At 67.7% G+C, this 57,671-nt stretch carries 49 protein-coding genes and 1 riboswitch (1 of these 50 running past the window's edge); of the genes, 25 read left to right on the top strand and 24 right to left on the bottom strand.

The window, feature by feature from the left end:
- Positions 1–336, top strand: the final stretch of a protein-coding gene (locus A5708_RS14705; protein ID WP_065029325.1) for a GAF and ANTAR domain-containing protein. 366 nt of this gene lie to the left of the window's left edge; the window shows 336 of its 702 coding nt (coding positions 367–702); the start codon falls outside the window, past its left edge; its stop codon occupies positions 334–336.
- Positions 337–432: 96 nt separating this feature from the next.
- Entirely contained in the window at positions 433–1,725 is a 1,293-nt protein-coding gene (locus A5708_RS14700) for an acyl-CoA dehydrogenase family protein (protein ID WP_081292965.1), read from the top strand.
- A gap of 4 nt (positions 1,726–1,729) precedes the next feature.
- Here A5708_RS14700 and A5708_RS14695 read toward each other — a convergent pair whose 3' ends face one another.
- Positions 1,730–2,185: a MaoC family dehydratase gene (locus tag A5708_RS14695; RefSeq protein WP_065029323.1), complete on the bottom strand. Its 456-nt coding sequence runs from the start codon at positions 2,183–2,185 to the stop codon at positions 1,730–1,732.
- A 225-nt stretch (positions 2,186–2,410) separates the two neighbouring features.
- Between A5708_RS14695 and A5708_RS27240 the strand changes: the two genes are divergently transcribed.
- On the top strand, positions 2,411–2,584 hold the full coding sequence (locus A5708_RS27240) for a hypothetical protein (RefSeq protein ID WP_196772643.1): 174 nt from the start codon (positions 2,411–2,413) through the stop codon (positions 2,582–2,584).
- A 27-nt stretch (positions 2,585–2,611) separates the two neighbouring features.
- On the opposite strand, the gene A5708_RS14690 is transcribed toward A5708_RS27240, so the two are convergent.
- The 3 genes from A5708_RS14690 to A5708_RS14680 are packed head-to-tail and all read right to left on the bottom strand — an operon-like array spanning position 2,612 to position 4,012.
- On the bottom strand, positions 2,612–3,013 hold the full coding sequence (locus A5708_RS14690) for a DUF302 domain-containing protein (protein WP_065029322.1): 402 nt from the start codon (positions 3,011–3,013) through the stop codon (positions 2,612–2,614).
- Between the two features lie 42 nt (positions 3,014–3,055).
- The gene (locus A5708_RS14685; protein ID WP_065029321.1) at positions 3,056–3,670 is read right to left on the bottom strand and encodes a DsbA family protein; all 615 of its coding nucleotides are present in this window, start codon (positions 3,668–3,670) and stop codon (positions 3,056–3,058) included.
- A 33-nt stretch (positions 3,671–3,703) separates the two neighbouring features.
- Positions 3,704–4,012, bottom strand: a complete 309-nt coding sequence (locus A5708_RS14680) for a metal-sensitive transcriptional regulator (RefSeq protein ID WP_065029320.1) — start codon at positions 4,010–4,012, stop codon at positions 3,704–3,706.
- 95 nt (positions 4,013–4,107) lie between these two features.
- Between A5708_RS14680 and A5708_RS14675 the strand changes: the two genes are divergently transcribed.
- From A5708_RS14675 to ag85C, 5 genes are all read left to right on the top strand, one after another.
- Positions 4,108–4,605 carry a metallophosphoesterase family protein gene (locus A5708_RS14675; RefSeq protein WP_065029319.1) on the top strand — a complete coding sequence of 166 codons (498 nt, stop codon included), beginning with the start codon at positions 4,108–4,110 and terminating at the stop codon, positions 4,603–4,605.
- A gap of 67 nt (positions 4,606–4,672) precedes the next feature.
- A complete protein-coding gene (locus tag A5708_RS14670) occupies positions 4,673–5,125 on the top strand; it encodes a MarR family winged helix-turn-helix transcriptional regulator (RefSeq protein WP_065029318.1) in 453 nt (150 codons plus the stop codon).
- Complete coding sequence (locus A5708_RS14665; protein WP_065029317.1) at positions 5,122–5,952, top strand: ATP-binding cassette domain-containing protein; 831 nt, start codon at positions 5,122–5,124, stop codon at positions 5,950–5,952. Before A5708_RS14670 ends, A5708_RS14665 begins: the two co-directional genes overlap by 4 nt.
- Positions 5,942–6,760: an ABC transporter permease gene (locus A5708_RS14660; RefSeq protein WP_065029316.1), complete on the top strand. Its 819-nt coding sequence runs from the start codon at positions 5,942–5,944 to the stop codon at positions 6,758–6,760. The genes A5708_RS14665 and A5708_RS14660 overlap by 11 nt, the downstream gene beginning before the upstream one ends.
- 233 nt (positions 6,761–6,993) lie before the next feature.
- Positions 6,994–8,019 carry a diacylglycerol acyltransferase/mycolyltransferase Ag85C gene (gene ag85C / locus A5708_RS14655; RefSeq protein WP_065029315.1) on the top strand — a complete coding sequence of 342 codons (1,026 nt, stop codon included), beginning with the start codon at positions 6,994–6,996 and terminating at the stop codon, positions 8,017–8,019.
- Between the two features lie 57 nt (positions 8,020–8,076).
- Here the strand turns inward: ag85C and A5708_RS14650 are convergent, their stop codons facing one another.
- The 4 genes from A5708_RS14650 to A5708_RS14635 form a co-directional block, all read right to left on the bottom strand.
- A complete protein-coding gene (locus tag A5708_RS14650) occupies positions 8,077–8,763 on the bottom strand; it encodes a YoaK family protein (RefSeq protein WP_065029395.1) in 687 nt (228 codons plus the stop codon).
- A gap of 46 nt (positions 8,764–8,809) precedes the next feature.
- Entirely contained in the window at positions 8,810–10,159 is a 1,350-nt protein-coding gene (locus A5708_RS14645) for a maltokinase N-terminal cap-like domain-containing protein (RefSeq protein WP_065029314.1), read from the bottom strand.
- Positions 10,160–10,214: 55 nt separating this feature from the next.
- On the bottom strand, positions 10,215–11,987 hold the full coding sequence (treS, locus tag A5708_RS14640) for a maltose alpha-D-glucosyltransferase (protein ID WP_065029394.1): 1,773 nt from the start codon (positions 11,985–11,987) through the stop codon (positions 10,215–10,217).
- 121 nt (positions 11,988–12,108) lie between these two features.
- Complete coding sequence (locus tag A5708_RS14635; protein WP_065029313.1) at positions 12,109–13,191, bottom strand: S1C family serine protease; 1,083 nt, start codon at positions 13,189–13,191, stop codon at positions 12,109–12,111.
- A 173-nt stretch (positions 13,192–13,364) separates the two neighbouring features.
- Here A5708_RS14635 and A5708_RS14630 point away from each other — a divergent pair, with 173 nt between their 5' ends.
- Both A5708_RS14630 and A5708_RS14625 read left to right on the top strand, forming a co-directional pair.
- A complete protein-coding gene (locus tag A5708_RS14630; RefSeq protein ID WP_065029312.1) occupies positions 13,365–13,781 on the top strand; it encodes a TIGR03668 family PPOX class F420-dependent oxidoreductase in 417 nt (138 codons plus the stop codon).
- 143 nt (positions 13,782–13,924) lie between these two features.
- A complete protein-coding gene (locus tag A5708_RS14625) occupies positions 13,925–16,084 on the top strand; it encodes an elongation factor G-like protein EF-G2 (RefSeq protein ID WP_065029311.1) in 2,160 nt (719 codons plus the stop codon).
- A 12-nt stretch (positions 16,085–16,096) separates the two neighbouring features.
- Here A5708_RS14625 and A5708_RS14620 read toward each other — a convergent pair whose 3' ends face one another.
- Positions 16,097–17,686: a FadD7 family fatty acid--CoA ligase gene (locus A5708_RS14620; protein WP_065029310.1), complete on the bottom strand. Its 1,590-nt coding sequence runs from the start codon at positions 17,684–17,686 to the stop codon at positions 16,097–16,099.
- 240 nt (positions 17,687–17,926) lie between these two features.
- On the opposite strand from A5708_RS14620, the gene oxc reads away from it, so the two are divergent.
- Complete coding sequence (oxc, locus tag A5708_RS14615) at positions 17,927–19,678, top strand: oxalyl-CoA decarboxylase (protein ID WP_065029309.1); 1,752 nt, start codon at positions 17,927–17,929, stop codon at positions 19,676–19,678.
- On the opposite strand, the gene A5708_RS14610 is transcribed toward oxc, so the two are convergent.
- Positions 19,662–20,594: a LysR family transcriptional regulator gene (locus A5708_RS14610; protein WP_065029393.1), complete on the bottom strand. Its 933-nt coding sequence runs from the start codon at positions 20,592–20,594 to the stop codon at positions 19,662–19,664. The genes oxc and A5708_RS14610 overlap by 17 nt on opposite strands.
- A gap of 396 nt (positions 20,595–20,990) precedes the next feature.
- On the opposite strand from A5708_RS14610, the gene A5708_RS14605 reads away from it, so the two are divergent.
- Together A5708_RS14605 and car are read left to right on the top strand one after the other, a co-directional pair.
- Complete coding sequence (locus tag A5708_RS14605) at positions 20,991–21,746, top strand: L,D-transpeptidase (RefSeq protein WP_065029308.1); 756 nt, start codon at positions 20,991–20,993, stop codon at positions 21,744–21,746.
- Between the two features lie 141 nt (positions 21,747–21,887).
- Entirely contained in the window at positions 21,888–25,469 is a 3,582-nt protein-coding gene (gene car / locus A5708_RS14600) for a carboxylic acid reductase (RefSeq protein ID WP_331250443.1), read from the top strand.
- 11 nt (positions 25,470–25,480) lie between these two features.
- On the opposite strand, the gene A5708_RS14595 is transcribed toward car, so the two are convergent.
- Positions 25,481–26,095 (bottom strand): hypothetical protein, encoded by a 615-nt coding sequence (locus tag A5708_RS14595; RefSeq protein WP_065029307.1) that lies wholly within the window; start codon positions 26,093–26,095, stop codon positions 25,481–25,483.
- 181 nt (positions 26,096–26,276) lie between these two features.
- On the opposite strand from A5708_RS14595, the gene A5708_RS14590 reads away from it, so the two are divergent.
- A complete protein-coding gene (locus tag A5708_RS14590) occupies positions 26,277–27,221 on the top strand; it encodes an NADP-dependent oxidoreductase (protein WP_065029391.1) in 945 nt (314 codons plus the stop codon).
- On the opposite strand, the gene A5708_RS14585 is transcribed toward A5708_RS14590, so the two are convergent.
- Both A5708_RS14585 and A5708_RS26850 read right to left on the bottom strand, forming a co-directional pair.
- Positions 27,213–29,012 carry an NRAMP family divalent metal transporter gene (locus tag A5708_RS14585; protein ID WP_065029306.1) on the bottom strand — a complete coding sequence of 600 codons (1,800 nt, stop codon included), beginning with the start codon at positions 29,010–29,012 and terminating at the stop codon, positions 27,213–27,215. The two genes, A5708_RS14590 and A5708_RS14585, sit on opposite strands and share 9 nt — an antisense overlap.
- A 115-nt stretch (positions 29,013–29,127) precedes the next feature.
- A complete protein-coding gene (locus A5708_RS26850; protein WP_155766031.1) occupies positions 29,128–29,343 on the bottom strand; it encodes a hypothetical protein in 216 nt (71 codons plus the stop codon).
- 239 nt (positions 29,344–29,582) lie between these two features.
- Positions 29,583–29,755, bottom strand: a riboswitch (M-box (ykoK) riboswitch).
- A gap of 123 nt (positions 29,756–29,878) precedes the next feature.
- Here A5708_RS26850 and A5708_RS14580 point away from each other — a divergent pair.
- Positions 29,879–30,538: an O-methyltransferase gene (locus tag A5708_RS14580; RefSeq protein WP_065029305.1), complete on the top strand. Its 660-nt coding sequence runs from the start codon at positions 29,879–29,881 to the stop codon at positions 30,536–30,538.
- Positions 30,539–30,540: 2 nt separating this feature from the next.
- Here the strand turns inward: A5708_RS14580 and A5708_RS14575 are convergent, their stop codons facing one another.
- From A5708_RS14575 to A5708_RS14540, 8 genes are all read right to left on the bottom strand, one after another.
- Positions 30,541–32,535, bottom strand: coding sequence for an acyltransferase family protein (locus tag A5708_RS14575; protein ID WP_065029304.1), 1,995 nt, complete (start codon positions 32,533–32,535; stop codon positions 30,541–30,543).
- A 238-nt stretch (positions 32,536–32,773) separates the two neighbouring features.
- The gene (locus A5708_RS14570; protein ID WP_065029303.1) at positions 32,774–34,204 is read right to left on the bottom strand and encodes an aldehyde dehydrogenase family protein; all 1,431 of its coding nucleotides are present in this window, start codon (positions 34,202–34,204) and stop codon (positions 32,774–32,776) included.
- Positions 34,205–34,234: 30 nt separating this feature from the next.
- Complete coding sequence (locus tag A5708_RS14565; protein WP_065029302.1) at positions 34,235–35,947, bottom strand: thiamine pyrophosphate-binding protein; 1,713 nt, start codon at positions 35,945–35,947, stop codon at positions 34,235–34,237.
- 44 nt (positions 35,948–35,991) lie between these two features.
- Positions 35,992–37,134, bottom strand: coding sequence for a CaiB/BaiF CoA transferase family protein (locus tag A5708_RS14560; RefSeq protein WP_065029301.1), 1,143 nt, complete (start codon positions 37,132–37,134; stop codon positions 35,992–35,994).
- 13 nt (positions 37,135–37,147) lie between these two features.
- Complete coding sequence (locus tag A5708_RS14555; RefSeq protein WP_065029300.1) at positions 37,148–38,083, bottom strand: SDR family NAD(P)-dependent oxidoreductase; 936 nt, start codon at positions 38,081–38,083, stop codon at positions 37,148–37,150.
- Positions 38,080–39,939 carry a flavin-containing monooxygenase gene (locus A5708_RS14550; RefSeq protein WP_065029299.1) on the bottom strand — a complete coding sequence of 620 codons (1,860 nt, stop codon included), beginning with the start codon at positions 39,937–39,939 and terminating at the stop codon, positions 38,080–38,082. Before A5708_RS14550 ends, A5708_RS14555 begins: the two co-directional genes overlap by 4 nt.
- A gap of 5 nt (positions 39,940–39,944) precedes the next feature.
- Complete coding sequence (locus A5708_RS14545) at positions 39,945–41,330, bottom strand: aromatic ring-hydroxylating oxygenase subunit alpha (protein ID WP_065029298.1); 1,386 nt, start codon at positions 41,328–41,330, stop codon at positions 39,945–39,947.
- Positions 41,330–42,184, bottom strand: a complete 855-nt coding sequence (locus A5708_RS14540) for an SDR family NAD(P)-dependent oxidoreductase (RefSeq protein ID WP_065029297.1) — start codon at positions 42,182–42,184, stop codon at positions 41,330–41,332. The genes A5708_RS14545 and A5708_RS14540 overlap by 1 nt, the downstream gene beginning before the upstream one ends.
- A gap of 218 nt (positions 42,185–42,402) precedes the next feature.
- Between A5708_RS14540 and A5708_RS14535 the strand changes: the two genes are divergently transcribed.
- The 6 genes from A5708_RS14535 to A5708_RS14510 are packed head-to-tail and all read left to right on the top strand — an operon-like array spanning position 42,403 to position 49,887.
- Entirely contained in the window at positions 42,403–44,025 is a 1,623-nt protein-coding gene (locus A5708_RS14535) for an SMP-30/gluconolactonase/LRE family protein (RefSeq protein WP_065029296.1), read from the top strand.
- The gene (locus A5708_RS14530; RefSeq protein ID WP_065029295.1) at positions 44,025–44,765 is read left to right on the top strand and encodes a GntR family transcriptional regulator; all 741 of its coding nucleotides are present in this window, start codon (positions 44,025–44,027) and stop codon (positions 44,763–44,765) included. The genes A5708_RS14535 and A5708_RS14530 overlap by 1 nt, the downstream gene beginning before the upstream one ends.
- 21 nt (positions 44,766–44,786) lie before the next feature.
- Entirely contained in the window at positions 44,787–46,424 is a 1,638-nt protein-coding gene (locus tag A5708_RS14525) for an AMP-binding protein (protein ID WP_065029294.1), read from the top strand.
- A gap of 2 nt (positions 46,425–46,426) precedes the next feature.
- A complete protein-coding gene (locus tag A5708_RS14520; protein WP_065029293.1) occupies positions 46,427–47,209 on the top strand; it encodes an SDR family NAD(P)-dependent oxidoreductase in 783 nt (260 codons plus the stop codon).
- On the top strand, positions 47,206–48,678 hold the full coding sequence (locus A5708_RS14515) for an acyl-CoA synthetase (RefSeq protein ID WP_196772642.1): 1,473 nt from the start codon (positions 47,206–47,208) through the stop codon (positions 48,676–48,678). The genes A5708_RS14520 and A5708_RS14515 overlap by 4 nt, the downstream gene beginning before the upstream one ends.
- A gap of 48 nt (positions 48,679–48,726) precedes the next feature.
- Positions 48,727–49,887, top strand: coding sequence for an NDMA-dependent alcohol dehydrogenase (locus tag A5708_RS14510; RefSeq protein ID WP_269199395.1), 1,161 nt, complete (start codon positions 48,727–48,729; stop codon positions 49,885–49,887).
- Positions 49,888–49,908: 21 nt separating this feature from the next.
- On the opposite strand, the gene A5708_RS14505 is transcribed toward A5708_RS14510, so the two are convergent.
- Positions 49,909–50,370: an SRPBCC family protein gene (locus A5708_RS14505; RefSeq protein ID WP_065029290.1), complete on the bottom strand. Its 462-nt coding sequence runs from the start codon at positions 50,368–50,370 to the stop codon at positions 49,909–49,911.
- Between the two features lie 63 nt (positions 50,371–50,433).
- On the opposite strand from A5708_RS14505, the gene A5708_RS14500 reads away from it, so the two are divergent.
- Both A5708_RS14500 and A5708_RS14495 read left to right on the top strand, forming a co-directional pair.
- Positions 50,434–50,805 carry a nuclear transport factor 2 family protein gene (locus A5708_RS14500; RefSeq protein WP_065029289.1) on the top strand — a complete coding sequence of 124 codons (372 nt, stop codon included), beginning with the start codon at positions 50,434–50,436 and terminating at the stop codon, positions 50,803–50,805.
- 43 nt (positions 50,806–50,848) lie between these two features.
- The gene (locus A5708_RS14495; protein ID WP_007769504.1) at positions 50,849–51,073 is read left to right on the top strand and encodes a hypothetical protein; all 225 of its coding nucleotides are present in this window, start codon (positions 50,849–50,851) and stop codon (positions 51,071–51,073) included.
- 99 nt (positions 51,074–51,172) lie between these two features.
- Here the strand turns inward: A5708_RS14495 and A5708_RS14490 are convergent, their stop codons facing one another.
- Both A5708_RS14490 and A5708_RS14485 read right to left on the bottom strand, forming a co-directional pair.
- Entirely contained in the window at positions 51,173–51,910 is a 738-nt protein-coding gene (locus A5708_RS14490) for a DUF899 domain-containing protein (protein WP_065029288.1), read from the bottom strand.
- Between the two features lie 27 nt (positions 51,911–51,937).
- A complete protein-coding gene (locus A5708_RS14485; RefSeq protein WP_065029287.1) occupies positions 51,938–52,708 on the bottom strand; it encodes an SDR family oxidoreductase in 771 nt (256 codons plus the stop codon).
- A 158-nt stretch (positions 52,709–52,866) separates the two neighbouring features.
- Here A5708_RS14485 and A5708_RS14480 point away from each other — a divergent pair, with 158 nt between their 5' ends.
- A complete protein-coding gene (locus A5708_RS14480; protein WP_065029286.1) occupies positions 52,867–53,823 on the top strand; it encodes a sigma-70 family RNA polymerase sigma factor in 957 nt (318 codons plus the stop codon).
- A gap of 160 nt (positions 53,824–53,983) precedes the next feature.
- On the top strand, positions 53,984–57,671 hold a 3,688-nt coding region (locus A5708_RS14475), incomplete at its 3' end, for an HAD-IC family P-type ATPase (RefSeq protein ID WP_231117915.1).

Below are 57,671 nucleotides of genomic sequence, written 5' to 3'. Positions count from 1 at the left end.
ATGTCGTTCAAGCTGTATACGGCGGACCGCACGGCCGGCGCACTGAATCTGTTCAGCCATCGAGCCAATGCGTGGGACACCGAAGCCGAGACCATCGGCTCGGTGTTCGCCGCGCACGCCGCCGCGGCGATCCTGGCGGGAAGCCATGCGGAACAACTGTATTCGGCGGTGTCGACGCGAGACCGGATCGGTCAGGCCAAGGGCATCATCATGGAACGCTTCGGCGTGGACGACGTGCGGGCCTTCGAACTGCTCCGGATGCTCTCGCAGGAGAACCAGATGAAACTGGTCGACATCGCCCAACGGATCATCGACACCCGGGGCGAGCACGAATAGGTCCTTGCCGGAACCGGGGTGAACGCCCCGCTCTAGGATGGGATGGCTTCATCAACGAGTCCGGCGCGGCGTTGCGCCGGGGATTGGTCGGCCATCGTGTGGGACTTCGAAACGGACCCCGAATACCAGGCAAAGCTGGACTGGGTCGCAAAATTCATGACCGAAGAGCTGGAACCGCTCGACCTGGTCGCCCTCGATCCCTACGACAAGAAGAACCCCGAGATGATGGCCATCCTGCGGCCCTTGCAGCAGCAGGTGAAGGACCAGGGTCTGTGGGCCGCGCACCTGCGCCCCGAGCTCGGTGGTCAGGGCTTCGGCCAGGTCAAACTCGCGCTGCTCAACGAAATCCTCGGGCGCTCCCGTTGGGCGCCTTCGGTGTTCGGCTGCCAGGCACCGGATTCCGGCAACGCCGAGATCCTCGCGCTGTTCGGCACCGACGAACAAAAGGCCCGCTACCTGCAGCCGTTGCTGGACGGCGAGATCACCTCGTGCTACTCGATGACCGAACCGCAGGGCGGTTCGGATCCGGGGATGTTCGTGACGAGCGCGACCCGCGACGGGGACGACTGGGTCATCAACGGGGAGAAGTGGTTCTCCAGCAACGCCAGGCATGCGTCGTTCTTCATCGTCATGGCGGTGACCAAGCCCGACGCCCGCACGTACGAGAAGATGTCGCTCTTCATCGTTCCGGGCGAGACGCCGGGGATCGAGATCATCCGCAACGTCGGGGTGGGCGGCGAGTCCAAGCACGGTTCGCATGGGTACGTCCGTTACAACGACGTCCGGGTGCCCGCCGATCACGTGCTCGGCGGCGAGGGTGCGGCGTTCATGATCGCGCAGACCCGCCTGGGCGGCGGCCGCATACACCATGCGATGCGCACGATCGCCCTGGCGCGCAAGGCCTTTGACATGATGTGCGAACGCGCCGTGTCACGCAAGACCAGGCATGGCCACCTCTCCGACTTCCAGATGACGCAGGAAAAGATCGCCGACAGCTGGATACAGATCGAGCAGTTCCGGCTGCTGGTGCTGCGCACCGCCTGGTTGATCGACAAGCACGATGACTATCAAAAGGTGCGCCGTGACATCGCGGCCGTGAAAGTCGCGATGCCCCAAGTGCTGCACGACGTCGCGCAACGCGCCCTGCACCTGCACGGCGCGCTGGGCGTCTCCGACGAGATGCCGTTCGTCAAGATGCTGGTGGCCGCCGAGTCGCTGGGCATCGCCGACGGTGCCACCGAGCTGCACAAGATGACGGTCGCCCGCCGGACGCTGCGTGAATACGAGCCGGTGACAACGCCTTTCCCGTCAGCCCACATCCCGACCCGGCGCGCCGAGGCGCAGGCACGACTGGCCGAGCGGCTGGAACACGCGGTCGCCGAGTTCTAGGGCGTCAGGCGACGAAACGAACCACGCTTTCGGCCACGCACGCCGGCTTGGCCGAACCGTCAATCTCGACGGTGGTCGAGATCGTCGCCTGCACGGCGCCGTTGCCCACGTCGTCGACGCTGAGCAACGAACTCTGCGCACGCACCCGAGAGCCGACCGGGACCGGGGCGGGGAAGCGAACCTTGTTGAGGCCGTAGTTGATTGCGAGCTTGATGCCGTTGACCGTATAGATCTGGTGCTGCAGCCGCGGCAGCAACGCCAAGGTCATGAAACCGTGGGCGATGGTCTTGCCGAACGGACCCGACGCGGCCCGCTCCGGATCGACGTGGATCCACTGGTGATCGCCGGTCGCATCGGCGAACAGGTTGACGTCTTCCTGGGTGATGGTGACCCAGTCGCTGTGCCCGAGGGGTTCGCCCGCGGCGGCGGCAAGTTCGGTGACTGATTCGAAGGTGCGCATTGAGGTTTCTCCTTGGTTCCGGCTGCTAACAATAGCGCCGGGCGTCCACGCGCCGGCCATCCGGGCGACGCGCCGGCTCGTCCGCCTGGGGCTCTCGTGGGTAGAAGTCACCGAGCCGAATTCAATCCGGCACTGATCGAGGTTGGCGCGCTGGCCGTCCGGGCTCGTTTCACGCGAGCCGTCGCGGGAATCCCCCCGGGGACCTCCACAGAAAAGGAAGCCAGCATGTCAGATCACAAGGGCCATAAGGCCGAGGAAGACGTGGACGCTGAGACGCACCAGACTCAGTCCCGCGCCGCCGCGGGAGAGGAAGACGGCTCGTATGTGGGCGCGGCGGGTTCCGACGATTCTTTCGACGCCGGTGAGTCGGGCGCCGAAGCCCGTAGCGAGCGCGGTTAGCGCTGCCTACCGTCGCGGCCCCGACACTTATCCGAGCGCGCCGATAGCGGCTTGCAGCTTGGCGGTGGCCTGGTCGGCGACCTCTTGCAGAGCGGCCTGCTCGCCGGTGACCTTGACCATGAGTTGGGGGTCCATCGCCTCGATCAGAACCGCATCCGCATCGCCGGCGGGATCGGACCGCACCACCACGTTGCACGGCAATAACTGGCCGATCTGGCGGTGGGCGCCCAGCGCGCGATGCGCCAGCACCGGGTTGCACGCGCCCAGGATCAGATAGTTCTCCATCTCCTCGCCGAGCTTCTGCTTCAGCGTGGCCTTCACGTCGATCGTGGTCAGCACGCCAAAACCCTGATCCGCCAGAGCTTTTGTGGTCCGATCCACCGCATCCTCGAACGAGGTGTGCAGCGTGGTGCTCAATTCCGATGTCATTATTTCCTCCTCATTTCAGCGTTGATGTCGCCGCATGCCTGGCTAGGCCGCGGTGCGCGGCCGTTGCAGCTGGGCGAACTGCGGAGTTGCGGCCAACGTTGCGACCGCATCGAACACGGCGGTCGCGGCCTGCGCATCCGGCAACGCGGTGAGCACCGGCCCGAAGAAGGTGTGTTCGCCGATCCGCAGTATCGGGCTGCCCCCGGTCTCACCCAGCGCCCGTTGGCCGGCCTCATGTTGGGTCCGGATGAGGTCGTCCAGGGATGCGTCCGAGACCGCCGCCGCCGTGGCGCCGCGGGCCCCGGCCGCCATCAAGACCTGCGCGACGAGGTTGGCGCTGACGGGTTCTGAGCGGTCGAAGTACCGCTCGCCGAAGGCGAAATACGCGGTGGCCCAACCCTGGGCGCCATGCTCGCCCGCTACGGCGGCCATCAGCCGACCGATTTGCCGCGAGTCCCGCATGCGGGCCTCCTGCGCGGGCGGCAGTTCGCGACCCTCGTTGAGAATCGCCAGGCTCATCAGCCGCCAATCGATCGACTGCCCGGTCGTCTCGGCAACCGCACGCAGCCACCGTGCGGTGTTCCACGAGAACGGACACACCGGGTCCAGCCACAGCGTCACCGTCGGCGCGCTGCGATCAGTTTCGATAGAGGACATCTGCCCCCTCCCCTTCCTCAACGCCAGGAGCCGTCAGGCCAGACTCAAAAACAGTCTCTCCAGCTCATCGATCGAAACGGCCGGCTGGCCGTCTGATCCGGTGATGCAGTCACGCAGGCCCGAGGCGATGATCTTGAACCCGGCGCGATCCAGGGCCTTCGACACCGCGGCCAACTGGGTCACGACGTCCTTGCAGCTGCGGCCCTGCTCGATCATCGAGATGACGCCCCCGAGCTGACCGTGCGCGCGCCGTAACCGGGTCAGGGCGGCATCGATGTCGCCGGGGTCGTGCCTGACGACATCTGTGTTGCGCGATCCGCTGCCGTTGCCTTCGATTGCCATGCGTCCGTTATACCATACCCCGTAGGGTATAGACCTGGGCTCCGCTCGGCGTCGGTCGGCGGCCGCCGGGAAGTCCACTGGCGCAAGATGGGGCTGTGAGGCTGCTGCTGATTGCCGATACCCACATCCCCAAACGGGCCCGCGACCTGCCCGCGACGGTCTGGGATGAGGTGGCCGGGGCCGACGTCGTCGTGCATGCCGGCGACTGGATAGCACCGGAGTTCCTCGACGAGCTCGAAGTCCGGGCGGCCCGGCTGGTGGGCTGCTGGGGAAACAACGACGGCCCGGACCTGCGGGCACGGCTGCCCGAACGCGCGGACGTGACGCTGGCCGGCGTGCGATTCACCGTCGTGCACGAGACCGGGGCCACGACCGGACGCGACGCGCGGATGTCGCGGCTCTACCCCGACAGCCACGTGCTGGTGTTCGGGCACAGCCACATCCCGTGGGACACCACCACCGCATCCGGATTGCGCCTGCTCAATCCCGGGTCACCAACGGATCGCCGCCGCCAACCGTTCTGCACCTACATGACCGCGCGCGTCGACAATGGCGCGCTGACCGACGTCGAGCTGCATCGTCTGCCCAGGTAACGGGTACATACCTGCCACATAGCTTCCCCACATAGATAGCTCGGCTACAGAGGTATTATGGGTGCATATGAAATCACGCACTGATGTGGCGGGCGAGCTGTTCGGTGTGGTCGGCAGGTTCCGCCGGCAACTCCGCAGGTCGGCCGGCCGTGGGTTCGAGTCGTCGCGGCTTTCCGAGTCGCAGTCCGAGCTGCTGTGGCTGGTCGGGCGCCGGCCGGGGATCTCGGTCAGCGCCGCTGCCGCCGAGCTCGGGCTGGTGGCCAACACCGCCTCGACCCTGGTCACCAAGCTGGTGTCCGGCGGGCTGCTGCTGCGTGCGGCGGGCGACACCGACCGCCGGGTGTGCCAACTCCGGCTCGCCGAGCCCGCCCAGCAGATCGTCGACGCATCCCGCGCCACCCGGCGGGCATTGCTCTCCGAGGTGATCGACGAGCTCGACGACGACCAGATCGAGACTTTGACAAAAGGATTGGAGGTCCTCGACACGATGACCCAGAAACTGCGGGAGCGGCGATCATGAGCGGGTCGCTGCCGATGGCGGTCGACGGCCGCAACCTGACTTATCGCTATGGCCAGTTCACCGCCGTCGACGACGTGACACTGCAGGTCCGGCCCGGTGAAACCATGGGCCTGCTCGGACCCAACGGCGCCGGGAAGACGACCATGGTCCGGATGCTGACCACACTGACCCCGGTGCAGCACGGCGAACTGCGCATTTTCGGGATGGACGCGCGCCGCCGGACCACCGACATCAGAAGCAACATCGGGTATGTGCCGCAACAGCTTTCGATCGAACCCGCCCTGACGGGACGGCAGAACGTGCAGTGGTTCGCGCGGCTGTACGGGGTGCCCCGCAACGAGCGCGCCGACCGCGTCGATCAGGCGCTGGCCGCGATGGACCTCATCGACGTGGCCGACCGGCTGGCGTCGTCCTACTCCGGTGGCATGGTGCGCCGCCTCGAGGTGGCGCAGGCGCTGGTCAACCGCCCGTCGCTGCTGGTGCTCGACGAACCGACCGTCGGCCTGGATCCCATCGCGCGCGACGGGGTGTGGGCCCAGGTGCAAAAGATGCAGGCGCAGTTCGGCATGACCGTGCTGCTGACCACCCACTACATGGAAGAAGCCGACGCGCTGTGCGACCGGGTAGCCCTGATGCACCGCGGCCGGCTGCGTGCCGTCGGCACCCCCGACAAGTTGAAGGCCACGGTATCGCCGACGGCCACGCTCGAGGATGTGTTCCGCCACTACGCGGCATCCGGCCTGGACGACGAGGAAGATTCATCGGAAGCCAACGGGTCCATTCGCGAAATCCGTTCCAGCAGAAAGGTGGCGCGCCGTGTCGGTTGATAGCGGGCTGGCGGGCACGCTGATTCGCGCCCCGCGCGGCTGGCAACGAGTCAACGCGCTGTGCAGTCGCATCGGAGCATTCGCGATCGTCGAACTGCAGAAGCTGCAACACGACAGGACCGAGCTGGTCACCCGGATGGTGCAGCCCGCGCTGTGGCTGTTGATCTTCGGGACCACGTTCAGCCACCTCCATGTCATCCCCACCGGGTCCGTGTCGTATCTGGCGTTTCTGGCGCCGGGGATCATCGCCCAGTCGGCACTGTTCATCTCCATTTTCTATGGCATACAGATCATTTGGGACCGGGACGCCGGCGTGCTGGCCAAACTCATGGTGACGCCCGCTCCGGCGTCGGCGTTGATCACCGGCAAGGCGTTTGCCGCCGGGGTCCGTTCGGTGGCCCAGGTGGTCGGGGTGCTGGCACTGGCGTACGTGATGGGTGTCGGCTTGACGGTCAATCCGCTGCGGATCGTGGCGGCGATGGCCATCGTCATGCTCGGCGCCGCGTTCTTCGCCTGCCTGTCGATGACGCTGGCCGGCCTGGTGCGCAGCCGCGACCGCCTGATGGGCATCGGCCAGGCGATCACCATGCCGCTGTTCTTCGCGTCCAACGCGCTGTATCCGGTCGACATCATGCCGGCGTGGCTGCACGTGCTGAGTAAGGTCAACCCACTCAGTTACGAGGTGAACGCGCTGCGGGCGCTCCTGATCGGCACGCCCTTCAACCCTGCGGACATCGTCGTGCTGTTGGTGGCCGCCGTGCTCGGAATCGCCACGGCATCAACGCTTTTGCGCCGTCTGGTCGCCTGACACGTTGCGAATGCGATAGCGCATGCGTTAGCGCATCGCAAGATGGGCGCATGGTTCGAGAGCCGATCGTGACCCGACCGTGACGATTTCCGGGCGAGGCCCAATCGTTAGCTAACCGCGATCTGGTATCCCGGCCGCGACAACCGAATTCGGCCCTCTCGCTGTGTTTCACTCCCCGAGAACAGATTCGACCGCACCATGCGGCAGATGAAAGTTGGGATGGGTAGAGAGCTATGTCGTTCTTCGAAAAGTTGCGTGGCGCAGCGGCTACCATGCCGCGCCGACTGGCGATCGCGGCTATGGGGGCCTCCCTGCTGTCCGGTGTCGCCGTGGCCTCCGGCGGCTCACCCGTCGCGGGGGCCTTCTCCAAGCCTGGGCTTCCCGTGGAGTACCTCGAGGTGCCGTCGCCGTCGATGGGCCGCAACATCAAGGTCCAGTTCCAGGGCGGCGGTTCGCACGCCGTATACCTGCTCGACGGCCTGCGCGCGCAGGACGATTACAACGGCTGGGACATCAACACCCCCGCCTTCGAGGAGTTCTACCAGTCCGGCCTGTCGGTGATCATGCCGGTCGGTGGCCAGTCCAGCTTCTACAGCAACTGGTATCAGCCGTCCTCGGGTAACGGGCAGAACTACACCTACAAGTGGGAGACGTTCCTGACCCAGGAACTGCCGCTGTGGATGCAGTCCAACAAGCAGGTTTCGCCGGCCGGCAACGCGGCCGTGGGCCTGTCGATGTCGGGCGGCTCCGCGCTGATCCTGGCGGCCTACTACCCGCAGCAGTTCCCGTATGCCGCCGCGCTGTCGGGCTTCCTCAACCCGTCCGAGGGCTGGTGGCCCACCCTGATCGGGCTGGCGATGAACGATGCGGGTGGCTACAACGCCAACAGCATGTGGGGCCCGTCCAGCGATCCGGCGTGGAAGCGCAACGACCCGATGGTCCAGATTCCGCGACTGGTGGCCAACAACACGCGCATCTGGGTCTACTGCGGTAACGGCACCCCCAGCGACCTCGGCGGCGACAACATGCCGGCGAAATTCCTGGAGGGCATGACGCTGCGCACCAACGAACAGTTCCAGAACAACTACGCGGCCGCGGGCGGACGCAACGGGGTGTTCAACTTCCCGGCCAACGGGACGCACTCCTGGCCCTACTGGAACCAGCAGCTGGTCGCGATGAAGCCCGACATCCTGCAAACCCTCAACACGGTCAACGCCGCACCGGTTAGCGCACCCACCGCTAACCCTCCCGCGGCCTGAGGCCAAAGCCAGCATCGGCAGTAGCGCACCGGTCAGCGCTACTGCCGATGCTCTTTTTCACGCCTCGTCGAGCAGGGCCCGGCGATCGGAGTGGAAATACGTGTAGCCGGTGGTCAGAGCGCACACGACGGTGGCCACCACCAGCATCCACGTCCCGTTGACCAGCGTGCTGATGAAGCCGCCCACCGTCGCGCCCACCGCGAAGCTGGCGAACAGCAGGAAGTAGCCCAGCCAGTCCGCGGTGGATCCGCCGGCGATGTGGCGCTCGATCCCCTGGCCCATCTTCACCAGCGTGCCGGTCACGTAGCTCAGCGGCACCGACACCTCGCCGTCCTTGACGAAGGACGTGTTCAACGCGCCGATTCCGAAGGCCACCAACATGATTGGTGCGAAGTCGAGCAGATTCTCTTCCCAGCCCTCGTCGACGACGTCGGCCACGGTGGCCGCCGCCAGGCTGAACGTCGTCAGCACCGTCGGGCCGTGCGGGTGGGCCACCCAGAAGTGCCGCCGACAGACCGAGGCGACCACCACGCCCGCGACGAAGCAGACGATCAACACCCCCGCCGTGGCCGACAGCAGCACGTCGCCGCGGAAATACCCGAGCACCGCGCGCTGGGCGTTGCCGGTCATGAAGGTCACGAAGTAGCCGGCGGAGTGGGTGAAGGCGGTGGCCCCCAGCACGCCCGCGAGCGCCGCCAGCACCCACGACAACCGCGACTCGCTGTTGTATATCTCGCTCGGCACACGCACATGCTTCCAGACGGCCACGGCGCGCGCAGCGGACGCCAAGCTAGCCCGACAGGCGAGCAATGGAGCGCAACGGAATCGGCAGCCAGCCCGGCCGGTGCCGCGCCTCGTAGCCGGCCTCGTAGACGGCCTTGTCCAGCTCGTAGGCGGCCAGCAGCGGCGCCGAGTCGCGCGGGTCGGTCCCGGAGGCGGCCGCATAGCCGTCGCAGAACGCCGTGCGGTTGCGCTCGACCCATTCGCGGGCGCGCGCCGCCAACTGCTTGTCGTCCGCCTGGTCCACCAGCGGACCGTAAGCGGCGTACTCGAACGACCGCAGCACGCCGGCCACGTCGCGCAACGGTGAGTCGGGTGCGCGTCGCTCCTCGAGCGGCTGCCCCGGTTCGCCCTCGAAATCGATCAGCAGCCAGCGCTCCGGCGTGCGCAGCACCTGGCCCAGGTGCAGATCGCCGTGCACGCGCTGCACGGTGATCTGCTCGGTGTCCAGCTTCTGGAAGCGCTCTTCGATCGTCGACGCGTGCTCCTTGAGCTCGGGCACCAGGGCCACGGTCGCCGACAGCCGCGAGAGCACGTTGTCCACCGGGAAGGCGGCCTGCGAGGTGCCGAGGGTCTCTGCCAAGGTGGCGTGCACCGACGCCACCGCCTCGCCCAGCCGGTAGGACTCACCGGCGAAGTCGCCGCCGACCTCGTACGCGTACAAGTCACCCTCGGCGAACAGGTCGCGCACGCTGGCGGTGGCCATCGCCCAGCCCTCGGCGGCGTTGGCGGCGAACGCGGTCACCATGCCCAACGGCCACGCCGTATCGGCGCTGCCGTCCGAGCCCGTCATCTCATAGGTTCCCAGCAGCCGTGCGACGTGCGGATTGCCGGCCCGGCCGAGCACCCGGTTCAGCTCGATGTCGGGGTTGATGCCGCTGCTGACCCGACGGAACACCTTGAAGATGGCGTCCCGGTCGAAGATCACGCTGGTGTTGGATTGTTCGGCGTCCGATACGTGCGCCATCGCGTCCAGCGGCAGCACCGCATCCGGCTCCTTGGCGAATTTCACCTCGGTGCCCGACGGGCTGCGGCGCGAGGCGGACGAGTCGATCAGCGAAAGCAGAAACTGCGGCGCGGCGGCGTCATACATCGCGTCGAAACCGGTCCGGTCGTCGGCGGCGCCGATGGTCGCGACGTTGCTGTACTCGGAGACCGGGGCGGCATCCCACCGCACAATCACCTGGTACTGGTGCCGGGAACCGTCGGCGTAGTCGACATCGACGATCACCAGATCGAGGCCCTCGTCGAGCGGGACGACCACGCTCGCTTCGGCGCCGGTCAGTTCGCGGTTGCGTCCGGCGTACCAGCGTTGCTGTGGAAGCCACTCAGACCAGGGCAGCTTGGCCGGCTGAGTCATTTGCGCCACTCCTTATTATCGGCTCCGCTGCGCATCGTCGCGGCGCGAGTGGAAATCATGCGTCCTCCTCGCATCCGGTCAGCTGGAACCAGTAGAACCCGTGTCCCGGCAGGGTGAGCAGGTAGGGCAGGTGACCGATGCGCGGAAATAACACCTGCCCGGTCAGCTCGACCGGGGTGCAACCGCTCCATTGCTGCAGATTCAGTTCGATCGGCTGGGGAAAACGCGACAGGTTGTTGACGCACAGCACGGTGTCACCGTCCTCGGACACCTGTCGCACGAAGGCCAGCACCGACGGGTTCGAGCCGCCCAGCTCTTCGAAGGCCCCGATCGCGAAGGCCTCGTGACGGCGCCGCACGGCCAGCATCGTCCGGGTGAAGTTGAGCAGCGACGTCGAGGTGTCGCGCTGGGCCTCCACGTTGACCGCCTGATAGCCGTAGACCGAGTCCTGGCTGGCCGGCAGGTAGAGCCGACCGGGGTTGGCCTTGGAGAAGCCCGCGTTGCGGTCCGGCGTCCACTGCATCGGCGTGCGCACCCCGTCACGGTCACCCAGCCAGATCACGTCGCCCATGCCGATCTCGTCGCCGTAATACAGCACCGGCGAGCCGGGCAGCGACAGCAGCAGGGCGGTGAACAGCTCGATCTGGTTGCGGTCGTTGTCCAGCAGCGGCGCCAGCCGACGGCGGATGCCGACGTTCGCCTTCATCCGCGGGTCCTTGGCGTACTCGGAGTACATGTAGTCACGCTCGTCGTCGGTAACCATCTCCAGTGTCAATTCGTCGTGGTTACGCAGGAAGATCCCCCACTGCGCCATATCCGGGATCTCGGGCGTCTGGGCCAGGATCTCCGAGATCGGAAAGCGCGATTCCCGGCGCACCGCCATGAAGATCCGCGGCATCAGCGGGAAATGGAATGCCATGTGGCATTCGTCACCACCGGTGGTGGCGTCGCCGAAGTACTCGACGACGTCGGCGGGCCACTGGTTGGCCTCGGCCAGCAGCACCCGGCCCGGGAACTCGTCGTCGACGACCTTGCGGACGCGCTTGAGGAAGGCGTGCGTCTCGGGCAGGTTCTCGCAGTTGGTGCCCTCGCGTTCGAACAGGTAGGGCACCGCATCCAGCCGGAACCCGTCGATGCCCAGCTCGAGCCAGAACCGGAGCACGTCGATCATGGCTTCCTGCACGGCCGGGTTGTCGTAGTTCAGGTCGGGCTGGTGGGAGAAGAACCGGTGCCAGTAGAACTGCTTGCGCACCGGGTCGAAGGTCCAGTTGGACTCCTCGGTGTCGATGAAGATGATCCGCGCGTCGGTGTATTTCTCGGCGGTGTCACTCCACACGTAGTAGTCGCCGTACGGGCCGTCGGGGTCGTGCCGCGACTCCTGAAACCAGGGGTGCGAGTCCGAGGTGTGGTTCATCACCAGGTCGGTGATGACCCGGATCCCCCGCTCGTGCGCGGCGTTGAGCAGCGCGACGAAGTCCTCGACCGTCCCGAATTCGGGCAGCACCTTGTAAAAGTCCCGGATGTCGTACCCGCCGTCGCGCAGGGGCGAGTCGTAGAAGGGCGGCAGCCAGATGCAGTCGATGCCAAGCCACTGCAGGTAGTCCAGGCGCCCCAACAGACCGCGCAGGTCACCGGCGCCGTCGGCGTTGGCGTCGAAGAACGCACGGACCAGCACCTCGTAGAACACCGCGTGCTTGAACCACGTGGGATCGGTGGGCAGCGCGGCGGCGTTGTTGAAGTCCTCGGCGTCGGGGTGTTCCACCACGCCGTCCTGGACGTGACTACCACCTTCGGGATGGTGCTCGACAGCTTCTCTTGCGTCGTTCATCAAATCCACGATGCCACGGGTACCCTGGGCGCGACTTTCGGAATCACACCCCCACGTTTACGACGAAACCCGCCCGGCAGCAAACGAATTCGCCACCGGCCGCGTTCCATCGGCGCGGATGTCAGGCCGGCGGTCCCTCCGCCAGGGTGATGTTGGCGATACGGTCGCCACCGTCGTTGGACCGGTAGTGCACAGCGATGGTGTCCCCTGGGTGGTGCGGAACGAGCACCTCTGTCATGGACGTGGCGCCGGTGATCGCGACGTTGTCGACGCCGGTGATGAGGTCGCCGGGCGCGATCCCCGCGGCGCCCGCCGGACCGGTGTTGACCACCCGTTGCACCCGCGCGCCCGTGCCGTTGTTGTCCATCACGCCCAAACCGAGGAAGGCCGTGGGACCGATGTGCACGGTGTTCGAGCCGGCTCCCGAGCGGATCTGTCCGGCAACTCCCATCGCGCGCCCGATCGGGATGGCGAAGCCCTGCCCGCCCGACATCTTGTAGCTGTCGGTGGCGGCGGTGTCCACGCCGATCACCTGGCCGGCGTTGTTCACCATCGGGCCGCCGGAGTCGCCCGGCTTGATCGGGGCGTCCGCCTGGATCAGGCCGCCCAGGCTCTCCTGCGCGCCGGTCAGCGTGTCAGTCGCCGAGACACTCTGGTTGAGCGCGACGATCTTGCCGGTCACCGCGTTGGGCGTGCCGCCCTGGCCGTTGACGTTGCCGAGCGCGACGATGGGCTCCCCCACCGTGGCCTCGCCGCCGATCGCGGCGGTGGGAAGCCCGCTCGCGCCGCGTAGTTGCAGCACCGCGATGTCCTGCGTGCGGTCGTAGCCGACCACGTCAACGGCGTAGGTCTGCCCGTTGCCGACGTCGAATGCGCTGATGTCGGTGGCGCCGGAGATCACGTGGTTGTTGGTCAGGACGACGCCGTTGGGATCGATCACGATTCCGGTTCCGGCGCCGACCGCGTTGTTGTAGCCGAACTTGGTGTCGATGTTGACCACCTGCGGCCCGACCTGACCGACCATCGCCGACGGGTCGAGCGGCGCCTGGGGACGGTCGGTGAACCGGTCCAGCGCGAAATTCGACGGCGCCGCCGACGCCGGCGCGAGGCCCACCCCGGACCCCAAGCCGAGGCCCAGTGCAACCACGGTCAGCACGCTGACCAACCATGACCACAAGACCGGGCGGTGCTGCGATTTGCTCATCGGTGTCACCCTCCTGCTTCGCGGTTGAGAACAAACTGTCCCGGCCTCAGGATCTTGGCGGCACATTTGTGTGTATATAACCGTAATGCAGGTAGCTATGCACGGCATGTGCCAGGTATGACGCGCCTCATCGGCTCCCCGTCCCTATTTGTCGCTCGTCCTAAGCTGACCCGGTGGGCGAATTCGACCCCAAGGCCAGCTTCACCGGGTCCCCGGTAGCCCGGCTGGCCACGGTCGCGCCCGGTGGCCTGCCGCACCTGGTGCCGGTGGTCTTCGCGGTCGCCGCCGACACCGGCGACGTGGTCTACACGGCCGTCGACGCGAAACCGAAAACGACGCGGCGGCTACGCCGCCTGGCCAACATCGAGGACAACCCCCGGGTGAGCCTGCTCGTCGACCACTACGCCGACGATTGGACCCAGCTGTGGTGGGTGCGCGCCGACGGTCTCGCGACCGTGCACACCGACGGCGACGCCGTCGATCTCGGCCGCCGCCTGCTGCGTGCGAAATACCCCCAGTATCAATCGGTTTCGCTGAACGGGCCGGTGATCGAGGTCGCGGTGCAGCGTTGGTCCAGCTGGCACTACTGAGCGCGCCCCGAAAGCCGCGGCACGGCCCCGGGTACCTGATCTGGCCCGACGGTCTTGTGGTCGACCGAAGTTCGGTGAATGGTAGCTAGATAGGTGCTAACTAGGTCAGCAACGGCGCGCCCTGGGCAACCTGGAGGAAAGTCATGGCCGACAGGACGAATACTTCCCAAGGAGCGGGGAGCGCTCCCACCGCCGACGGTCCGGACGAAATTCGCAACGTCGTGCTGGTGGGTCCGTCCGGTGGCGGCAAAACCACACTCGTCGAAGCCCTGTTGGTCGCCGCCGGTGTGCTGACCCGGAGCGGCTCGGTCGCCGACGGCAGCACGGTCTGCGACTACGACGATGCCGAGATCCGCCAACAACGATCGGTGGGCGTCGCCGTGGCGTCCCTGTCGCACGACGGCGTCAAGGTGAACCTGGTCGACACCCCCGGATACGCCGACTTCGTCGGCGAGTTGCGGGCAGGGCTGCGCGCCGCGGATTGCGCGCTGTTCGTCATCGCGGCCAACGAGGGCGTCGACGAGCCCACCAAATCGCTGTGGCAGGAATGCAACCAGGTCGGCATGCCCCGCGCCGTGGTCATCACCAAGCTCGACCACACCCGGGCGAATTACTCCGAGGCGCTGGCCGCCGCGCAGAATGCGTTCGGCGACAAGGTGTTACCGCTCTATCTGCCCACCGACCTGCCGTCCTGCACCGGCCTGATCGGACTGCTCTCGCAGACACGTTACGAGTACACCGACGGCAATCGCACCGTGCAGCCGCCGAATCCCGCCGACGCCGAGCAGATCGAGGAGGCGCGCGGCGCCCTGATCGAGGGAATCATCGAGGAGTCCGAGGACGAGTCGCTGATGGAGCGCTATCTCGGGGGCGAGGCCATCGACGAATCCGTGCTCATCCAGGACCTGGAGCGCGCCGTCGCCCGGGGGTCGTTCTTTCCGGTGATCCCGGTCTGCAGCAGCAGCGGGGTAGGCACCCTGGAATTGCTGGAGGTCGCCACGCGCGGCTTCCCGTCACCGATGGAACACCCGCTACCCGAGGTCTTCACACAGGTCGGTGCGCCGCACGCCAGCCTGAAGTGCGCCGCGGACGCGCCGTTGCTGGCCGAGGTGGTGAAGACGACGTCGGACCCGTACGTCGGCAGGGTCAGTCTTGTCCGGGTGTTCTCCGGCACCATCAGGCCCGACGCGACTGTTCATGTGTCGGGCCATTTTGCGTCGTTCTTCGGCACGCCCAACGGCGACGGCCACGCGCATCCCGACCACGACGAGGACGAGCGCATCGGGGTGCTGTCCTTCCCGCTGGGCAAGCAGCAGCGCCCGGCGACGGCCGTGGTGGCGGGTGACATCTGCGCGATCGGCAAACTGAGCCGGGCCGAAACCGGTGACACGCTTTCGGACAAGTCGGAGCCGTTGGTGTTGAAGCCGTGGACCATGCCCGAACCGTTGTTGCCGGTCGCGATCGCGGCGCACGCCAAGACCGACGAGGACAAGCTGTCGGTGGGATTGGGACGGTTGGCCGCCGAGGATCCGACGCTGCGGATCGAGCAGAACCCCGAAACCCACCAGGTCGTGTTGTGGTGCATGGGCGAGTCGCACGCCGGTGTCGTGCTCGACGCGCTGGCCAATCGGTACGGCGTCACGGTCGACACCGTTGAACTGCGGGTCCCGCTGCGAGAAACGTTCGGCGGCAAGGCAAAAGGCCACGGCCGCCACGTCAAGCAGTCCGGCGGGCATGGCCAGTACGCGGTGTGCGACATCGAGGTGGAGCCGCTGCCGGAAGGCTCCGGTTTCGAATTCGTCGACAAGGTGGTCGGCGGAGCGGTGCCGCGGCAGTTCATCCCGAGCGTGGAGAAGGGTGTGCGGGCGCAGATGGAGAAGGGCGTACACGCGGGCTATCCGGTGGTCGACATCCGGGTCACCCTGCTCGACGGCAAGGCGCACAGCGTCGACTCCTCGGACTTCGCGTTCCAGATGGCGGGCTCGCTGGCGCTGCGCGAGGCCGCCGCGGCGACCAGGGTGGCGCTGCTCGAGCCCATCGATGAGATCTCGGTGCTGGTGCCGGACGACTTCGTCGGTGCGGTGATGGGTGACCTGTCCAGCCGGCGCGGCCGGGTGCTCGGCTCCGACACCGCGGGCAACGAGCGCACCGTGGTCAAGGCCGAGGTACCGCAGGTCGAGCTGACCCGCTACGCGATCGACCTCCGTTCCCTGGCGCACGGCGCCGCCTCGTTCACCCGGTCCTTCGCCCGCTACGAACCCATGCCGGAATCCGCGGCCGCCCGGCTGAACGCCACCGTCTAGAACCGCCGCCGGTCAGGCCCTGCGGCCGAACTGCTCGGCCACCGCGCGGCGATCCAGCGAGCCCTTCGCGGTATGCGGCAGTTCGCCCGCCTGCTGGAAATCGGCAGGCACCTCGAAGGGCGCCAGGCGGTCACGGCAGAACGCCGTCAGTTCGTCGGCCGTCGGCGCGGCCGACCCGCGGGCGACGATCACCGCCGCCACGGTCTCGCCGTACAGCTTGTCCGGCATGCCGAACACGCCCACCTCGAGCACGTCGGGGTGGGTGGCCAGGACGCCCTCCACGCGCTCCGGCGAGATCTTCTCCCCGCCCCGGTTGATGAGTTCCTTGATGCGGCCGCGGATCACGAGGTCGCCGGCCGGCGACAGGGTGCCCAGGTCGCCGGTGTGCAGCCAACCCTGGGTGAAGTTGGCCGCGGTGATGGACGGGTCGCCGAGGTAGCCGCGCACCACGGTCGGGCCGTGCAGCCACACCTCGCCGACGGTCTCCGCGGGCAGCGTCTGGCCGCCGGGCCCGACGATCCGGATTTGCGGTCCGGTCGACCGGCCGACGAGACCCGGTGTGGCGCCGGGATTTTCGCTGCTGCCCGCGCCCCCGATGGCCGTCGTCGCCACCTGGTGGGTCGACTCGGTCATCCCGAACGCGCACACCACCGGCGCCGAGAAAGTGTCGTGCAGCGCCTGCGCCGTCTCCGCGGTCAGCGGCGCGCTGCAACTGCGGATGAACCGTAACGCGTGCGCCCCGCCCAGCTGCTCGGTCCGGGCGCGCTCCAGCAAGATCTGATGGATCGTCGGGACGGCGGTGTACCAGGTGGCCCCGACGGCCTCGATGTCGTCCCAGAACGCGTGCGCCGAGAACTTTCCGCGCGCGGGCAGCAACACCGCTCCCCCGGACACCAGGGTGCCCAGCAGCGCGGCGAGCAGGCCGTGCCCGTGGTAGAGCGGCATCACCGCCACCGTCGCGTCCCGCGGCCCCAGCCCGTAGCCGGCGATGATGGCCGCCACCGAGCGGGCGACGTTGTGGCGCGTCCAGGGCACCATCTTGGGCACACCGGTGGTGCCGCCGGTGAACATGATCATGGCGTCGTCGTCGCGCAGCCCCTCCGGCGTGGACACGTCGCGCGCGGGCGCCGCGGTGATATCCAGGCTCACCGCCACGGCGCCGTCAGATCCGACGGTCACCGCGATCGGCCACCACGGCAAGCCATCCGGTGTGTCGCTCTCGGCGGCCTGGTCGACGAGCACCGCCCGGGCGCCCACCGCTGCGCTGCGGGAGCGTTGCTCGGCGACGGGAAGGGCCGGATCCAGTGGCACCACAACGAGATCCGCACGCGACCCGGCCAGCAGCCCGATGACGAATTCGGCGTTGCTGCCGGCACGCAGCGCGACCCGGTCGCCCGCGAGCAGGCCGCCGGCCTTCAGCTGGGCGGCCAGATCGTCGACCAACCGGATCACCGCGCGGTAGTCGACCGGTATGCGCTCGGCGGTGACGACCAGGGCCCGTGCCTCCGGCGACCGGCGTGCCGCCGCCTCGACCAGATCGGCGATGCCGGGGCTGGCGGATTCCGTGGACCCCTCGCCGGTGGTGATCGCGTCAGTTGTCATCGCCGCACTCCTTCCACTCCTGCTACCGATGCCACCCTGCCGGGCGGCCGTTCGGTGCGTCCAATATCGATTCGCTCACGATCGATAAACGCGAACTATTGAATCGCGGTAGCATCGCGCTGACCTGCCACGATAGACCGTGTAAATCGTTGGATAGTGCCCTCGTCTTGGACACCCGGGGTGCGCTGGGGTCACAGTGATGGCCAAGGCAGTACCGCACAGAATCCGAGGAGTCGCCACATGTCCACCGCTTCGGCATCTCCGAACCCGACGGGCCTGATCGACGGCATTCACCTCGTGGTGGACGCGCTGAAGGCCAACGACGTCGAGACGATCTACGGCATCGTCGGCATCCCGATCACCGACCTCGCACGCGTCGCGCAGGCTTCGGGGATCCGCTACATCGGTTTTCGACAGGAGACCTCGGCCGGCAACGCCGCGGCCGCCGCCGGATTCCTCACCCGGCGCCCCGGCGTCTGCCTCACCACGTCGGGGCCCGGCTTCCTCAATGCCCTGCCCGCGCTGACGAACGCCACGACGAATTGCTTTCCCATGATCCAGATTTCCGGCTCCAGCGATCGGGCGCTGGTGGATCTGCAGCGCGGCGACTACCAGGACATCGATCAGCTCAGTGCCGCAAAACCGTTCGCCAAGGCGGCCTATCGGATCGGCCGGATCGAGGACATCGGGCGCGGCGTCGCCCGTGCCATTCGCACCGCGGTCTCCGGGCGGCCCGGCGGCGTCTACCTGGACATCCCGGGTGAGATCCTGGGCCAGGCGATGGACGCCGCCGCCGCGGCGGGCACGGTCTGGCGGGTGACCGATCCCGCACCCCGGCAGTTGCCGGCGCCGGACGCGATCGACCGCGCGCTGGGCGTGCTGGCCCAAGCGCAGCGGCCGCTGATCGTCCTCGGCAAGGGTGCGGCGTATGCCCAGGCCGACAACGTGATTCGGAAGTTCGTCGAGGCCACCGGCATTCCGTTCCTGCCGATGTCGATGGCCAAGGGCCTGCTGCCGGACTCACACCCGCAGTCCGCCGCGGCCGCCCGCTCGCTGGCGATCGCGCGCGCCGACGCGGTCCTGTTGGTCGGCGCGCGCCTGAATTGGCTTCTGGGCCATGGGGAGTCACCGCAATGGAGCCCGGAAGCCAAATTCGTGCAGGTGGACATCGCCGCGTCCGAGTTCGACAGCAACCAGCGGATCGATGCGCCGCTGGCCGGCGACATCGGCTCGGTGATGTCCGCGCTGTGTGACGGCGTGGCCGCACGCCCGATCACGGCGCCGCCGGACTGGATCGGCGAGCTGACCGAGCGCACCGCGCGAAACGACGCGAAGATGAGCGAGCAACTGGCCGAGAATCCGCACCCGATGCGGTTCTACAACGCGCTCGGCGCGATTCGCACTGTGCTGCAGGACAACCGCGACGTGTATGTCGTCAACGAAGGAGCCAACGCACTCGATCTGGCCCGCAATGTCATCGACATGGAGCTGCCGCGGCACCGGCTGGACACCGGGACCTGGGGCGTGATGGGCATCGGGATGGGCTATGCCATCGGCGCCGCCGTCGAGACCGGCAAGCCAGTGGTCGCTATCGAGGGTGACAGCGCATTCGGCTTCAGCGGCATGGAGATCGAGACCATCTGCCGCTACCGGCTGCCGGTGACCGTCGTCATCCTCAACAACGGCGGTGTTTACCGTGGCGACGAGGCGACGGCCGGCGCGGCGACAGCGGGATCCGATCCGGCCCCGACCGTGCTGAGCGCCCGGGCGCGCCACGAGCTGCTCGCGGAGGCGTTCGGCGGCAAGGGATATCACGTCACCACCCCGTCGGAGCTACGCGCGGCGCTGAGGGAGGCGATCGGCTCCGGGGCGCCGTCGCTCATCGACTGCGAACTCGACCCGGCTGCGGGCGTGGAGAGCGGGCACCTGTCCAGCCGGAACCCGGCGAGCGCGGCCACCCGACCACCGGCAGCGGTCAGCGCCGGCGGGTAAGCCCCAGCAATTGCGCGTCGAAAAACTCGTTCAACGAAAGCCGTCCGGCGGACGCGGCCAGCGCGCGGGCGATCGGCGATCCGGGTCCGCCCGAGTTGGTGGCCAGGGCGACATCGGCTTTGAGCACCGGATCGACCATCTCCACCGCGCGGATGTCCGGCCCCAGCGGCGATGTCCACAGCCACGTGTGCGGCACGATGGATGCCCAGTTGCCCGCCGATGCCTGCGCGAATAACGATGCGACGGAATCTGTTTCGACCTGTGGGTGGACGGTTATCGAATGGTCGGCGAACGCTTTGTCGATGATCTGTCGATCGCGCATGTCGGGGGTGAGCAACGCCAGCGGGAGCTGCGCGGCCTCCGCCCAGGTCATTGTCGCCGCACCGGATCCCACCATGTCCGCGGGCGCTAACAGCACATAGCGCTCCTGGTATAGGGGAACCAGGTTCACCTCGTGCACCTCGTCGGGCGCCGCATGCACGATGGCGGCATCGATCTCGAACTCGCGCAGGCGCCGGTACAGTTCGGTGGCCGCCAGCCGGGACAGGATGTGCACCTTCACCAGCGGGTGCGCCGAACAGAACGACGAGAGCACCAGTGACGCGGTCGTCGACGCGGTGGGGACGGTGCCCAGCCGCAGGGTTCCGGTGATACCCGAGCGCACGGCGTCCACTTCGGACTTGAACGCGTCGTGCTCGGCGAGAATCCGCCTGGCCCACACCACCAACCGCTCGCCTTCGGGCGTGAGGCCCTCGAAGCTGTGCCCGCGGTTGATCAGCGTGACGTTCAGTTCTCGCTCCAGCTTGGCGATCGCGGCCGACAGCGCCGGTTGGGAGACAAAGCATTTCTCGGCCGCCCGGGCGAAGTGCCGCTCGGAAGCGACGGCGACGAAATACTCCAGTTGACGGAAGAGCACCCGCACTCCTCGGGTTCGGGCTCGGCGTTGGGCGCCGATCCCGCTGAGGCTAACTCGTCGCCGGCGGGCGGGCCAAGCCGAACGTTTGGGCCACGACTTTTGCGGCTATCCCCATGCGTTCGGACAATTGGGTGGGCCGGCGGATCGCAGCCGCGAAAACCGCGGCATCCCTGCCGGTTTCACGCAATCGCGGCCCGAGTTCGGGCGACGGTCGCGGATTGCGGCCCCGCGCGCCATCACCCATCCCGCCCGCGCTCGACGCGGTTGAACCCAATCGATAATCGAATTGCGGCCCGGGGACCGGACCGAACTGTCATTGTTTGCTGAAACCAGTGATCAGTGGGTAGGCAGTAGAATGTCGGTGTGTTGGTCGCACCATCTCGAAGGGTGGACGCTATGCGTCGAGGTGTTCGTTATCTATTTGTTATGGTCGCGATCACGGCTGTGGTCCTGGTTGTGCCGGTCGGCCGCAGCACCGCCGCCGCGCCGCTACCGCAACCCAACCCCGGGGTTGCCTCGATTTTGCCCGCTGACGGCGCCGTGGTGGGCGTGGCCCACCCGGTGGTGGTGACGTTCACCGCCCCAGTGGCCGATAAGGCCGCGGCCGAACGGTCAATCCATGTCACGTCGCCCAGCGGTACACCCGGACACTTCCAGTGGGTCCAGAGCACGGTCGTGCAGTGGGTGCCGAACCACTACTGGCCCGCCCACACGCACGTGTCGGTCGGCGTGCAGGCCCTGTCGACGGGCTTCGACACCGGCGATGCGCTCCTCGGCGTAGCCAGCATCTCCAAGCACACCTTCACCGTCAGTAGAAACGATGAGGTGCTGCGCACCATGCCCGCGTCGATGGGCAAGCCCAGCCGTCCCACCCCGATCGGCAGCTTCACCGCACTGGAAAAGCAGCGCACCGTGGTGATGGACTCGCGGACCATCGGTATCCCGCTCAGCTCCCCCGAGGGATACAAGATCACCGCTTCATACGCCGTTCGCGTCACCTGGAGTGGCGTCTACGTGCACTCCGCCCCGTGGTCGGTCGATTCCCAGGGCAACGCCAACGTCAGTCACGGCTGCATCAACCTCAGCCCCGACAACGCGGCCTGGTACTTCAACCAGGTCAACGTCGGCGACCCCATTGAGGTCGTGGCCTGAGCGTCAACAACGTAGCCGCGGCGTTCCCGCCAACTCAGCGCCGCGCATCCGTCATGTGACGACCGTCACAACCATTGAACGGAAGCGTGGCCCACGGGGGTTCGTTCAGGTAGACGAACGATCGTCAACGAGAGGCGGGCCATGACCGACCACGCGACGCGCGCGAAAGTTAGCTCTACAGGCCCGATCAGCGCGGCACGCCAACAGGTAGCCGACCGCATCCGCGACCTGGACGCCCGCGACGCGGAGTTCCGCAGCACCAAGCCCGATTCCGCCCTGCAGCTCGCTGCACGCGAACCCGGCCTCCGGCTGCCGCAGATCCTGGAAATCTTCGCCGAGGGCTACGCCGATCGGCCCGCACTGGGCTGGCGGGCCCGCTCGTTGACCACCGATCCCGCCACCGGCCGGACCAGCGCGCAACTGCTGCCCCGGTTCGACACCATGACCTACCGCGACTTGTGGGCCAACGTCCGCGCCATCGCCGGCGCATGGCGACAAGACGCCGCCAATCCCGTTGCGCCCGGCGACGTCGTCGCCACCGTCGGTTTCGCGAGCGCCGAGTACCTCACCATCGATCTGGTCTGTGCCTACCTCGGACTGGTGGCCGTTCCGCTGCAGCACAACACGACGGCCTCGCGGCTGAGGCCGATCGTCGAGGAGGTCGAGCCCTCGATATTGGCGGCCGGTGTCGGTTATCTCGACCTCGCCGTCGAAGCGGCACTGGGTAGCTCGTCGTTGCGGCGGGTCGTGGTCTTCGACTACCGGCCCGAGGTCGACGACCAGCGCGAGGCCGTCGAACGCGCGCAGGCGAAGCTGACGGGCGCCGGCGTCACGGTCACCATCGAGACCCTCGACGGGGTGATCGAGCGCGGGCGGACCCTGCCGCCGGAGCCGATCTTCACCGGCGACACCGACGAGCGGCTGGCCATGATCATGTACACCTCAGGCAGCACCGGATTGCCCAAGGGCGCCATGTACACCGAGCGGATGCTGTGCCGGCTGTGGACCACCGAACTGATGCCCGACTTCACCGACACCCCGGTGATCAACGTGAATTTCATGCCCCTCAATCACCTGGGCGGGCGGATACCGCTGTCGACCGCGTTCCAGGCGGGTGGAACCAGTTACTTCGTCCCGGAGAGCGACCTGTCCACCCTGTTCGACGACTGGAACCTGGTGCGCCCCACCGAGATGGGGCTGGTGCCGCGTGTCGCGGAGATGCTGTACCAGCGCTACCAGAGCGCGGTCGATCGATTCGAAGTCGCGGGCGCCGACACCGGCGCGGCGCAAGCACAAGCCCAGGCCGAGCTGCGCGAGCAGGTGCTCGGTGGGCGAATCGTGACCGCCTTCTGCGGCACCGCACCGCTGGCGGCCGAGATGCGTGGTTTCATCGAAACCTGCTTGGGTGTACACGTTCTCGATGGCTACGGGCTGACCGAGGTCGGCATGGTGACCAAGGACGGCCGGATCAACCAACCGCCGGTGCTGGACTACAAGCTCATCGATGTTCCCGAGTTGGGCTACTTCCTCACCGACAAGCCTTATCCGCGAGGCGAATTGCTGGTGAAGTCGCTGACCGCCACGCCCGGGTACTTCAAACGGCCCGATGTCACCGCCAACGCCTTCGATCCCGAGGGCTACTACCGCACCGGTGACGTGATGGCCGAGTTGGAGCCGGGCCGGCTCGCCTACGTCGACCGCCGCAACAACGTGCTGAAGCTGGCCCAGGGCGAGTTCGTCGCGGTGGCGCGCCTGGAAGCGGTGTTCTCCAGCGCGGCCCTGGTACGCCAGATCTTCGTCTACGGCAACAGCGAGCGGCCCTATCTGCTGGCCGTGGTCGTCCCGACCGACGACGCGGCGGAGAGGTTCGCCGGCGATGCCGACGGCCTGAAGGCCGCCCTGGGCGAATCCCTGCGCCAGTCGGCCAAACTCGCCGAGCTGCAGTCCTACGAGGTACCCGTGGACTTCGTGGTCGAGACAGAGCCGTTCAGCGAGGACAACGGTCTGCTCTCCGGGGTAGGAAAGCTGTTGCGGCCCAAGCTCAAAGAGCACTACGGCGCCCGGCTCGAACAGCTGTACGCGGAGTTGGCCGAAAATCGGGTGACCGAATTGCGCGCCTTGCGCGAAGGCGCGGCCGACCATCCGGTGATCTTCACCCTCAGCCGCGCCGCCGAGGCGCTGCTCGGCCTGGCCGGCGGGCCACCGGCCCCCCACGCGCTGTTCATCGAGCTCGGTGGCGACTCCCTGTCGGCGTTGACGTTCTCCAACCTGCTGCGTGACATCTTCGATGTCGAGGTGCCCGTCGGAATGATCACCGGCCCGGCGACCGACCTGAGCCAGCTCGCGGAATACGTTGAATCCGAACGCGAATCGGGGTCGCGACGGCCGACCTTCGCAACCGCGCACGGGCGGGGCGCGACGCAGGTCCGCGCCGCAGACCTCACGTTGGACAAGTTCATCGACGCGGCCACGCTGGCCGAGGCCCCGGCGCTGCCGCGCGCGACCGGCACGCCGCACACCGTCCTGCTCACCGGTGCCAACGGCTACCTCGGACGCTTCCTGGTCCTGGAGTGGCTCGAACGGCTCGCCGAGACCGGCGGAAAACTCATCTCCATCATCCGGGCCGCGGATTCGGCGGCCGCCACCAAACGCCTCGAGACCGTCTTCGACAGCGGCGATCCACAGTTGCTGGAGCGCTTTCGCACGCTGGCCGCCGATCACCTCGAGATCATTGTCGGCGACATCGGTGAGCCGAATCTTGGCCTGGAGCAAGGCACCTGGGAGCGCCTCGCGCGGAGTGTGGATCTGATCGTGCATCCGGCCGCACTGGTCAACCACGTGTTGCCCTACGACCAACTCTTCGGCCCCAACGTGGTGGGCACCGCCGAGTTGATTCGCCTGGCGATCACGACACGGATCAAGCCCGTCACGTACATGTCGACCGTCGCGGTGGCCCTGTCGGTCGATCCGGCCGCGTTCGCCGAGGACGGTGACATCCGCACCGTCAGCGCGCTGAGGCCGGTCGATGACAGTTATGCGAACGGGTACGCGAACAGCAAGTGGGCCGGCGAGGTGCTGCTGCGCGAGGCACACGACCTGTGCGGCGTGCCGGTCGCGGTCTTCCGGTCCGACATGATCCTGGCGCACAGCCGGTATGCCGGACAGCTCAATGTTCCGGATGCGTTCACCCGCTTGCTATTCAGCTTGCTGACCACCGGTATCGCGCCGGCCTCCTTCTACCAGACCGATCCGCGGGGAAACCGTGCGGTCGCCCACTACGACGGGCTGCCCGCCGACTTCGTGGCCGAAGCGGTGACCACGCTCGGCGAACAGATCGCCTCGGCCGCCGAGGAATTCGGCACCTACCGGTCCTTCGACGTGATGAACCCGCACGACGACGGCATCTCGCTGGATGTGTTCGTCGACTGGTTGATCGCCGCCGGGCACGACATCCGGCGCATCGAGGACTACGACGAGTGGCTGGGCCGGTTCACGACCGCCCTCCGTGCCTTGCCCGACAAGCAGCGCCAGCATTCGGTGCTGCCGTTGCTGGACGCCTACCGGAAACCGGAGACCCCGCTGCGCGGTGCCCCGGCCCCCACCGACGTGTTCCGCAACGCCGTGCGGGCGGCGAAAATCGGCGCGGCCGAAGACATTCCGCATCTGTCGGCGGCGTTGATCGACAAGTACGTCGCTGATCTGGGCTTGCTGGGGTTGGTGTAACCGCTACCGAGCTAGCCGGGCAGCCCGGCCTTGACCGCGCCATCCTGCTTGCGGGCGATATCGAGGGCGACGGCCGGATCGGTCGGGTCCGTCGGCGCGCTGTCGAACTCCAGGGTGACCAACGCCTTGCCTTCGGTGAAGACCAAGACCGCCATCGCCTGGGAGTTGTCCGGCGAGGGGCCCGAGATCGTCACCCCGTGGGCGCCGACGGCGAGCGGTTGCCAACTGCCGGTCACCTTGCCGTTGTAACTGCCTTGGGTGGAAGCCAATTCGGCGGCGGCCGCCGAGGGATCCGCGGCGACCGTAATGGTGTCCCACAGCCGCCGGCTGCTGTCGGCGTTGGCGAACAGCTGGGCAACCCCCGGCGCGTTGTTGGGGTTGAGCATGGGCGACTGTGGCGCGGTGAGACCGCCGCCCACGTCGTTCGGCTTGATCAGCAGGAAGCCGTAATCCGACGGTTGGCCCGAGGGCGGCCCGGTGACCACGCTCGTACTGGTCGAAGTGACGGCGGTGCTCGAGGCCGACGGGGGCGCGGCCTTGTCGGCGCCGCCACATCCAGCGCTCGCGGCGGCGGCCACGACGACGGCAACGGCCCAGGCGGCGATGCCGATCCGATCAACTTGCACGCATGTTCCTTCCACGTGTCATCGGTATCCGGCTTTCCCCGCGGCTCCCGACGCCGCCGGCGGAATGCTGTTATGAACCAGGCGTTGCTACGAACATAAGCCCACTCGACGTCTGCTGGGTAGCACTTCGGGTGCCTATGCTGGCGTGGGTAAGAGCATCCTCGCGCGGAAGGAGATCGGCATGACGGCTGCAGCGGCGCGCGCAGTGCGGTTCGACCGTTACGGGGGGCGCGAGGTGTTGTACGTCGCCGACATCGAGATGCCCTCCCCCGGGCCCAACGAAGTCGTCGTCGAGGTTCGAGCCGCCGGCATAAACCCCGGCGAGGCCGGCATCCGGGTCGGGGCGATGCACGAGATGTTCCCGGCCACCTTTCCCTCCGGCCAGGGCAGCGATCTGGCCGGCGTCGTCACCGCCGTGGGACCCGGCGTCACCCAGTTTTCCGTCGGCGACGAAGTCCTGGGGTTCAGCCTGCGACGGTCCAGCCACGCCACCCACACCGCGGTTCCGGTGAACCAGTTGATCCACAAACCGGCCCAACTCAGTTGGGAGGCAGCAGGTTCGCTGTATGTGGTCGGGGTGACCGCCTACGCGGCCGTTCGCGCGGTCGCTCCCCAACCGGGTGAGACGATCGCCGTGTCGGCCGCCGCGGGCGGGGTGGGCAGCCTGGTCGTGCAGCTCCTGGTGCTGCGCGAGGCGCGGGTGCTCGGCATCGCCGGGCCCGGCAACGCCGACTGGCTGCACGCACATGGCGTCAGTCCGATCGCCTACGGTGACGGGCTGGCCGAGCGGCTGCGCGAGGCGGCGCCGGATGGCATCGACGCATTCATCGATCTGTTCGGCCCGGACTACGTCCAGCTCGCCGTCGATCTCGGCGTGGCACCCGAACGGATCGACACCATCATCTCGTTCCAGAAGGCGGCGGAAGTGGGTGCCAAAACCGAGGGCAGCATGGAGGCCTCGACGCCCGAGGTGCTCGCCGAGATGGCCGACCTGATCGTCTCCGGCGCCATCGAGTTCGACATCGCCTCAACCTATCCACTGGACCGGGTGGCCGACGCGTATGCCGAGCTGGAGCAGCGGCACACCCACGGGAAAATCGTTCTGCTGCCCACTAACTCACAGTGAGGCGGCCGGCCCGACCACACCGGCCTGTACGATTTTTATGATGACGAAGGCGACGGCCACCACCAGGTAGCCCCGCAGGGTGAACAGCCCCGCCCGGCGCATCGGTGACATCGTCGGCCGATCGAGCAGCGCGAGGTTCGGCGTCTGCCAGCCGGCCCGGTCCTGGCGACGTACGGCCCGCCGCTCGGCACGCGTCAGCGACGAAGCCTCGTCGAGTTCGTCGACCTCCTCCGGGTCCAGGCCGCCGCCGAGCGTGCGCACGATGGCTTCGGCATCGGTCAGGTTGCGGTGCCGCCGGCCGACGACGATCATCAGAGCGCCGCCGATGACGCCCAGCACCGCTCCGCCGGCGAGGCCCTGCTCGAGCGTGGCGGTGGACAGGTCCGGGAAGAAGGTCGCGGCCGTCAAAGCCAGCGACAGCAGCACCAGACACCACACGATGGTCCACGCAATGATGTTCTGCCGCACCGTGTTCACCCACGGGCCCAGCACCGCCCGGTCGTTGCACAGCAGCACCAGAAAGACGGTGGCCGAGGGAAGCAGGACACCGGCGAGCGCCTGCACGCCCTGCGTCACCAGGCCCAGGATGTGGTCGGGGCTGAAGGAGACCGCCGCCGAAACCCCCAGCAGTATCGCGTAGCCACCGTAGAACAGCGGGGCCTCGCTGATCTTCCAGTGCAACGAGTGCCGCTTGCCCATGGCATCGCCGACCGCGTAGGTGGTCGCCAGGCCGACGGCGTTGGCGCCGATCAGCGACGCGTCCAGCAGGATGATCGCGAACAGCACGCCCAGCGTGCCGCCCGAATGCTTCGACAATCCCGCGGCGACAGCGCCCGCATCGGTGAAGTGACCCACGTCGGCGGTGCCGGTCAACCCGAACGCCGCCACAGACATCAACGCCGTGGCGCCGACCATGACCACGACGATTCCGATGGCCAAATCCGCTCGGCCGTAGGGGATCCAGCGGGCGGTAATGCGCTTGTCCACCACGTTGGACTGCTGGAAGAACAGCTGCCACGGCGCGACCGTGGTGCCCACGATCGCGACCACCAGGAGCAGCACCGTCGAGTTGAGGCCACCGGGGAACTGCGGGATCAGGCCCGCCACCGTCGCTTTCGGGGTCGGATGGACCAGCCACACCATCGGGAAGATCAGCACGTTCACCGCAATCAGCAGGAACATCAACCGCTCCCAGCGGCGGAACGACCCGCCGGCCACCACCGCGAACAGCAGCACCGCCGCGGCCGGGACGGCGACGATTCTCGGGCAGCCCAGGTACCCGAGAGCCAGTGAGACGCCGATGAATTCGGTCACAATCGTCAACGCGTTCAGCACCAACAGATCACCGACGCTGAAGGCGCCCCAGAACTTGCCGAACCGCTCGAATATCAAGCGCGCGTGCCCAACCCGGGCCACCGCACCAAGCCGCAGCACCATCTCCTGATTCACGTAAAGCACCGGGATCAGCAGTGCCAGCGTCCACAGCAGCCCCATGCCGTAGTTCTGGCCGGCCTGCGCGTAAGTCGCGACGCCGCCGGCGTCATTGTCGCCCACCATGACGATCAGACCGGGTCCGGTGATGACGGCCAGTGTGCGCAGGCGGCGCCAACGGCCGCTGAATGCCCCGTACCCCTCCCCGTCGCGCCGGATCCGCCCGAAAGCGCCGACGATGTCGCCGACGTGCGCGGAATCCAGCACCGTCGGGCTTTGCGCCTCGGGGCGTGCGTCTTCCGGCGCGGCAGCGGTGAACCCCGGGTCGCGGCGGCCGCCGCCGGTGTCGATCGAAGTCATCGAATCCTCGCTATCTCGAACCGTTCTCACTCCGCGGTGAGGCAGTCGTGGTTGCGGCACTCAACGCGCCTGCGGCGACGGGCGGCGCTGTGACGCCCGTCGCCGAGGCAGTGGTTCAGCGGCGGTCGCTGCCGGAACCCGAGGCGTGGCCACCCAGCGGTGCGGTGACCATCGCGATCGGCATCCTCGACACGTACAGGTTGGCCCGCTCCTGCGGAGTCAGGCCGGCCTGCAGGTGAAACCTGTTGGCCAACAACCGACCTGCGCGCAGCATCGAGCGTCCGCGCATCCGGGAGGCGGTGGAAAAACGGTGCGTGATAACAAAAGCCATGATCTTCTTCTCCTGACGGAGGCCCGATCGGCATCGGCACGGCGTCTCAGCCGCGCAGCACCAGGAGAGGTCAGGCGGTGAAAGAAATGCCGGAACCGGATCGGGGCAAAACGGAATACGGATACGGACTATCGCCGGGACTCATCTCGCCCTCACCTCCTCACGGCCAAGACACACGCGGGTGTCACCACATTCACCTGAACGAAAGAGGCAGGAATGACCCGCGACACCTGCCGCGGGTCGCACCCCTCTCGTCGGAGCTTCGGCACTGCACGGCGTATCCGGAACATTCCAGAAGCCACTTGGGCTCAACCCTTGGGTCCGGGAAGAGCTGTCCTGACCCGGGGCGTCTCTCGACGTTCGGGGTCAGTGGCCTGTATCCATGCAGACGCCTCACCTACCGAGGTGCTTGCAGGGTACATAGTGACACCGCGGTCGCGGGCCCGTCAAACGCGCGTCCAACGCTTAACGGATCCCTGACGCCCGGCGCGGCTCTCCCAGCGCCCGCCCAGGCTGCGCGCCTAGGCTCGAGGCCATGACCACAACGTTGCAGGATGCCCGGGTCGCTTCGACGCTCGATCGCATGTACGCCGAGTCGAAAAGCCAGATGTCGCTGTTGCGCGAGCGGCGCGGCACATTCGATCGCCCGATGACCGCACAGGAGCGGGCCGAGGCGATGAGCGAGTTCTACATCCCGGTGACACCGGAAGCCGGCCGGCTGCTGTATTCACTGGTACGCGCCACCCGCCCGGCGACCATCGTCGAATTCGGGATGTCTTTCGGCATTTCCGCCGTACACCTGGCCGCCGCGGTGCGCGACAACGGCACCGGCCGGGTGGTGACCACAGAACTCAGCGATACCAAGATCGCCGCGGCCAAGCAGACTTTCGCCGAGACCGGCCTGGACGATCTCATCACCATCCTCGAAGGCGACGCGCTGTCCACCCTGGCGGACCTGGCGGGGCCGGTCGATTTCGTCTTGCTCGACGGCTGGAAGGACCTGTACCTACCCGTGCTCGAACTACTGGAACCGCGCCTGTCACCCGGTGTGCTGGTCATCGCCGACAACGCCAGCTCGGCCGACATGGCGCCCTATCTGGACCGGGTGCGCAACCCCGATAACGGCTACGTGAGCTTCAACTTCCAGGTTCGCGACAGCGACAGCATGGAAATCAGCTGCCGCACAAGCGGTTAGGACTACCTCAGCGATTCCTCGAGCCACGGCGTCAGCCACTTCACCCCTTCGGGGGTGAGGTGGACGCCGTCGCTGCGCACCTTGATGCCGTCCACCTTGGCGGTGTAGACACCGTCGGGGCACAGCTTCTTGTTCAGGTCGAGGATCGCGACGTTCGGGTGGTGGCTGACGGTCTTGCGCAACATGGTGTTCCACAGGTTGACGCGGTCCGGCTGGTCCTCCGGATACAGCCGGCCGTCCGGCTTTTCACCGCCCCGGCTGTAGGGGACTGTGGCGACCACCACGTGGACACCGGTGGCACCCACGATGGTCAGCGCCCGTTCGAGCTCGCCGTTGAGGTAGGCGTCGAACGTCGGGTCGCCGATGTGGGTCCACTGGCCCTCGTTGACCCGGTCCACCGTTTCCCAGCGGCCGATGACCAGCAGCGCGACGTCAGGCTGATCCTGGCTGACCTGCCTCGACCAGCGAATCGGCCAGCCGTCGCATTCGGATCGTTGCTCGAGAGTCTGACCGATGTAGCGATACGGCGTGCCGCGCACCAGGCTGCATCCGATGACGGTGTGGTCGAGGAACGTGAACCCCGGCGTCGGGGGCAGGTAGTGCATCCAGGTCCACCCGATCGAATCACCGAACACCGAAACGGTGAACGGCCGGTTCGCATCTCGGGGCCGGCCGGCGCCGGGCGGCGACGGCGAGATCGCCGCGACCGCCGAGACGCCCGGCGGTAGGCCGACCTCGCGCAGACCGGGCCCGGTGCCAACCGGGACCACCAGCAGCGTCACCGCGGCGGCGCTGGCGACGGTCGCCGCCGCCAGCGGCAGCAGCGGTACCCGCGCCGGGCGCCAGCGCCGGATGGGTTGTTCGAGCAGCCAATACGATGCCGCGGCCAGTACCAGCGTGGCGCCGCACCGCGCGGCGAACAACGGCAGCCCGGACCATCCGGTGCGTTCGCCGTTGAGCGCCAGGAAGATTGGCCAATGCCACAGGTAAACCCCGTAGGAGATGGTTCCCAGCCACACCAGCGGGCGCAACGCGAGCACCCGGGCGACGAGGCCGCGCTGCTCCAGCGCGACGGGCGCGATCACGATCACCGCCGCAATCGCGACCCCGATCAGCAGGCCGTGCCGGAATTCGCCGCTGGCGCCGGTGGCGTAGTGCGTCGCCGCCGCCAGACCCGCCAACCCGAGCAGCGGCAGGACGCGGGCGACCCGGCGCCCCCATCGGGTGCGGATCATGCACCAGCCGCGGTTCATCGACGGCCAGTCCCGAACCAGGAGGGCGGCCGACGCGGCGCCCACCAGCAACGCCTGCGCGCGGGTGTCGGTGCCGAAGTAGATCCGATCGCGGGTGCCATCCGACGTCATGACGATGGCGAGCGCAGCCGAGGCCAGTGCCCCCACGATGGCGATCAGGAACGTGGCGAACCGCACACCGCCGACGGTGGCCCGGGTCGAGCGGCGCCTGGCGCGGGCGGCGAGAAGCAGGGTGACCGCGATGAGCAGCACCGGCCAGACGAAGTAGTACTGCTCCTCCACCCCGAGTGACCAGGTGTGCTGTAGCGGCGAGGGCGGCGCACCCTGGGTGAAGTAGTCGGTCTTCTGGGCGACGAACCGCCAGTTCGCCATCCACACGAAGGCCGCGATGGCGTCATCCCGCAACCCGGTCAGCGACCGGTCGGGCAGCAGTTGGCGGGCCGCGGCCACGGTGAGCACCATCAGCACCAGCGCGGGCAGCAGTCGCCGGGCGCGGCGGATCCAGAAACCGGTCAGCTCGATACGGCCGGTGCGGCCCAGCTCGTCCAGCAGCAGCGAGGTGATCAAGAATCCACTGAGGACGAAAAAGATGTCGACGCCGATGAATCCGCCGCTGACGCCGGGGATGCCGCCGTGCCCGATCAGCACCAGCGCAACCGCGATCGCGCGCAGTCCGTCGAGTGCCGGGATCCCACTGGCCCGCTCCGGCCGGTCCCAGATCGCCAGCCGGCCGACGCGGCGGATGGGGGCGACCCATCGGGGCCGAGTACGACGAGCCGGTGCGGGGTGAGACCCGCCCGGCTCGGTGCTTGCTGTCAGCGCGCCGTAACTACCATCTCGCCCGGCGCCATGGTTGATGCCGATACGTCGCTGCCCCTCCTGTTGAGTTCAGCAAGCCAGCCTAGAGGCGGGCGCGCACGATCAGGTGGAGGACACGCGAGGTGTTTTTCGCCGCGCTGCGTTCGGATTTCGGTCCGGCGCGTCAGGCCTTGTCAGGCGCGTAGCCCAGGGTGCTCTTGACTTCCAGGTACTCCTCGAAGGCGAAGGCGCTCCACTCGCGGCCGTTGCCGCTGCGCTTGTAGCCGCCGAATGGCGCGTTCATGTCGAAGGCGTGATTTATGGTCACCCATCCCGCACGGATCTTGCGGGCCACCTCACGAGCCTTGTCCAGGTCGGCGCCCGAAACGTAGCCGGCGAGGCCGTATTCGGTGTCGTTGGCGATCTCGACGGCCTGGTCCAGGTCGTCGTAGCCGAGAATGCACAGCACCGGCCCGAAGATCTCCTCGCGCGCGATCGTCATGTCGTTGGTGACATTCGCGAAGACGGTCGGCTTGACGTAGTAACCCTGGTCCAACCCGTCCGGGCGGCCCGGGCCTCCCGCCGCCACGGTCGCGCCCTCGTCGATGCCCTGCTGGATCAGGCGCTGCACCTTCTCGAACTGGGCCCTCGACGCCACCGGGCCGATCGCCCTGGCATCGTCGGGGTTACCCACCTGTACTTGCTCGGCCACCGCACGCGCGAGGGTAATCGCCTCGTCCATCCGGGAATTCGGCACCAGCATGCGCGACGGCGCGTTACAGCTCTGCCCCGAGTTGGGCATCATGTTGGCCACGCCGGCGCTGACGCTTTCGGCGAAAGCACTGTCGTCCAGAACGATGTTGGGGCTCTTGCCGCCGAGCTCCTGGGTCACGCGCTTGACCGTCGCGGCGGCGTTCTTGGCCACCTCGATGCCGGCGCGCGTGGAGCCGGTGAACGACACCATGTCGATGTCGGAGTGGGCCGCCAAGGCCGCGCCCACGCCCGCGCCGTCGCCGTTGACCAGGTTGAACACGCCCGCCGGCACGCCGGCGGCGTCGAGGACCTCGGCGAAGAGGTAGGGCGAATACGGCGCCACCTCAGACGGTTTCAAGACGACCGTGCAGCCGGTTGCCAGCGCCGGGTAGACCTTGACCGCGACCTGGTTGATCGGCCAGTTCCATGGCGTGATCAAACCGCAGACGCCGATGGGCTCCTTGGCGATCAGCGTCTCCCCGCGCTGCTCTTCAAACGGAAAGTTCTTCAGCGCGTCGATGGCCGTCGTCAGGTGGCCGATCCCCAGGAAGACCTGCGGCCCCGCGGCCAGCGAGGGCGGCGCGCCGATCTCCTCGGTGATCGCCGCGGCGATGTCGCCCGCCCGCTTCTGGTATTCCGCGAGGATGGCCTGCAGCAGGTCCAGGCGCTGTTCGCGGGTGCTCAATGACCAGCCGGCGAAGGCCCGCCGGGCGGCCTGCACCGCCACGTCGACGTCGGCCGCCGAACCCAGCGAGATCTTCCCGGAAACCTGCTCGGTCGCCGGGTTTTCCACGTCGAAAGTGTTGGGCCGCACCGGGTCGACCCATTTTCCGTCGATGTAAAACTTCAAGTATTCGCGCATGACATCGATCCCTTTCTTAGCGATGTGGGCTTACTGAGTGCCTTCGGCGTACCAGGTCCGGAATCGGTCGTACTTGGGCATCTCCTCGGAGTTGGCCTTGGGGTCGATGCACACGTGCACCACACCGACTTTGCCACTGGCGTAGGCGCGAGCGATCGCCGGGCCGATCTCCTCTTCTTTCTCGACGTACTCACCATGGCAACCGAAGCCCTCGGCCACCTTGTCGAGGCGGACGTCCTTGCTCCAGTGCACGCCCGGCTGCGGCGACGGCTGGGAGAACGTGCGCTTGTACACGCCCACCTCGAGGCCCCACTGGTGGTCGACGCCCACCACGCACACCAGCGGAAGGTTCTGCCGGGCAGCGGTTTCCAACTCGGCGATGTGAAACAGGAACGCCGAGTCGCTGGTCAGCAGCATCACCGGGCGCTTGCCGCCCTCGGCGACCGAGGCTCCGACCGCGTACGGCAGGCCGGTGCCGAGGTGGCCGAAGTTCTGGTTCCAGATGACGTCGCGCGGCTTGGACTGCGAGTAGGTCCACTGGAAGATCACGGTCGCGCCGCCGTCGCGCACCATGATGCCGTCCTCGAGCTCGTTGAACGCATTGGTGGCCTCGACGACGTAGCGCGCCGGGTGGATCGGCGAGCGTCCAGACGGTGCTGATTCCGCCATGTCCGCAAGCTCTTTCGCGTCCTTGTCGATCAGGGCCTGCAGCGCGGGCGCGGGTTGGCGCGGAGAGTCTTTGAGCGCGGAGACCAGCTGTGGCACCACACCGCGCAGATCGCCGACCAGTGCGACGTCGACCGGGCGGTTCACCCCGATCGCGGTCGGGTCCTGCTCCACGAGCACCCATTTGCGGCTCGCGTCGTTGCCGGCCCAATGCTGGGTGCGGCCGTAGTGCATCGGCTCACCGAGTTCGGTACCCAGCGCGACGCACAGGTCGGATTCCTCGACCGCCTCGTTGGCGGCCGGGGAGAACAGGTACGGGAAGGTCCGGTCCTGCAGACCCGGGATGTAGGACGTGCCGCCGGAGGTCTGGATCACCGGGCAGGCCATCAACTCGGCCAGTTCTTTGACCTCCTGTTGGGTCCGGGACGTGTGCACGCCGTGGCCGACCAACAGCACCGGGCTCTTGGCCTCGCGGATCAGCTTCACCGCCTCGGCCACCTCGCGGGTGCCGGCGCCCTGGTTGACCAGCCGGTAGGCCGACGGGCTCGGCGCTTCGGCGACGTCGAGTTCCTCAAGGATGACGTGCGACGGGAATTCAACGTAGGACGGGCCCGGGGTGCCGGACATCGACCTGCGGATGGCCTCGTGGATGATCTCGTCGGTCTGGTCGGCGTACTCGATCGAGCTGCTGTACTTGACCGAAGCGGCGAAAAGCGGTTCCTGCTGCACGAATTGGATTCGTCCGCGCCGGACCCGACGCTCGGTGACCCGGGCCCGCTGCCCGCCGAGGAAGATCACCGGCGAGTTCTCCACCAGCGCGCACTGGATCGCTCCGGCGATGTTGGCCATGCCCGGGCCGAGGGTGCCGATGCACAGGCCGGGCTTGCCCGTCATGCGCGACGCCGCCTCTGCCATGAACCCGGCGCTCAGCTCGTGGTGCGGCGCGACCACGGACCATCCACGGGCGTCGGCCTCGGCGAACATGTGCACGAAGTTCGGGTCGGGGATACCGAAGATCGTATTCACGCCCTCGGCCTCGAACAGGTCGAGGATGCGTTTGTAGACTGGGACGGCCATTGTGGGAAACTCCTTCATTCACAAGGTATTTCGTTGGGTAAGCGTTATCCCGGGTTCGCATCGACGGCGAGACCCAGCTGGTCGAGGATCTCCGCGGTATGGGCGCCGAGCTCGGGCGCGGGCCCGGCGACGCGGCCCGGTGTCTGGGAGAACCAGGTGGGTACGCCGGGGAAGCGCACCGGCCCGTGCGGGCTGTCCACCGTCTCGAACATGCCGACGGCGTTGAGATGCGGGTCGTCGAATAGCGCACCGGGCGTGTTCAGCGGCGCGGCCGGAATCTCGAGTTCGCGCAGCAGCTGCAGCCACTCGGCGGTAGTCCGCTCCTTCATGGTCTCGGCGACCAGCCCGTAGACGGTATCGATCTCACGGGCTCGCTGCTCCAGGGTCGAATACAGATCGCTGGCCCACGGCGGCTGAACGGCTTTCATGAAGGCGTTCCAGTGCTTGTCGTTGTAGATCAGCGCGGCGATGTAGCCGTCGCTGGTGCGGTACGGCCGGCGGTTGGGCGCCACGGTGCGCGGATACACCGCCGGCCCCAGCGGGGGGTCGAACAGGGCACCGTTGGCGTGTTCGACGAGCATGAACGAGGCCATGGTCTCGAACATGGCAACCTCGACTTCTTGCCCCTGTCCGGTGCGCTCGCGGTGGAACAGCGCCATCGTCGTCGCGTACAGCGCCGTCAGCCCGGCGATCTTGTCGGCCATGATGGTTCCGACATAGTCCGCCTCGCCGGTCAGTTGCTGTTGCACCGCCGGCAGGCCGCATTCGGCCTGGATCGTGTCGTCGTAGGCGGGACGGTCGTGGTCGGGCCCGCGTCGCCCGTATCCGTAGCAATTGGTGTAGACGACAGCGGGATTGATCGCGGCGACGTCGTCGTAGCCGAAGCCGAGCTTGGCGATCGCCTTGGCGCGCATCGAGTGGATGAACACGTCGGCGGTCTCGATGAGGGCGCGCAGCGCGCGCGTTCCGGCATCGGTCTGCAGGTCAAGCACGATGCTGCGCTTGCCGCGGTTGACGTTGACGAACACCCCGCTCATTCCGGGCGCCGGTCCCACCGAGATGTAGCGGGTGTTATCCCCCTGCGGCGGTTCGACTTTGATCACGTCGGCGCCCATGTCGGCCATGATCTGCGTGCAGTACGGGCCCATCACCATCGCGGTGAGGTCGATCACGCGCACACCGGCCATCGGGCCCGTCGAGCTAGCCATTGAGCGCTCCTTGATCGGTTGAGCGGTGAGCCAGTTCGAAGCTGTAGCGGATGTGCTCGTTGTGTCCGTCCGGGACGACCGGAAAGATGAGCGGCGCCTCGACGTACCGAATCGCATCCAGGTGGCTGCCGACCTCCTCGATGGTCCACGACGGCCGGCTCACCCCCGGGCTCTCCACGATGACCGCCCGCGCCACGCGACCCGCCAGCGCGATGAACAATTCGCCGGTCACCGAACAGGTTTCGTGCGCGAGCCAGCCCACGACCGGCGCGACGAGCTCCGCGCCCATCGGCGGGTAGGCCGAGGTATCGATGCCTTCGGCCATCCGCGTCACCGCGGCCGGCACGATCGCGTTGCATCGCACGCCCTCAGCGGCGCCTTCGAGCGCGACGACATTGGACAAGCCGATCACGCCCGCCTTGGCGGCCGCGTAGTTGGCCACGTTGTGGTTTCCGTACAGGCCGCCGATCGACGACGTCAGCACGATGCGCCCATAGCCCGCCTCGCACATCAGCGGAAAGGCCGGCCGCACCACGTGGAAGGCGCCACGCAGATGCACATCGAGCACGGCGTCGAAATCCTCGTAGCTCATCTCCTTGAGCGAGCCGCGGCGGACGTTGCCGGCGTTGTGAATCAGGATGTCGATGCCGCCGAAGTAGTCGACCGCCGTCTGGATGATTTCCTGCCCGCCTTCGCGGGTGGCCACCGAGGCGCTGCATGCGACCGCCTCTCCCCCGGCCGCGGTGATCTCGGCGACCACCTGCTCGGCCGGCCCGTCGTCGGCCCCGTCACCGTGAAGGTTGCCGCCGGCGTCGTTGACCACCACCTTGGCCCCGCGCGAGGCCAAGAGCATGGCGTAGGAGCGGCCGAGCCCGCGGCCGGCTCCGGTCACCACGGCGACGCGGTCGTCAAACCTTGCGACCGTCATGCGTCCAAGACCAGACCTTCCAGGTCGCCCCTGGCGCGCCACTCGGCGAGCAGGTCACCGAAAGCGTAGAAGCCCGGCGAGTAGAAGTCGCCGAGGAACGCACCGTTGTCTTTGGCGCCACCCTGCCCCTCGTTGTTGTAATAGCCAGGGGTGCAGGACATCTCGAATGCCGAGTTGTCGATCGCGAGTTCGGCGACCGTCCTGACCCAGCCGTCCTGGCCCTCCCGGCTGGGTTCGACGGTGGTCGCGCCGCGTTTCTGCGCCTCGGCGATGATGTAGGCGATGTGCTCGGCCTGCTGCTCGAACATCGCGGTGGTGTTGGCCGAGACGCCGCCCTGGATGAAGCCGGTGAAGAACTGGTTGGGGAATCCGCGGGTGGTCATGCCGTGCAGCGTCTGGTACCTGTCGTGCCAGTAGTCGAACAGCGACAGCCCGTCTCGGCCCTCGATGACGTCGACCGCGAAGCGGCGACTGATCTCCGTGGAGATCTCGAACCCGCTGGCGAATACGACGCAATCGACCTCGTACTCAACGCCGTTGGCGACAATGCCCTTCTCCGTCAGGCGTTCCACGCCCTTGGATTCCGACACGTCCACCAGCGTCACGTTGGGCAGGTTGAACGCAGGCAGGTACGTCTCGCTCGAACACGGCCGCTTGCACATGAAGCGGTAGTACGGCTTGAGCGCCTCGGCGGTGTCGGGGTCGTCGACCAGTGCGGCCACGCGGCGCCGCAGCCGCTCCATGATCTTGTAGTCCTCCTCCTCCCGTATCGCCATGATCTCCTCGACTCCCAGCGAGGCGGGATCCGGGCTGGCGGCGATCCGGGCGGTCATGTTGCGGCCCAATTCGGTCCAGAAGTCGCACACCAGATCCGGTTCGCCGAAAACCACCCCGACAAACGGTGACCAGTTGTGGAAGTTGCGCTTGCGCTCCTCCTGCCAACCGGGCCGCAGGGCCGCCGCCCAGGCCGGGTCGGTGGGCGTGTTGGCGCGCATGTCCACCGACGACGGGGTGCGCTGGAACACGAACAGCTGTTTGGCATCCCGGCCGAGATGCGGAACCAGCTGTACGCCGGTGGCGCCCGTGCCGACGAGCGCGACCCGCTTGTCGGCCAGCTTGTGCAGGCCGCCTGTCGAGTCGCCGCCGGTGTAGTCGTAGTCCCAGCGCGCGGAATGGAACGCGTGGCCGCCGGCGTCCAGATACTCCTTGATACCGGGGATGCCGGGCAGCTTTGGCTTGTTGTACGAGCCCTGCGCCATCACCACGAACCGCGCGCGAATGTCGTCGCCGCGGTTGGTGATCAGCCGCCAGCGCTTGCTGTCCTCGTCCCAGCGCATGATCTCGACCTGCGTCGAGAAGATCGCGCCGTCGTAGAGGTCGAAGTGCTTGCCCATGGCCTGGCAGTGCGCGAAGATCTCGGCGCCGTCGGCGAACTTCTTGCTCGGCACGAAGCCGAGTTCCTCGAGCATCGGGATGTAGCAGTAGGCGTCGTTGTCGCACTGGATGCCCGGGAAGCGGTTCCAGTACCACACTCCGCCGAAGTCCCCGGCCATGTCGATGATCCGAACATCTTGCACGCCGGCCTTTTTCAGGTAGGCGCCCGACAACAATCCGGCGAATCCGCCGCCGAGGACGACCACCTCGATGTCATCGTGGATCGGGTCGCGGTCGGCCACCGGCGTGTACGGGTCCACCTCGTAGAGGTCGGCCAGGTCACCGTCGAGTTCGAGGTACTGCGCGCCGCCGTCCTTGCGCAGGCGCTTCTCCCGCTCCTGGGCGTAGCGGGCCCGCATCGCGTCGATGTCGACGTCCTGCGGTACGTCGGTGGGTCCGCAGGGCGTGTCAGCGGTGGTCATCTATCTCAAAGCTCCTGTGGTTCGCCGGTGCCCATGTATTTCGACAACTGGTAGTGCAGATTGACGGTGCTGCGTTCGCGGTAGGGGTTGGGCCTGGTGCCCGGGAAGCCGAGCGACTTCATGCCCTGCTGCACCGCGGCCATGTTGGAGAAGTCCTGCGGCAGCACCGAGCGCCACCGGGGATCGCCGACCGGCGTGTACTCCCACTCCGTCTGGGGCTCAGCGCCTTTCGGATAGAGCTCGAAGACCGACACCTCGAAAATGCACTTGTCCGGGTTGTAACTGGGATGCGGTCGCGCGCTGTAGCACAGCGCAACCGTCAGGCCCTGACCGATCTGGAAGTTCGGGAAGATCTGCCACGCGGTTCCCGCCTGTCCCAGAACGTCGGACGGAATGGTCGGCCAGATCACGCCGCGGGCCTCGTCGTCGCGGCGCGCCGACGCCAGCCAGTGCTCGAGAACCTTGTCGGCGGGTGTGTCCGCGGGCAATTCGTCGACCAAGCGTTTGGCGGCGTTAACCAGCGTCTCGGTGGTGGAGGTGTTGGTTTCCTCCATCGTGTAGATCTGCATCTCCGCGGTCGAAACCCGGGGATCGGCACCGGTGCCGAGGCGGATCTTGGACTTGGTCGCCGCGAGATCGTCCGGGGCGTCGTAGCCGATGTTGCTGTGTTTGCCCTGCGCCTTGGCCCAGCCCTTGAACTCGCCGAACTTGTTGAACTCCGGGTGGGTGGTGAAGACGTGGTAGGTCTCGTTGAAGGCCTCCATCGCGACTTTCCAGTTGCAGTCGAACGACAGCCATTTGCGCCACTTGTAGCGCATGTTTTCCAGGCCGAAGGGATCGAGGATCTTCGCGGCGGGAAACAGGTAGTCGGCCAGCGGCTCGCAGTCGGGATCCATGTTGATCCACAGCCAGCCACCCCAGGTGTCAACCTTGACCGGACGCAGGTGGGTGTTGTCCGGCGTCAGCGCCTGCTGCCAGTCGTCTTGTTCGCGGATGTGGGTGCACGCGCCGTCCAGGCCGTAGGTCCAGCCGTGAAAGCCGCACACGAACGACTTGCGGGCGCGGCCGCACGCGTTCTTGGCACCCTCGGGGGTGTCGATCAGCCGGCGGCCGCGGTGCATGCAGACGTTGTGGTGGGCCCGAAAGCCTCCGGACTCGTTGGCACCGGTGCGCACCACGATGATCGAGTCGTCGAGGATGTCGTAGGTCAGGTAACTGCCGACCTCGGGCAGCTCCTCGACGCGGCCGACCTGCTGCCAGACCTTGCGCCACAGCTTGTCGCGCTCGGCGCGGGCGTAGTCCTCGGAGATGTACGCCTCGACCCCGATCGTCATCGGCATCGAGAGTTCCTCGGCCGCTTCGGGCTTCGCGCCCTTGGCCAGGTCGGTCATTACATCCTCCTAATCGCCGCACGGAAGGATTCGTCTTTGAGGAACAGCGAGGTGTTGTCGGCGCCGAGGTGGGTCCACCTGAGGTCCAGGCCGCCGTCGACGAGCAGCGTCTGACCGGTGACGTAGCTCGACAGCTCCGAGAGCAGAAACAGGATGGCACCGGCCTGTTCCTCGGGCCGCCCGCGACGGCCCATCGCGATCGCCTGCCGGTCGCGATCGGGATCCTCGTCGACGTAGGTGCGCGAGGCCGCGGTCTCGGTGACGCCGGGCGCCACGGCGTTGACCCGAATTCCCGCCTGCGCCAACTCGACGGCCATGGTGCGCGTCATCGCGGTGATCGCGGCCTTGGCCGTCCCGTAGGCGATGTGGAACGGCGCGGTGTTCATGCCGCTGATCGAGGAGATCGACACGATCGACCCCGGCCGTTGCTGCGCCACGAGTTCGGCCGCGACGGCCTGGCTCATGAAGAATGCCGTTTCGAGATTGTCGGCGAAGATCTTGCGCCAGTCGCCGCGCGACACCCTGGTGGACGGCATCCACGTCGATGGCTCCGCACCGCCGGCGACATTGACCAGCCCGTACAAGTCGCCGTCGGCGCGTCGGGCGTGGTCGATCACCGCGGCGATGCCCTCGTCGGTCGACGCGTCGGCCGCGACGGGCACCACGGGCAGCCCCTGCTGTGCCAGCGGAGCGACGTGCTCGTCGAGGTTTTCCTTCGACCGGCTCACCGCGATCACGGTGGCCCCGGCCCGAGCGGTCATGGCGGTCACGGTCGTCCCGATGCCGCCCCCGCCGGCGCCGGAGACCACCACGACGCGGCCGTGGAGCCCTAGAAGTTCCTCGTGATCGGCCATGACCTGCTTTCCCCTGCCACCGTCGCGTCACGCGTCCGCAGCGGGATCAATTCCTATTTGTCCGGACAAAATATTGCATTCTGTCCTTTGGAGAACACTATTCCGATCTGTGGACTTCGCTGTCAAGGTCGGTTTGGCGCCCATCGGGGGCTATTGTCTGGACTAGGCGGAGTTGATAGCGTCCAGCCCAAACGGCTGACGGAAGGACCTCGGCGAGCATGTCCACCTCACGGGCCATCTCAACGCTGCCCTCGCGGTATGCGCTGTCGCACCCGATCGACATCGCCGAGGGCTGGGAGTTGGAACGGGTCACCGCCCCCAGCCGGCTGTTCGGCGCCAACGGCCTGCGCACCGGCCCGGACGGTCGCATCTACATCGCCCAGGTGACCGGCAGTCAGATCAGCGCCCTCGATCACCGCACCGGCGAACTGGCGACCGCCAGCCCCAAGGGCGGCGACATCGTGGCGCCCGACGACGTCGCCTTCGACGTCGACGGCAACCTGTACGCGACCGAGGTGATGGACGGCCGGGTGAGCGTGCGCGACACCAGCGGTCGGACGCGAGTGCTGCGCGACGACGTGCCGTCGGCCAACGGCATCACCTTTCACCAGGGTCGGTTGTTCATCGGTGAATGCCGCGAGGGTGGGCGGCTGCTGGAATTCGACCTGGCGGGCGGACCGCCGCGGGTGCTCTTGGAGAACGTGCCCTCGCCGAACGCGATGGAGGTCGGCCCCGACGGCCTGTTGTATTTCCCGGTGATGGGCGCCAACGAGATATGGCGCATCGACCCCGACGGCGGCGAACCGCAGTGCGTGGCGGGCAATCTCGGTGTGCCCGACTCGGTCAAGTTCGACGCGCAGGGCCACATCGTGTCGACGCAGGTGGCCAGCGGTCAGGTGCTGCGTATCGATCCGCGCAGCGGCGAACAACGGCTGCTCGCCCAGCTGACTCCGGGCCTGGACAATTGCACCTTCGTCGGCGACCGGCTGTTCGTGTCGAACTTCACCGGCGAGATCACCGAGATATCCTCGGACGGCACAGCGCGATCCGTGCTGGCGGGAGGCCTGAACTGGCCGCTGGACCTGGCGGTGGGCCATGACGGGCGGCTCTACATCGCTGACGGCACCTACTTTTACGCCGTGCTGCCCGACGGGTCCCTGCACACCGCGGGAATGTTGTTCAGCCCCGGCTATCCCGGATTCCTGCGCGGCGTCACGGCCAGCGGGCCCGACGAATTCGTGGTCACCACGTCCGGCGGCCAGGTCGCCCGTTACCGGCCGGAAGCGAGCGAAACCGAGGTGCTGGCAGACGGTTTCGACCAGCTCTATGGCGTCGCGGCGAGCGCGGGCGGCGTGGTGTTCGCGGAGCTGGGCACCGGGCGCGTGCTGTCGCTGCAATCGGGTGGTGTCCAGGTGCTGGCGACCGGGTTGCGCGAGCCGGTGGGTGTCGCGATCGACGCGGACGGGGCGTGTCTGGTGGCCGAGGCCGGAGCCGGCCGGGTGGTCAGGCTGACCGGATCGGAGATCGACACCGTTGTCGCCGATTTGCAACGCCCGCAAGGCATTCTGGTGCGGGGCGGGGCGCTCTACGTCGTCGACGCCGGATCCAAGGAGTTGATCGCGGTGGATCTGGGCACCGACGCGCGGCGGACGATCGCCGCCGGGCTGCCGGTCGGTCCCCCGCCGGGCGTGACACCCAAGCCGCTGCGCGGCATGCCGCCGTTCTCCGGACCGCAGGGCCCGTTCGCGGGCATCGCCGCCGCGGCCGACGGGACGCTGTATATCTCGGCCGACGGCGACGGCAGCGTGCTGGCGTTGCGCCCGGCACCGGGTGGACCGTGATGTCCCAGGCGATCGCGGGCGACCACCGCTACCTGCAGATTGCGCGCACGCTGCGCAAGGAGATCGTCGACGGCGTGTATCCGGTGGGTTCGCAGTTGCCCACCGAACACCAACTGTGCGAGCGCTTTGCGGTGAGCCGCTACACCATCCGTGAGGCGCTGCGCCGGCTGCGCGAGGACAACCTGGTGGCCTCCCGGCCGCGCGCGGGCACCCGGGTGGTTCCCCGTCCTGCGTCGAGTTCCTATGCCCAGGACGCGATGTCGATCGACGACCTGCTGGCTTTCGCGGCCGGCGCGCAGCTGACCATCGAATCCAACGCCATGGTGACGATCGACGACGACCTCGCCGCCCGGACCGGCCTCGAGGTCGGCAGTCAGTGGCTGTCGGTGCGCGGGTACCGGCAGGCCGATGACGCGCCGGTCCCGTTGTGTCGCACGGAGTACTACATCAACCGGAGTTTCGCGGCGGTCGGCCGGCTGCTGCAACGCCACGCCGGCCCGATATTCCCGTTGATCGAGGACCTCTTCGGCGTGAGCGTCGCCCAGTTGCATCAGGAGATCGCCGCCGTCCTGCTGTCCCCGGAGCTGGCCAACGGCCTCGGCGTCGAAGCGGGCACGGCCGCGTTACAGATGCGGCGCACCTACACGACCTCCGACGGTGAGGTGGCCCAGGTGACGATCAACACCCACCTGTCGTCGAGGTTCCGGTACGCGATGACCATGCGTCGCGTGGACGAATAGGCCGCCCGAGATGAGGTCGCGGTGATGGCCCGGACCGCCCAGGATGCGGCCCATGCGGCGGAGGCATACCGGCGGGGGTTGTGGGTGCACACGACGCTGGCCGATGCGCTGCGCACCGCCGTTACGGAGTCTCCACACCGAACTCTACTGGTGGACAGGGATATTCGTCTCGATTGCGCCACGCTGCACGCTCAGGCCAGCGCGCTGGCCGGCTCCATGTTGGCCCGCATACCCACGGGCAGCGTCGTGTCGTTCATGCTGCCGAACTGGCACGAGAGTGCCGTCATCTACCTGGCCGCGACGCTGGCCGGCATGGTGGTGAACCCGATCCTGCCGTCGCTGCGCGACCACGACTTGCGCCATATCCTCCAAGACGCAGGCACAGCAATGGTTTTCGTGCCGCGGCAATACGGTGGACATGACTACGCAGCGATGCTGGAACGCGTGACGGCCGCGATGGACCGGGCGCCGGAGGTGGTCGTGCTACGCGGCGACGCCGGGCCGCACACACCGTATGCGTCCCTGCTGGAGCTGCCGCCGCAGGACGAGGCCCTGCCGGCGCTGAATCCCGACGCCGTGCGGATGATGCTGTACACGTCCGGCACGACTAGCCGTCCGAAAGGCGTCCTGCACACTCATAATTCGATGCACGCACTGATCTGCCAGATCCGCGACCACTGGACGATTGACCCGGGCGACACGTTCCTGGTGCCGTCGCCGGTCGCCCATATCGGCGGCTCGATATACGCCTTCGAATGCCCGTTGCTACTGGGCACCACGGCGGTGCTGATGGACCGGTGGGACCCGGCGGAGGCCGTCGAGCTGATGAACGCCGAGCGGTGTACTCACATGGCGGGAGCCACACCGTTTCTGCAGCAGCTGTTGACGGCCGCCGAGCGCGCCGGCACCCGCCTGCCCGACCTGAAGGTGTTCATCTGCGGTGGCGCGTCGGTGTCGCCGTCGCTGATCCGCCGCGCCGCAGCATATTTCGACCGCGCGGCGGTCACCCGGGTGTACGGCTGCACGGAAGTGCCGGTCGCGACCGTCGGCGCTCCCCACCTGGACGAAGCGGATCACGCGGCGGACACCGACGGCAGGCCGGGAATCGCCGAGATCAAGCTGGTCGCCCACGAGGCCGCGCCCGCCGGCGACGGGGAGATCTGCGTCCGGGGTCCGCAGATGCTGCTGGGTTACCGGCATCCCGACGACGATTCCTTCGATGCCGCAGGCTTTTTCCGCACCGGCGATCTGGGTCGCTGGGTCGATGGCCAGTATCTCGTCGTGACCGGCCGGGCCAAGGACGTCATCATTCGCAGCGGGGAGAACATCTCGGCCAAGGAGGTCGAGGACCTGCTCGCCGACCACCCCGGCATCGCCGAGATCGCGGTCGTCGGGCTGCCCGACGACCGCACCGGGGAGCGGGCCTGTGCGGTGATCGTCCCCGCGGGCGGCCAGGCTCCGGATGTCGCGAACCTGCTCGCCCTGCTGGTGAGCAAGGGCGTCGCCAAATTCAAAGCGCCGGAGCAGGTCGTGATCGCCGCTGCGCTGCCGAAGAACGACGCTGGCAAGATACTCAAGCATCAGATCCGGGCGTCGCTGATACGCAGTGATCGCAAGCGCGACGAAGCCGGGCGCGGCGGGTCGCCGCGCGGAGACTGAGGATGGGTGAGATGCAGGTCGCAATCGTCACGGGAGCAAGCAGCGGTATCGGCCTGGGGTGCGCCACAAAGCTCGCCGAGATGGGCATGGCCGTGGTCGGAACCGGCCGCGATGAGGCGCGACTGGCCGAACTGGCAAGCGCAGTAGGCGATCCGGCTCGCGTCGCGACGCTCGCCGTCGATCTCACCGACGATGACGCGCCGCGCCGCATCGTGGACCTCGCGGTCGGCCGGTGGGGCCACATCGACTTCCTGATCAACAACGCCGGCGTCGGCAGCCCCAAGCCGCTGCACGAAACCGACGACGAAACTCTCGACTACTTCCTGGGTTTGATGCTACGGGCGCCGTTCCGGCTCGCCCGCGACGTGTTGCCGCACATGGCGCCCGGATCGGCGATCATCAACGTGACATCGACCTTCGCGGTCGTCGGCGGCCTGCGGGGCGGCGCTTACTCCGCCGCCAAGGGCGGGCTGACCGCGCTGACCACTCACATCGCCTGCCAGTACGGCGCGTCAGGCATCCGCTGCAACGCCGTCGCGCCCGGGGTCACGGTCACGCCGATGGTCGAGAAGCGCTTGGAGGACGAGCGATTCCGCAAGATCAACACTGAGATGACGCCGCACCAGCGGTTGGGCCGCATCGACGACATCGCCAGCACCGTCGCCTTCCTGTGCTCGCCGGGCGGGAGCTTCATCAACGGCCAGACGATCGTGGTCGACGGCGGCTGGAGTTCGACGAAGTACCTTTCGGAGTTCGCGCTGGAATCGCAGTGGATCCAGCGATGAATCTTTTCGCGTTGCTCGATGCGGCCGCGAGCCGTTTTCCCGATCACGGCGCCGTGTATCTCGGGGAACGGCGCGTGTGCACCTGGGTTGAACTGCGCGACCGGGCCTTACGCCTGGCCGCATCGATCCGGCAACAGCACGATGCCGGCGCGCGGATCGCGATCGCGACCCACAACCGCCCCGAGATCATCGAGTTGATGTTCGCGACCTGGGCCGCCGAGTGCGTCGTCGTCCCGATGAACTACAAGCTGCACCCACGTGAGATGGCGCAGATCCTCGACGACGCGGGAGCGGCACGGGTGTTCGCCTCGTCGGCCATCGGCGCCGAGCTCACGCCACTGACAGCGACGCCGACGGAAATCATTGATTCCGAAGGCTATTCGCAGCGTTTTGGAACTGACCCGTCGGCGCCGCCGGCCACCGACTCATCGGCGCTGGCGTGGCTCTTCTACACCAGCGGCACCACCGGCCGCTCGAAGGGCGCAATGCTGACACACCGCAACCTCACGGCGATGACGGTCGCGCACCTGGCCGACATCGACGCGCCCGACGAGAACTGCAGCCTGGTGCACGCGGCACCGATGTCGCACGGCTCGGGCCTCTACATCCTGCCGTACGTGCTACGCGGCGCCCGCCAAATACTGCCCACCTCAGGTGCATTCGATCCCGACGAATTCCTGGACCTCTGCGAGCATCACCCGGCCGCCAGCGCATTCCTGGCCCCGACGATGGTGCAACGGCTGGTCGCTACGGGCCGCGCCCGTCCGGCCAATCTCACGACGATCGTCTACGGCGGCGGACCCATGTACGTCGAAAGCCTGCGCAAGGCGATCATGGCGTTCGGCCCGATCTTCGCGCAGATCTACGGGCAGGGCGAGTCACCGATGACCATCACCGGGCTACGACTCGCCGATCACGAATCGGACGACGACGCGATCCTGGGTTCGGTCGGTTACGCGCGATCGGGGATGGAGGTCGCGGTGCTGGGCCCCGACGGCCGCCCGGCGCCGCCGGGCGAGATCGGCGAAATCGTTTGCCGCGGAGATGCGGTCATGTCGGGGTATTGGCACAACCCCGAAGCCACCCGCGCCGCACTCAAGGACGGCTGGCTCTACACCGGCGACATGGGTTCGTTCGACGCGCGCGGCTTTCTCACGCTGCGCGACCGGTCGAAGGACGTCGTCATCAGCGGAGGAAGCAACATCTACCCGCGCGAGGTGGAGGAGGTGCTGCTCGAACATCCCGGCGTCGCAGAGGCGTGCGTGGTGGGCACCCCCGACGCCGAGTGGGGTGAGATCGTGGTCGCCTTCATTGTCGGCACGGTCGACCCCGCGGCGCTGGACGCGCATCTGCTGGAGCGCATCGCCCGCTTCAAACGACCCAAGCGTTACGAATTCGTCGACGAACTACCGAAAAACAGCTACGGCAAGGTGCTCAAACGGGAGTTACGGGCCAGCTTGGCCCGGTGAACCGGCCGTCGCCGCGCCGCGAACGCCACAAGGAATCAGGAGGTTGCAATGAAGTGTCGTGCCGCTGTGCTTGAAGGGGTCGGCAGGGACTGGGAGATCCGCGAGGTTGACCTCGATCCGCCCCGCGACGGTGAAGTCATGGTACGGATGGCCGTCGCCGGCATCTGCCACTCCGATGACCACCTTGTCACCGGCGACGTGTTGCCGACGGCCGAGGTGCGAGCCTCCACCGGTATCCCCGAGCCGGACTGGTTCCCGATGCTGGGCGGTCACGAGGGTGCCGGTGTCGTCGAGGAAGTCGGGCCCGGCGTGACGACGGTGCGGCCGGGTGACCACGTGGCGATGTCGTTCATTCCCGCGTGCGGTAATTGCCGATTCTGCGTGAACGGTCAGAGCTACATCTGCGACGCCGGAGCAAGTTTGTTCTCGAGGGAGATGCCCACCGACGGAACCTGCCGCCGGCATCTCGGCGACGAAAACCTCATGGCTTACGGCCAACTCGGCACGTTTGCCGAATATGCGGTGCTGACCGAGAGGTCCGTCATCAAAATCGATGACGCGATCCCGTTCCATGCGGCCTCGCTGGTGTCGTGCGGCGTCAGCACGGGCTGGGGCTCCGCAACGGTCTCCGCGGGCACCGAGCCCGGTGACACGGTCGTCGTCATCGGCACTGGTGGCGTCGGGATGAACGCCCTACAAGGGGCCCGCGCCGCTGGCGCGAAATATGTTGTTGCCGTGGATCCCATTGAATACAAACGAGATTCGGCCAAGATCTTCGGTGCCACGCACAGCGCGGCTGCCGCCGAGGAGGCCATCCCCCTGGTGGCCGACATCACCGCCGGCGTCATGGCCGACCGCGTCATCGTCACCCCCGGCGTGCTGCATGTGGAGCTGATCCCGTTGGCCATGAGGCTGCTTCGCAAGGGAGGGGTCTGCGTGGTCACCGGCATCACCCCCTACACCGAGCCCGTGGTTCCGCTGATCCTGCAGGAGATGGTCCTGTCGGCCAAACAACTGCGGGGAGCGCTGTACGGCGGGATGAATCCGCGCACCAGCGTGCCGATGCTGCTGTCCATGTACCAGGCCGGCGCGGTGAAACTCGACGAGTTGGTCACCCGCCACTACCGGCTCGACCAGATCAACGAGGCGATGACAGACCTGCGGGAAGGGCGCAACATTCGCGGCGTGATCGATTTCGCCGGCGTGTGATCCCAGTCCTCGCGCGATCGGTCAACCGGACTCGAAGTGACTCCGAATCCCGGCCAGCATCTTGACGTGCGCCTTGACCCCTTCGCGGATGGTCACTCCGGCCAGTAGGCGCGGAGCGGTGATCGAAATCCGCTCGGTGACCCGGGTGCCGCCGTCGACGGGCTCGAAACTCACCGTGCCGCGCAGCCGCACCCCGGGCGACTGATCGGCCTCGGTCAGAACGTCGCCGCGCACCGGCACCCGCAGCCGGGCCCGATAGACGGTTCGTATGGTCAACGGCCCCAGCGGAATTCGGTCGACCACGCGATAGGTCTGCTGGTAGCCGTCCGGAATGTCGCTGCGGGACACCGTTTCCACGGACACGATCAGCGGGTGCACCAGCTTGATGTTGGTCAGGTCCACGTAGAAGTCGCGGACGGCGCCGGGCGGCGCGGGCACCTGTTCAGACAGCGTCCGGTCGGCGTGGACGGTCCACCAGCTCATAACAGGAACCTAGCCCGGCGCGGGCGCCGCGCTTACCGTGGACCCACGAACGAGGGAGAAAACATGGGCGCCCAAGGTCAAGTGGTCGAGCGCTACCTGGAATGCCTGGCCGCTCACGACTGGCACGGACTGGCCGACACCATCGCCGAGGAAGGCCTGACCCGGGAGGGGCCGTTCTGCGACGTGGTCGACGGCAAGGCGCGCTACGTCGCCTTTCTGCGCAAGGTGTGCACCGAGCTGGAGGGCCATCGGTTGTACGTGCGGCGGGTCTCGCACGTGGACAACCGGGTGTCCTATGCCGAACTGTCCGAGACATTCGAGATCGACGGCGTCGCGACGACGTGGCCCGAATGCATTCTGTTCGAGCGAGACAACGACGGATTGATCTCTCACGTCAGTGTGTTTTTCAAGCAACGACCCGCCGGCGGCGCATAGCGGTCTATTCCCTCCCCCACGGAATTGACCTAACGTGTCATGGATGGAGGCAGATGCGACTCCGGAGTCGGTGCCGGTCGAGAAATTGCACTCGGGCGACCCGATCACCGATTGTGGTCAGCGGTACATAGTTCTCGAATCGAAAGCGCTCGGCGATAGCTGTGTGGTTCTCGAACTGGAGTCCAGGGTGGACCACCACCTGCAGGTCATCGAGAAGTCATTCCCGGCCGGGTACCAGGTCGACAGGGCGCACCACCGAATTCTCTGACGAGATCCGGTCGCCTTGAATAATGCGCGAGTAGCCGCCCGACGGCTACCGCGCATTCGTGTTTTCCGGCCAAATTCCGTGCAATTCGGTTGACGCCCTTCAGTTCTCGCGCGGCGGCCGGATGTCGTTGGGATCGTTCGGGTCGGGCTCACCGAACCAGCGTGACGGCTCGTGCTCGCCGTACGCGTCGTGCCAGTCCCACCACTCGTAGGGAGCGGTCTGCGGGTAGCCCGGCGGCGAGTCCTCCCAGTTTTCCTGGCGGCCCAACGCGGTCATGTCGAGGAAGCTCCACGTGGTTCCGAGCGCCTCGTCGCCGCGGTTGTTGATGAAGTAGGTGCGGAACACCCGGTCGCCGTCGTGGATGAAGGCGTTGGTGCCGTGCCATTCGTCCACCCCGAACTCGGTGTCGAAGTCATCGGTGATCGTGTACCAGGGCATCCTCCAGTCCATCCGCGCCTTGAGACGCTCGATGTCGGCCTGTGGCGCGCGCGAGGCGAACACCAGCGTGGTGTCGCGGGCGTTCAGGTGGGCCAGGTTGCCGACATGATCGGCGATCATCGAGCAGCCCCGGCACGCGTGGTCGGGCCAGCCGTCGATGTCGGGTCCGTAGAAGGCGCGATAGACGACGAGCTGGCGCCTGCCCTGGAACAGACCCAACAGGTCGACCGTGCCCTCGGGTCCGTCGAACTCGTACCGCTTGTCCACGGCCGTCCACGGCATCCGGCGCCGCATGGCCGCGAGCGCGTCATGGGCCCGGGTGAGTTCCTTCTCCTGCGCCAGCAATTGCTGGTGCGCGCTCGCCCACTGCTGGGCGGACACGATCGGCGGTGTGTTCATCGTTGTGTGCCTTTCGGTCGCGGATGTTCAGGCCAGCGGCGAGAGGCCCGCGGAGGTGAGCAGGTAGGCGTCCCGGCCGGCGGCCTCGCCAGTGGCGATCTCGAGCACCGACTTGCCCACCTGCTCGGCGCTGAGCGCCGGCCCGCTTGCCTGCACGAAGGAGTCGACATCGACGCCTTGGCGGTTGGCGTAGGCCGCAACGGCGGCCGCCCCCAGAGCGGTGGCCGGCGTCAACCGCGGCAGCACGGCGGTGAACCCGATCCCGAGCCCCGCGCGCTGCGCCTCGACGGCGGCATAGCTGGTGATGAACCTGACGGTCGCCTTCGCACCCGCATAGCCGCCCGACAGCGGCGACCCGTTCAGCGCGGCGCCGCTGGACATCACGATCACCGAGCTGCCCGGCGCCAGCGGGCGCGACAGCGCCCGGCGAGCCCAGTGGAACGCCTGCGCGACGTCGGAGTTCCAGTTCTCGCTGAACGTCTCCCAGGTCTGTTCCTGTAGCGGCATCATCGGCGGCGTCGCGCCGGCGCACAACACCAGCGTGCGCGGCCGGTACTCGTCGATCAGCCGTTCGGCCGTCGCCGGATCGGCGGCGTCGGCAACCACCGGCGTGAAGACGTCGCCGAGCTCGGTGCGTACCTCCTCGAGCTGCGATCGGGTGCGTGCCACGCCGACGACGTGCACACCGGCGGCCGCCAACGCGGCGGCGATGGCACGGCCGAATCCGCGGCCGGCTCCGGTCACGATCGCGGTGGTGCCGGCGAGCCCGTCGGCGCGGGTGGTGCTGGGCTGGTTCATGGTCGTCCTCGCTCTCTGACGTGGTCCGCGGCCGTGGCCGCGCCTTCACCAATTCAGATACGACGCGACATCTGGATTCATCGCCCGCGGACCGATGAGTTTCGGGGGCGGGATGTCTCTAAGGGAGTAGGTTCCCTCGCAGCCGAAAGGAGTGGGTCGTGCCGGCGCAGGAGGATTTCGTCGAGCAGGCGGCGCCCTTTCGGGCCGAGCTGATCGCGCATTGCTACCGCATGCTGGGCTCGGTGCACGACGCCGAGGACCTGGTCCAGGAGACCTATCTGCGGGGCTGGCGTGGCTATCCGGCATTCGAGGAACGCGCGGCGTTGAAGACGTGGCTGTATCGGATCGCGACGACCGCCTGCCTGCGGGCGCTGGAGAACCGCGCCCGCCGCGTGCTGCCGATGGGTGTGGGGGACGGCTCGATCGACCCGGATGCGGATCTCGACGCGAAGGGCGGCGCGCACGCCTGGCTGGAGCCCATTCCCGACGCGCTGATGTTCAAGAGCCCCGAAGACGACCTCGCCACCAAGCAGAGCGTGCGGCTGGCTGTGATGACGGCCCTTCAGGAGCTTCCGGCGCGGCAGCGCGCGGTGTTGATCCTGCGCGATGTCGTGCAGTTCAGCGCCGCCGAGGTCGCCGAACTGCTCGAAACCACGCCCGCCGCGGTCAACAGTTCGCTGCAGCGCGCCCGCGCCCACCTCGCCGAACTGTCCCCCAACGCGGAGAGCATGTCCGAGCCCGGCGATGCGCAGCGTCGCGAATTGCTCGACCGGTACTGCGCGGCATTCGAAAACGCGGACATGGCCGCCTTGACGGCGCTGCTGCAAGCCGACGTCAAACTCGAAATGCCGCCGATGCCAGTGTGGTTCACCGGCCGGGACGCCGTGCTGCGGTTCCTTGCCGGACGCGCCCTGGCCGAGCCCGGCGACATTGTGATGGTCCCGACGGCCGCGAATTCCCAACCCGCCGTTGCCGAGTACCGGCGCAGCGCCGACGGGGTGATGCGCGCCCATTCCATTCACGTGCTGACCACCGGCGCTACCGGCGTCGCCGCCATCACCGTCTTCCTCGACCCCGGCTTGTTCAGCACGTTTGGTTTGTCGCCAACCCGGTAACCTTGGTGCAGGGACGTAATCGCACCCTTGCTCTCTAAGGGAGGCCCGACCTGCATCGTCATCGGTGTCGTCGCACGGTTTTACCTTCCCGCCCACGTGTGGACAGGTACTCCACACGCCAGGATCATTAGGCGCGGTAGACGAAGTTGAAGGGTGACGAGTGAAGATTCCCGGCGTTTCCAGCGTCGTCGCTGGTGTGGCTGGCGGAGCCGCGCAAGTCGTGCGGGCCGGTGTGTCCACCGCGGCCGGGGCCGCCGGCGCGCTGCAGACGTTGACCAGTCCGGTCGCGGAGTTGGCCGGTCCGGTGGTTCAGTCGGTGGCTGAAACTACGGGCCGCGCCATCGGGTTGGGCGGCGCCTCCAACGGCTCGCCGGCTCGCACCTTGCCCCCGGTGCGCTGGCAGAGCGGGCACCGCGTGCATCTGGACCTCGACCCGCTGCTGCCGTTCCCGCGGTGGGACGAGTACGCGGCGGTCGTCGAGGAGCCGGTTCGCCGGATTCCCGGCGTGACCAAGGCTCATGTCGAGGGCTCGCTGGGGCGGTTGGTGGTCGAATTCACCGACGACGCGGACGACGGCGCTGTCCTGGACGAGGTGCGCGCGACGGTGTCCTCGATCGCTGCCGACATCACCTGGTCGAAGTCGGAGCCGCAACTGCCTTCCGCGCCGTTCGCCGATCCGGGCAACCCGCTGGCGATTCTGGTGCCGCTCACCGCGGCGGCAATGGATCTCGTCGCGATGGGGGCGGCGGTCACCGGTTGGGTGACCCGGCTGCCCGCCGCGCCGCAGACCACCCGCGCCGCGGCCGCGCTGACCAATCATCAACCGCGCATGGTCTCGATCCTGGAGGCCCGGCTGGGTCGGGTGGGCACCGACATCGCGCTGGCCGCGACGACGGCGGCCGCCCACGGCCTGACCCAGTCGTTCGGCACCCCGATGCTCGACCTGACGCAACGCACCCTGCAGGTCTCCGAGGCGTCGGCGCATCGGCGCGTGTGGCGCGACCGCGAGCCGCAGCTGGCCTCCCCCGACCGGCCGCAGGCTGCGGTGGTCCCGGTCATTTCCTCGGCCAAGTCGGAGGTGCCCCGGCACAGCTGGGCCGCGGCGGCGGCCGGCGAGGCCTCCCACGTCGTGGTCGGCGGAACGATCGACGCCGCGATGGACAAGGCCAAAGGCTCGATGGCCGGGCCGGTGGAAAGCTATGTCGATTCGGCGGCCAACGGCTCGCTGATCGCCGCGGTCAGCGCGCTGGTCGCCGGCGGCGGCACCGAGGACGCGGCTGCCGCCATCGAGGCCGGGGTGCCCCGCGCCGCGCACATGGGTCGCCAGGCGTTCGCCGCGATTCTGGGCCGCGGGCTAGCCAATTCCGGGCAACTGGTGCTCGACCCGGGCGCCCTGCGCCGCCTGGACCGGGTGAAGGTGGTCGTCATCGACGGCGCCGCGCTGCGCGGCGATCATCGCGCGGTCCTGCATGTCCGTGGCGATGCTCCCGGCTGGGACGACGACCGCGTCTATGAGGTGGCCGACGCGCTGCTGCACGGCGAGGAGGCGCCCGAGCCCGACCCGGATGAGTTGCCCGCCACCGGTGCGCGACTGAAATGGGTTCGGACCCAAGGGTCGTCGGCGACGCCCGCGCAGGGGCTGGAGCGCGCCGACCTGATCGTCGACGGCGAATGCGTCGGCAGTGTCGACGTGGGCTGGGAGGTCGACCCCTACGCGATTCCGTTGTTCCAGACCGCGAACCGCACCGGTGCGCGAGTGGTGCTGCGTCATGTCGCGGGCACCGAGGATCTCACCGCCAGCGTCGGTACCACGCATCCGCCCGGCACGCCGCTGCTGAACGTGGTCCGGGAGCTGCGTGCCGATCGCGGGCCCGTGCTGCTGATCACCGCGCTGCATCGGGATTTCGCCTCGACAGACACCCTGGCCGCGCTCGCGATCGCCGACATCGGTGTGGCCCTTGATGATCCGCGTGCCGCGACGGCGTGGACCGCGGACATCATCACGGGCACCGATCTGGCCGACGCGGTGCGCATCCTGTCGGCGATCCCGGTGGCCCGGTCGGCCAGCGAGTCGGCGGTGCACCTGGCCCAGGGCGGGACCACGCTGGCCGGGCTGCTGCTCGTCACCGGCGAGGACGAGGCGAGCACCACCCCGGTGAGCTTTCGGCGCTGGCTCAACCCGGTCAACGCGGCCGCGGCCACTGCCTTGTTGGCGGGAACCCTGTCAGCGACCCGGGTGCTGCGCCTGCCCGACCCCACCCCCCAACCGCTCACCGCCTGGCATGCGTTGGATCCCGAGATCGTCTACTCGCGGCTGGCCGGCGGTTCCCGGCCCCTGGCCGTCGAAACCGAGTCGTCGTGGCGGCGCCGTCTCGACGACCTGTCGTACAGCCCGGCGTTGGCGCCGCTGCGCGGTCCGCTGCACAACGCGGCCAGGCTGGCGTCCGCCACGCGGGCCGAACTCGCCGACCCACTGACCCCGATCCTGGCGGTCGGGGCCGCGGCGTCGGCGATCGTCGGCAGCAACATCGACGCGCTGCTGGTCGCCGGCGTCATGACCGTCAACGCGATAACCGGTGGGGCGCAACGGTTACGGGCCGAGGCCGCGGCCGCCGAGCTGTTCGCCGAGCAGGATCAGTTGGTGCGCCGGGTCGTCGTTCCGGGTGTCGCGACGACCAAACGCCGGTTGGAAGCCGCGCGCCACGCCACCCGCACAGTCACGGTGTCAGCCAAGTCCCTGCGGCCCGGCGACGTCATCGACCTGACCGCACCTGAAGTGGTGCCGGCCGACGCCCGCGTGCTGGTGGCCGAAGACCTCGAAGTCGACGAGTCCCTCCTCACCGGCGAGTCGCTCCCGGTGGACAAGCAGGAGGACCCAGTCGCGGTCAACGACCCCGACCGCGCCAGCATGCTGTTCGAGGGCAGCACCATCGTCGCGGGACGAGCCCGGGGGATCGTCGTGGCCACCGGCGTCGGCACCGCCGCGCACCGCGCGATCTCGGCGGTCGCCGATGTCGAAACGTCGGCCGGCATTCAAGCCCGGCTGCGGGAACTGACCAGCAAGGTGCTGCCGCTGACGCTCGCCGGCGGTGCAACGGTGTCGGCGTTGGCGCTGCTGCGCCGGGCGACGCTGCGCCAGGCGGTGGCCGACGGCGTCGCGATCGCGGTGGCCGCGGTCCCCGAGGGGCTGCCGCTGGTGGCCACCCTCTCCCAGCTCTCGGCCGCCCAGCGGCTGACGGCGCGCGGCGCCCTGGTCCGCGCACCGCGCACCATCGAGGCGCTGGGCCGCGTCGACACCATCTGCTTCGACAAGACCGGCACGCTCACCGAGAACCGGCTGCGCGTGGTGTGCGCGGTGCCCGAGGACGTCGACCCGCACGAGCCCTTCCCGAAACTGACCGCCCCGGAATCGGCCGGCCTGCTGCGGGCCGCCGCGCGCGCGTCCGCTCAGCCGCAGGAAGGCCAGGGGCACGCGCACGCCACCGACGAGGCGATCCTCACCGCGGCGAGTTCGCTGAACGGTCAAAGTGATTCGGACTGGAAGATGGTCGCCGAGGTACCGTTCGAGTCCAGCCGCGGCTTCGCCGCCGCGATCGGCACCGTGGGCCACGACAACGGCCACCCCGCGGACACGCCGGTGCTGGTGCTCAAGGGGGCACCCGAGGTCATCCTGCCGCGCTGCGCCACGGCGAGCACACGCAGGCCCTGTTCGGCCAGGCCGTGCACCACCGCCTCGGCCCGCTCCTGGTCGGCTTTCGGGTCGGCGAACTTGCAGCGCGGCAGGATGACCTCGGGTGCCCCCTTGAGCACCAGCACCGGCGTGTCCGCGGGGTGGCCGTTGTCGTGGC

This window comes from Mycobacterium colombiense (genome assembly GCF_001672755.1).
GTDB lineage: Bacteria > Actinomycetota > Actinomycetes > Mycobacteriales > Mycobacteriaceae > Mycobacterium > Mycobacterium colombiense_C.
Note: the sequence above shows the minus strand (reverse complement) of the source record. Positions and strands in the feature narration are given on the sequence as shown.

Bases quoted from the DNA above. Each gene is read 5' to 3' on its own strand.
- A5708_RS14540 (WP_065029297.1), bottom strand. From the start codon at position 42,184: ATGGCCGATCACGAGGAACTTCTAGGGCTCCACGGCCGCGTCGTGGTG.
- A5708_RS14620 (WP_065029310.1), bottom strand. From the start codon at position 17,686: ATGACAACTGACGCGATCACCACCGGCGAGGGGTCCACGGAATCCGCC.
- A5708_RS14690 (WP_065029322.1), bottom strand. From the start codon at position 3,013: ATGACATCGGAATTGAGCACCACGCTGCACACCTCGTTCGAGGATGCG.
- A5708_RS14495 (WP_007769504.1), top strand. From the start codon at position 50,849: ATGGAGGCAGATGCGACTCCGGAGTCGGTGCCGGTCGAGAAATTGCAC.
- oxc (WP_065029309.1), top strand. From the start codon at position 17,927: ATGTCCACCGCTTCGGCATCTCCGAACCCGACGGGCCTGATCGACGGC.
- A5708_RS14505 (WP_065029290.1), bottom strand. From the start codon at position 50,370: ATGAGCTGGTGGACCGTCCACGCCGACCGGACGCTGTCTGAACAGGTG.
- A5708_RS26850 (WP_155766031.1), bottom strand. From the start codon at position 29,343: ATGGCTTTTGTTATCACGCACCGTTTTTCCACCGCCTCCCGGATGCGC.
- A5708_RS14500 (WP_065029289.1), top strand. From the start codon at position 50,434: ATGGGCGCCCAAGGTCAAGTGGTCGAGCGCTACCTGGAATGCCTGGCC.
- A5708_RS14520 (WP_065029293.1), top strand. From the start codon at position 46,427: ATGGGTGAGATGCAGGTCGCAATCGTCACGGGAGCAAGCAGCGGTATC.
- treS (WP_065029394.1), bottom strand. From the start codon at position 11,987: ATGAACGACGCAAGAGAAGCTGTCGAGCACCATCCCGAAGGTGGTAGT.
- A5708_RS14565 (WP_065029302.1), bottom strand. From the start codon at position 35,947: ATGGCCGTCCCAGTCTACAAACGCATCCTCGACCTGTTCGAGGCCGAG.
- A5708_RS27240 (WP_196772643.1), top strand. From the start codon at position 2,411: ATGTCAGATCACAAGGGCCATAAGGCCGAGGAAGACGTGGACGCTGAG.
- A5708_RS14530 (WP_065029295.1), top strand. From the start codon at position 44,025: ATGTCCCAGGCGATCGCGGGCGACCACCGCTACCTGCAGATTGCGCGC.
- A5708_RS14635 (WP_065029313.1), bottom strand. From the start codon at position 13,191: ATGAGCAAATCGCAGCACCGCCCGGTCTTGTGGTCATGGTTGGTCAGC.
- A5708_RS14670 (WP_065029318.1), top strand. From the start codon at position 4,673: ATGAAATCACGCACTGATGTGGCGGGCGAGCTGTTCGGTGTGGTCGGC.
- ag85C (WP_065029315.1), top strand. From the start codon at position 6,994: ATGTCGTTCTTCGAAAAGTTGCGTGGCGCAGCGGCTACCATGCCGCGC.
- A5708_RS14550 (WP_065029299.1), bottom strand. From the start codon at position 39,939: ATGACCACCGCTGACACGCCCTGCGGACCCACCGACGTACCGCAGGAC.
- A5708_RS14580 (WP_065029305.1), top strand. From the start codon at position 29,879: ATGACCACAACGTTGCAGGATGCCCGGGTCGCTTCGACGCTCGATCGC.
- A5708_RS14685 (WP_065029321.1), bottom strand. From the start codon at position 3,670: ATGTCCTCTATCGAAACTGATCGCAGCGCGCCGACGGTGACGCTGTGG.
- A5708_RS14535 (WP_065029296.1), top strand. From the start codon at position 42,403: ATGTCCACCTCACGGGCCATCTCAACGCTGCCCTCGCGGTATGCGCTG.
- A5708_RS14570 (WP_065029303.1), bottom strand. From the start codon at position 34,204: ATGCGCGAATACTTGAAGTTTTACATCGACGGAAAATGGGTCGACCCG.
- A5708_RS14585 (WP_065029306.1), bottom strand. From the start codon at position 29,012: ATGACTTCGATCGACACCGGCGGCGGCCGCCGCGACCCGGGGTTCACC.
- A5708_RS14545 (WP_065029298.1), bottom strand. From the start codon at position 41,330: ATGACCGACCTGGCCAAGGGCGCGAAGCCCGAAGCGGCCGAGGAACTC.
- A5708_RS14665 (WP_065029317.1), top strand. From the start codon at position 5,122: ATGAGCGGGTCGCTGCCGATGGCGGTCGACGGCCGCAACCTGACTTAT.
- A5708_RS14560 (WP_065029301.1), bottom strand. From the start codon at position 37,134: ATGGCCGGTGTGCGCGTGATCGACCTCACCGCGATGGTGATGGGCCCG.
- A5708_RS14680 (WP_065029320.1), bottom strand. From the start codon at position 4,012: ATGGCAATCGAAGGCAACGGCAGCGGATCGCGCAACACAGATGTCGTC.
- A5708_RS14490 (WP_065029288.1), bottom strand. From the start codon at position 51,910: ATGAACACACCGCCGATCGTGTCCGCCCAGCAGTGGGCGAGCGCGCAC.
- A5708_RS14510 (WP_269199395.1), top strand. From the start codon at position 48,727: ATGAAGTGTCGTGCCGCTGTGCTTGAAGGGGTCGGCAGGGACTGGGAG.
- car (WP_331250443.1), top strand. From the start codon at position 21,888: ATGACCGACCACGCGACGCGCGCGAAAGTTAGCTCTACAGGCCCGATC.
- A5708_RS14645 (WP_065029314.1), bottom strand. From the start codon at position 10,159: ATGACTCAGCCGGCCAAGCTGCCCTGGTCTGAGTGGCTTCCACAGCAA.
- A5708_RS14555 (WP_065029300.1), bottom strand. From the start codon at position 38,083: ATGACGGTCGCAAGGTTTGACGACCGCGTCGCCGTGGTGACCGGAGCC.
- A5708_RS14590 (WP_065029391.1), top strand. From the start codon at position 26,277: ATGACGGCTGCAGCGGCGCGCGCAGTGCGGTTCGACCGTTACGGGGGG.
- A5708_RS14605 (WP_065029308.1), top strand. From the start codon at position 20,991: ATGCGTCGAGGTGTTCGTTATCTATTTGTTATGGTCGCGATCACGGCT.
- A5708_RS14515 (WP_196772642.1), top strand. From the start codon at position 47,206: ATGAATCTTTTCGCGTTGCTCGATGCGGCCGCGAGCCGTTTTCCCGAT.
- A5708_RS14485 (WP_065029287.1), bottom strand. From the start codon at position 52,708: ATGAACCAGCCCAGCACCACCCGCGCCGACGGGCTCGCCGGCACCACC.
- A5708_RS14625 (WP_065029311.1), top strand. From the start codon at position 13,925: ATGGCCGACAGGACGAATACTTCCCAAGGAGCGGGGAGCGCTCCCACC.
- A5708_RS14695 (WP_065029323.1), bottom strand. From the start codon at position 2,185: ATGCGCACCTTCGAATCAGTCACCGAACTTGCCGCCGCCGCGGGCGAA.